Source organism: Herbidospora yilanensis (assembly GCF_001570565.1).
Taxonomy (GTDB): Bacteria; Actinomycetota; Actinomycetes; order Streptosporangiales; family Streptosporangiaceae; genus Herbidospora; species Herbidospora yilanensis.
In genome coordinates this window covers 114,819-172,489 of sequence record NZ_BBXE01000020.1, presented here as the reverse complement: position 1 = coordinate 172,489, position 57,671 = coordinate 114,819, and the positions used below count along the sequence as shown (strand labels likewise).

Sequence of the window (57,671 nt, the reverse complement as noted above, 5' to 3'; positions counted from 1 at the left end):
GCCCACAGGTTGGGCACGACCAGGTCGAAGGCGACCGACCCGAGCAGCGGCGCGCCGCCCTCGCCCCGGGAGGCGAGCTCCTCGACGGCCCACCACACGTGGTTGACCAGCCCCCGGTGGGTGACCTGGACGCCCTTCGGCTTCCCGGTCGAGCCCGAGGTGAAGATGAGATAGGCCAGCCGGTCGAGGTCGGGCTCGACGTCGACGGGGGTGGTGTCGCCGTCGATCGAGGCGACCTCGACGACCGTGGGGCCGTCGAACCGGGAGACGTACCCGCGCTCGGTCAGCACCAGCGTCGTGCCCGCCGTCTCCAGCATGTCGGCGATGCGCTGCGGCGGGAACGCCGGGTCCATCGGCACGTACGCCGCCCCGGCCAGCCACACGCCCAGCAGCGACGCGATCAGATCGGGGGAGCGGTCGAGCAGCACCCCGACCGTGCTCTCCGGCGTGACCCCCTCGGCGAGCAGCCGCCGGGCGATCTGGTTGGCGCGGGCGTGCAGCTCGGCGTGGGAGGTGTCCCGGCCGCCGAACCGGACCGCCGTCGCGGTCGAGTCCCGGTGCTCGGCCAGCAACAAAGGGAGCGCTCTCTCCGGGTACGGCCGCGCCGAGTCGTTCCACGTCCCGAAGATCGTCTCCCGCTCCTCCGGGGTCACCAGGTCGAGCTCGGCCAGCGTGGCCGCCGGGTTCGCCGCGATCTGGGCGGCGAGGTGGTGGTAGTGGCCCACCATGCGGTCGACGACGTCGTCGTCGAGCAGGTCGCGCCGGTAGGTGAAGTCGAGCCCCGTGACGTCGCCGTCGAGGTGGACGAGCAGCGACAACTCGTAGCCCTGGTGGTCGACCTCGTGGTCCCAGATCGAGGCGGTCAGGCCGGGCCAGTCGCCGCGCTGGTCGCGGAAGCCGCGTAACGAGAAGCTGACCGGCAGCTTCAGGTCGACGGCGTCGGCCAGCACCGACAGCGGCAGCGGGTTGCTCAGCGCGCCGCCGACGGCCGCCCTGATCCGGGCCGCGACCTCGGGGAAGGACGGATCGCCGGACAGGTCGCCGTGGATCGGCACCGCGTTCACGAAGCAGCCGACGACGCCTTCGAGCTCGCGCCGCCGGCGCCCGCCGTTCGTGGTCGCCAGGGTGACCCCCTCGGCGCCGGTGTAGCGGGCCAGCAACATCGAGAACACCGCCAGCAGGGCGGTGAACGGCGTCGTGCCCGGCCCTCCGGCCGCTTGCAGCGCGGCCAGGGTGCCCGGGGCGAGCAGGCTCCAGTTCGTGCTGGTACGCCGCCCGCCGGGAACCGGCCGCTCCCGCCGCACCGGCAGGTCGACCGCGGGCGCGCCGTCGAGCGTGGCCCGCCAGTAGGCGGTGCGGCGGCCGAGCGTCTCGGGGGTCAGCTCGGCACGGGACCAGGCGGCGTAGTCGGCGTACTGGACCGGCAACGCCGGCAGCGGGGACGGTTCACCGTCCACCGCCTCGCGGTAGAGGGTGGCCAGTTCGTCGGCCAGGATCCCCATCGACCAGCCGTCGGCGGCGATGTGGTGGCACACGACCAGCAGGGCGTGCGACCGCTCGGCCAGCCGGATGAGCGTCGCCGCCACGACCGGCCCGGTCCGCAGGTCGAACCGCCTGGTCACCGCCTCGGCGGTGATCTCCGCGGCGAGGTCGGGGGCGCCGTGGAACTCCAGCGGCATGGGGAACGGATCGAGCACCGTCTGGAGCGGTTCGCCGTCGCTCGCGGCCTGGTCGCCGGGAGTCGCGTAAACGGTACGCAGGCTCTCGTGTCGGGCGATCAGGGCGTCGAGGGCGGCGGTCAGCGCCGGGACGTCGAGGGGGCCGTCGAGCCGGAGCCCCAGGGTGGCGTTGGGCGCCGGGGCCGCGCCGTCGAGTTGCGCGCCGAGCCACATCTGCCGCTGCTCGAAGGAGCAGGCGAGGGGGCCCTGGTCGCGCGGCACGACGGGGATGGGGGATTTGGGGCGCGCGGTGAGCAGGCGGGCGAGTGCCGCCCGGCGCGCGGGGGAGAGCCCGCCGAGGGAGCCACGGGGCACGGACTCGGGTGTGGATGTGGACGTCACTGCCACGGAGTGGCCTTTCTTTGAACGGTCCAAGGCAACCCGAAAAAGGCCGGCGCGATAAGCGCCATCCTAATGTTGCGCTGAGTTGCAGAAACTTGCGGAACCCAATTAACCGTTATGGGAGCGCTCCCACCGCACCCCCACAAGAGATTAATCGAACCTATTCGCCGCGCGCAAGTGCGCGCCGCGCCCCACTGGGGAATGCCGGCTTACCCGCGAATTACCCATGAGTAAGCGAGTAGCCCTCCTTCGTTCTGCCGGCATGCAGGTCAGACATCCGGCAGCAGCATAGTATAGAACTTAAAAAAAGTCACGACCCCGAGGCTGTCCCGCATTCCCGGAGCACTGGAAGCGGCCGTTCCATTATGCGGGATCACCGTTGACAGGAACATGTCGCTACTGCTTCTTTGGTGGCATTCCAGGACGGGCATCCGGGAACAAGAGAGCGCTTTCTCAGTCGGAGTATCACCCACCGGCCGCCACCGATGCAAGGGAACAGAAACTTTCATGCGCAGCTCACTGTCAGCCGAAATTCCGGGCGCCGGGCGGGTGGCGTGCCGAGGATAATCGCCGTCACCCATGGCACCGACGGCGACGTGATGCCCTTCGTCCGGCTCGGGTCCGAGCTCCGCCGCCAGGGTCACGAGGTGACCCTGATCACGCACGCGCCCTACCGCGCGGCGGCGGCCGGCCTCGACTTCACCGCGATCGACACCGCCGAGCAGTTCGCCCGCCACCAGGCCGACACCGCCCAGCTCATGGACACCCGCGGCGGCCTCGGCTGGCTCGCCTTCTACGAGCGCAACGGCCTGTTCGAGCAGCTCGCCTTCGAGGTCAAGGCCATCGCCGAACGGCACGAGCCGGGCCGGACCGTCCTGGTCGGCCGGCACACCTCGGCCCTGTCGGTCCGGTTCGCCGCCGAACTGCTCGGCTGCCCCGTCGCCTGGGTCGCGGTCTCCCCGATCCAGGTCATGGGCGCGCGCCTGGCCGCCCACATGTACGCGACCGAACTCGCCGGGGGCTTCCAGTCCGTCCGGGACGACCTGGGCCTGCCGCCGATAACCGATTGGCACGGCTGGTTCGCCGGCGCGACCATGGACATCGGATTGTGGCCCCGCTGGTTCGACCAGGCGGGCACGAAATCCCCGGCCCGATTCGAACTCGCCGGTTTCGCGGTGCCCGACGCCGCCTCCCGGGAAACGTTCTCTCCGGACGTCGTCGCCGATCGACCGGTCCTCGTCTCGGGCGGCACCGGCCGCATGCTGAACGAGGCCTTCTACGCCTCCGCCCTGAAAGCGGTCGAGGGATTTCCGGCCGTGGTCGTCACGCCCTATCCCGAATTGTTGCCCACGCCATTGCCCGAAGGGGTGCGCTGGTTCGGACGGTTGCCGTTCGACCAGGTCGTGCCGGAAGTCAGGGCGGTCGTGCACCACGGCGGCATCGGCACCCTCACCCGCGCGCTGATGGCCGGCACCCCGCAATTGGTGCTCGCCGACGGCGCCGACCGTCCCGACAACGCCGCCCGGCTCGCCAAACTCGGGCTGGCACGATGGCTTCCGCCCGGGAAATGGCCCGAGGCGGGGGAAACGCTGCGCGATCTGCTCGCATCGGGGGAGCGGCCGGCAGCACCCGAGGACCTCGATCCGTCGGCGGGCGTCACGAGAGCGGCGGCCCTCGTCGCCTCGCTCCTCGGCCCGCCGCGCCCGGCTCGTCCCGTCCTCACGGAATCCCAGCGCGAAGCGCTCCGACGCCACCTCCGAAAAGGATCCCGATGAGCTGGCAACCCCATGAGTTACCCGGCGACGGCCGGCCCCTGGCCGAGTTCCTCCGCGACACCCCCGTCGACGACCTGCTGGTCGAGAAGAAGGCCCTGGTCTTCCGCGGCTTCGGCGTGACCGAGGCCGCCCTGGACGCGCCGATGGACCTGCTGCTGCCGAACCGGCTGGCCTACGTCCACGGCAACTCCCCGCGCACCAAGGTCGGCCAGAACGTGTACACCTCGACGGAGTACCCGGCCGAGTACACGATCTCCATGCACAACGAGTTGTCCTACGCCGCGTCGTGGCCGTCGCGGCTGATGTTCTTCTGCGCCAAGGCCGCCGAGTCGGGCGGCGCGACCCCGGTCGTCGACGGCGTGACGTGGCTGGAGTCCCTCGATCCGCCGGTCCGGGAGGCGTTCGCCAAGGGCGTGCGCTACACCCAGAACCTGCACGGGGGGATGGGTCTCGGCAAGAGCTGGCAGGAGACGTTCGAGACCTCGGACAAGAAGGCGGTCGAGGCCTTCCTCGACGCCTCCGCCGCCGAGTGGACGTGGCGGTCCGACGGCGGGCTGCGGGTGACCCAGGTCCGCCCGGCGACGACCCGCCACCCGGTGACGGGGGCGGAGGTCTGGTTCAACCAGTCCGACCAGTGGCACCCGGCGTCCCTGGGCGACGAGACCGCGATGATGCTCGCCGAGATCATGCCGCCGGAGGACCTACCGCAGTCCGTCCAGTACGCCGACGGCACGCCGATCCCGCCCGGCCACGTGATCCAGGTGCGCGACCGGGGCCTGGAGCACGCCGTCGACGTGGACTGGCGGACGGGCGACGTGCTGCTGATCGACAACGTCCTGGTCGGCCACGGCCGCCGGCCCTTCACCGGCTCCCGCCGGGTCCTGGTCGCGATGAGCTGACCTCCCAGTCGAGCGGCCGGTCCGGTCGGGAGAGCCGGGCCGGCCGCTTGGGCCCGCCGCTTGAAGGAAGCACAAGCGGCCTCCAAGGCGTGATCGGCAGACTCCTCCGCAGACACCGTCTCAAGGAGGAATCATGTCCATCATCAGCAAGCGGCTTCTCGGCGCGGCCGTCGTGGCGCTGGGCGTCCTGGGCGCCGCGAGCCCCGCCCAGGCCGTCACGCTCGACTTCCGGACGCTCTATCTGTTCGACGACGCGGGCTACGAGGGCGCGAAGGTCCCGGTGCAGACGCTCGAATGGAACGAGCTCGGCCAGTTCTGGGTCTACCGGCAGGTCTCCAAGCCGGAGTTCCCCACGTTCAACGACAAGACCAGTTCGCTGATCAACAACGACTGGAGGGCCTGGGTCGTCTTCGACGACAAGAACTACCAGGACCGCCGTTACTGCATCAGGCCCGGCGAGACCGTGCCGAACCTCAGCGCGCAGCAGTTCAAGTTCAACGACAAGATCTCCTCGGCCCTGCGGCTGGAGGGTGCGAGCTGCGCCGGCTACCCGGCCTTCTTCACCACCGGCTGATCAGGTCGACGCCCTGATCACCAGGTGGGTGTCGAGGATGACGACCGGCTGCTCCAGCGGCTCGCCGTTGATGCGGGCGACCAGGAGCTGCACCATCTGCCGGCCCATCGCCTCGGTCGGCTGGTGGACGCTGGTCAGCGGCGGCTCGGTGTGCAGGGCCACCTTCGAGTCTTCGAAGCCGATCAGCGCGACGTCCTGCGGCACCGCGCACCCCCGCTCGCGCAGCACCCGCAGCGCGCCGACCGCCATCGGGTCGGAGGCCGCGAACACGGCGTCGAGGTCGGGGTGGCGGTCGAGCAGTTCGCGCATCGCGGTCGAGCCGCTCTCTTCGGAGAAGTCTCCGTAGGCGACGCGTTCGGTCAGGCCGGTCGCGAGGAGGGCGTCGCGGTAGCCGGCCAGTCGGTCGACGCCCACGCCCATGTCCTGGGGACCGGCGATGGTCGCGATGCGGGTGCGGCCCTTGCCGAGAAGGTATTTGACCGCCTGCCGGGCCCCCGCCCGGTTGTCCATGTCGACGTAGCTGTAGGGGTTGAGCCCCACGGGGCGGCCACCGAGGACGGTGGGCACACCCAGCTCTTCGAGACGTCCCGGCAGGGGGTCGGCGCCGTGGACCGAGGTCAGCAGGACGCCGTCGACGTGCTGCCCGGTCAGATAATGTTCCAGGCGGTCGTGCTCGTTGCGGTTCTGGGCCATGCTCAGGATGAGCTGGAGGCCCGTCTCGGCCAGCGCCGACCCGATTCCCCTGATCAGGCCGGCGAAGTAGGGCTCGTCGAACACGCGCTGCTCGGATTCCGACACCACCAGGGCGATGGTGTCGGTCCGGTTGGTGACGAGGGTGCGGGCCGCCCGGTTGGGGACGTATCCGAGTTCGTCGATCGCGAGCAGGACGGCGTCGCGGGCCTTCTCGCTCACCTTCGGCGAGCCGTTGATGACCCGTGAAACCGTTCCTCGCCCGACTCCGGCACGCGCGGCGACGGCTTCGAGCGTCGGCCTCGCGACCGAGCGGCGGTCCCCGTTCATCAGTCCTGCCCCCTCACCACGTTCACGCTATTGTGCCGGACCCCGGAGGCCCCCGTGCCGGATGGTCTCGGCGTACCAGAGAGCGCTATCTTTCAGGATGCGCGTCTGGGTTGGGTAGTCCACGTACACCAGGCCGAATCTCTTGCCATAACCCCACGCCCACTCGAAATTGTCCATCAGCGACCAGGCGAAGTAGCCCTCCAGCGGCACGCCCGCCTCGATGGCCTGGTGGCAGACCCTCAGGTGGGTGTCGATGTAGGCCTGGCGTTCCACGTCGTGGATCGCGCCGTCTTCGGTGACCACGTCGTCGTAGGCGGCGCCGTTCTCTGAAATGTACAGAGGGATGGCGGGGTACTCGTCGCGCAGGCGGGTGAGGACCTCGAACAGGCCGCCGCCGTCGACCTCCCAGCCCATGCCGGTGACCGGACGGCCGCCGTTGACGAAGCCGACGTGCTCGTTGCCGGGCCACGCCGAGCCGGTGTCGGTGGGGGCCGCCGAGGCCGACTTGGTGCCGCCCTCGGCGCCGGTGACGGTGAAGCGGCTGTAGTAGTTGATCAGCAGCATGTCGAGCGGGGCCGCGATCAGCTCCAGGTCGCCGTCCTTGATGTACTCCTCCGGCGCGATCAGCGGCGTCAGGTCGTCGAGGACGTCCTGCGGGTAGCGGCCGCGCATGATGGCGTCGAGGAAGAAGCGGTTCTGCACGCCGTCGATGCGGCGGGCGGCGTCGCGGTCGGCCTCGCTGTCGGTCTGCGGGCTGATCGCGTACAGGTTGACGCAGCCGCCGATCCGGGTGTCGGCGCGCTGGGCCCGCATCGCCTGGACGGCCAGGCCGTGGGCCAGGTTCAGGTGGTGGGCCGCCTTGATCGACTCCGCCGGGACCCGGCGGCCGGGGGCGTGCTCGCCCGAGGAGTAGCCGAGGAACGCCGCGCACCACGGCTCGTTGACCGTGGCCCAGTTGGCCACCCGGTCGCCGAGGGCGCCGTGGACGACGGCGGCGAAGTCCGCGAAGCGCTTCGACAGGTCGCGCGACGGCCACCCTCCGTCGTCTTCCAGGGCCTGCGGCAGGTCCCAGTGGTAGAGCGTCACCCACGGCGAGATGCCGTAGGAGAGCAGCTCGTCGACCAGCCGCTTGTAGAAGTCGAGGCCCTTGGTGTTGACCTCGCCCTTGCCGTCGGGCTGGATGCGGGTCCAGGAGACCGAGAACCGGTAGGCGGTCAGCCCCAGGTCGGCCATCAGCCGCACGTCGTCGCGGTAGCGGTTGTAGTGGTCGATCGCCACCGAGGCGTCGTCGCCCTCGACGACCCGCCCGGGTTGCGCCACGAAGGTGTCCCAGATGGAACGGCCGCGGCCGTCGGCCGTGAGGGCGCCTTCGATCTGGTAGGCCGACGTCGCGCTGCCCCAGACGAAGCCGGTGGGGAAGACCAGACCAGGGGTGTCGATCTGGGTCTCTGTGTTCTGGGTCACTCCTTGACCGCACCTTCCATGAGTCCGCCGATGATCTGGCGGCCGAAAAAGACGAATACCAGCAGAAGAGGAATGATCGAGACCGTCGTGCCCGCGAAGATGAGCACGTAGTTGGTCGAGTAACGGTCGTTCAGAGCCCTCAGCGCGACTTGCACAGTCGGATTGTCCGGCGTGAGCACGATGAGAGGCCAGAGGAACTCGTTCCAGATCAGCATGAACGTCTGGATCGCCAGCACCGCCATGCCGGGCCGGACCGCCGGCACCGCGACGTTCCACCAGATGCGCAGGGTGCTCGCGCCGTCGACCCGCGCGGCCTCGACCAGTTCCCTCGGTACGGCCTGGCGCGTGTACTGCGTCATGAGGAACACCCCGAAACCGTTCACGAGGAACGGCAGGATGACCGCCTTGAGGGTGTTCGTCCAGCCCAGGGTGACCATCATCTGGTAGAGCGGGACGATGCCCATCTGCTGGAGCGGCACCATCATGGTCAGCACGACCGACAGCAGCAGCAGGTTGCGGCCCCTGAAGGTGAGCGAGGCGAACGCGAACCCGGCCAGGGTCGAGATGATCACGATGCCGATCGTCACCGTGCAGGCGATGATGATCGAGTTGACGATGCCCGTCATGAAGTGGGCGTTCTCGGCCTCGAAGACGGCCCTGATGTTGTCGCCCAGGTTGCCGGCCGGGATCAGCGGCGGCGGCATGCTGTGCGCGTCCTCGTTGGTGCGGGTCGCGATGACGATCATCCAGTAGATCGGGAAGATCGACAGGAAGATGGCCAGGCCGAGGCTCGCCTTGGTCAGGACGGACGCGCGGAACGGGTCGAGCCGCGAGGTGCCGGCCTCGGTCGGGCGCGGGGCCCGGGGCGCCCGATGTGTGATCGTCGTCATCGTGATCTCCCGATGCCGCGGACGATGGCGAAGTTGATCAACGCGGTGATCATGATGAGCAGGAACAGGATCCAGGCCGCGGCCGCGGCGTAGCCGTACTGGAAGTCCCGGAAGCCCTCCTTGACGATGAACATGGCCACCGTCTGGAACTGGCCCGTCGTGCCGCCGGTCATCAGGCCGGCGCCGAACATCACCGGTTCGGCGAACAGGGTGAAACCGCCGATCGTCGAGACGATGACGGTGAAGATGATCGTGGGCTTGAGCAGCGGGACCGTGATGCCCCAGAACTGGCGGCGGGGGGAGGCGCCGTCGATCGCGGCGGCCTCGTAGAGGTCCTTGGGGATCGTCTGCATCGCGGCCAGGTAGATGATCGCGTTGTAGCCGGTCCAGCGCCAGTCGACCATGGTCGCGATGGCGATCCACGACGACCACTTCTGGTTCTGCCAGTGGATCGGGTCGACCCCGAACCAGCCCAGCACCCAGTTGACGATGCCGTAGTCACGGCCGTACAGCTGGGTGAAGACGACCGCGACCGCCACCACCGAGGTGATCAGCGGCGCGAGCACGCTCAGCCGCAGCACCAGCCGGCCGCGCAGCTTCTTGTTCAGTGCGTTGGCCAGCAGCAGCGCGAGCAGCAGCTGCGGCACCGTCGCGATCACGAAGATGCCGACGGTGTTGAGCACCGAGTTCCAGAACTTGTCGTCCGCGAGCAGCTCGGTGTAGTTCTCCAGGCCGATGAACGTCTTGTCGCCGGCGAGCTGCCAGTCGTGCAGCGAGACCCAGGCGGTGAAGATCAGCGGGAAGATGCCGAAGATCGCGAACAGGATGAAGTAGGGCGAGACGAAGAAATAGGGAGTGGCCCGCAGGTCCAGCCAGGACCAGAATCTCCGGCCGCCCGGCGGCCGCGCGTGCCGCCGGGGCCCGGGTGGCACCGTGCGGGTCCGGGAGCCCGCGTCGACGCTGAGGCTCATCGTCAACCTTTCGTGGAAGGAGCGGCCGGGGGGATCCGGCCGCTCAAGTGAGTGACCGGCCCCTCGGTGCAGGGGCCGGTCGGGCACGGCCGGGGGGTCAGCCCGCGGCCTTCACGCCCTCCTCCACGAATCGGGTCCAGGCCTCGTCCCACTTGACCGAGCCCTGGTCGGCGCCCACGAGGACCTCTCCGACGGCGGCCTTCACCTGGGCGTGCTTCTCACCGAAGAACACCGGCGAGAGCTGCGCCACCGAGGCGGCGAAGATCGGGCCGCTCGGCGCGTCGTTGAAGTAGGCGTTCTTGGCCTCGGCCACCGCGGGGTCCTGCTGGGCCGGAATCGAGCTCGGGAAGTTGCCGCCCTCCTTGAACGCCGCGACCTGGCCCTCCTTCCCGGTCAGGAAGTTGAGGACCTCGGCGGCCTCCTTCGGGTGCTTGCTCTGCGAGGGCACCATCAGCCACGAGCCGCCCCAGTTGCCGGAGCCGCCGGGCACCGCCGCGACGTCCCACTTCTTGGCGTTGCCCTCACCGGAGGTGCCGGAGATCACGCCGAGCATCCACGACGGGCAGCCCATGGTGGCGAAGCCACCCTTCTGCATGGCCGTGTTCCACTCTTCGCTCCAGGAGCGCAGCTTGGCGGTCAGACCGGCCGTGCTGAGCTGCTGCACGTAGTCGAAGGCGGCCTTGACGCCCGGGTTCTTGTCGACGATGAGCTGCTGGCCCTTGTCGAAGTAGATCTGGCCGCCGTTCTTGCCGGCCTCCTGGGCCAGCACCGACTCGTAGACGGTGTTGGCGCCGTCGACGAAGCCCGCGTCCGGCACCTTCGCCTTGAACTTCTTGCCGACCTCGAGGTAGTCGTTCCACGTCGGCCAGAGCTTGGAGACCTCGTCGCGGTTGGTCGGCAGGCCGGCCTTCTCGAACAGGTCGGTGCGGTAGCACATGGCCATGCCGCCGATGTCGGTGCCGAGGGCGAACAGCTTGCCCTCGGTGTTGACGCCGGTGTCCCACTTGTAGGCGGGGAAGTCGGCCTTACGGCTGTCGAGGCCGTACTGGCCGAGGTCGGCGAAGTACTGCGGGCGGGCGGCCATGAGGCCCATCGCGCCCTCGTCCATGCCGATGATGTCGCCCGCGCCGCTGCCGGCCTCCAGCCACTGGAGGACCTGGGGCAGGTAGGTGTCCTCGAACCGGTCGGTCAGGTTGACGTACTTGACCTGGACGTTCGGGTTCGCGGCGTTCCACTGGGCCACGGCGTCGTCGTAGGCGAAGTTCTCGCCGCCGCCGAAGGTGTTCAGCGTGAGCTCGATCTTCTCGGCAGGGGCCGCGGAGCCGCCCGCGCTGGGTGCCGCTGCGGGTGCCTCATCGCCGCCGCAGGCAGCGGCCGTGAAGGCCAGCGCCCCTGCGGCCACGGCCGCGAGCACACCGCGGCGCGTGTTGTTCATCATTCCGGACCCCTCTCAGGTGGTTCCCGAATTTGTGACAGAAGGTGGCTCCCGGCCGATCCCCGAACTGCTCAGCAGGTTGGGAGCGCTCCCACGAAGAGTCCACTATGGGCAACGCACCCGTCAATATGCCGAAACCTAACTGTTACTCCGGTAACGGTTAGAGGCGTAGAAATGGACATGAATCGACAAAAAGTACATACCCGCAGTTGGGAGCGCTCCCAGTTCATAGAGAACAAAGTGGCCCATCTCCACTGGGAGAGGGGCCACTTGGGGTCGGGCGTGGTCAGACGGTGGTGACGGCCTCATGGAGGTCGAGACGGGGGTTGCGGGCGTACCAGGCGTCCGGGCCGGGCCGGCCGATGTTGACCACGGCGAGTACCTCGTGCCGGCCCTCCGGGAAGAACTCCTTCTCCAGGGCGGCCTTGTCGAACCCGGCCATCGGCCCGGCGGCCAGGCCGTGGGCGCGCACGCCGACGATGAAGTAGCCCACCTGCAGAGCGCCGTTGAACCGTGCCGACTCCACCCGCTGGTCACGGTCGGAGAACGCGTCCTTCGCCCCCGGGAAGTGCGGGAACGTCCGCGGCAGGTGCTCGTGGAAGTCGACGTCGGCGGCCAGGACGGCGACCAGCGGGGCGGCGGCGGTCTTCGCCTTGTTCCCCGGCGCCATGTGCTCGACCAGTCTGGCCCGCGCTTCGGGGGAGCGGACGTAGACGATGCGCAGCGGCTGGGTGTTCATGGCGGTCGGGCCCCACTTGACCAGGTCGTAGATCGCGTGCGCGGTCTCGTCGGAGACGGGCTCGTCGGTGAAGGTGTTGGCCGTCCGGGCGTCGCGGAACAGCAGGTCCTGGCCGGCGGCGTCGAGGGCGCGCTCGGTTGTGATGGCACTCATGTGGTCCCACAACCTTCTGCTCGGGCAATATCTTCCCGCGCAACTGAATTTATTCCGTGAGGACTTCCTCCAGCCGGGCCAGCGCCCGCCGCAGCGTCTCCCGCTCGGCGGCGGACAGCGGGGCCTCGAAGTGGCGGTCGACGACGCGTACGTGCACGTCGACCGCCCGCAGGAAGATCTCCGAGGCCTGGGCGGTGGGCCGGATCAGGGTCACCCGCCGGTCGCCCTCGTGGCGGCCCCGGGTGACCAGCCCCGCCTTCTCCATCCGGTCGAGCAGCCGGGTCATCCCCCCGCTGGTCAGCGTCAGGTCGAGGGCGTTGATCGCGGTGCAGGCGCCGTGGTCGCGGTAGAGGCGCATGAGCACCTCGAACATCACGTGGGTGATCCCGACCTCCTCCTGCAGCGCCTTGTCGATCAGGCGTTCCAGCGCGGTGGCCGACCGGATGAGATGGCCGAAGCCGGGGCTCAGCCGATCACATGCGGCCCGTTCTGGGGTCGGGGTCCGATCCATTGCACTCCTGACGGGGGGAAATCTGAGCGTTCGCCCAAAATCGTATCGGCGACCCGGCAACCCGCCCCCGAACAGGCGTGCAGCGCGGCCAGCCGGCCCGACAGGCCGGCGATCAGCGCCGGGTCGGCGGTGGCGGCCAGGTTCGTGAGCTGGTGAGGGTCGCCGATCATGTCGTAGAGCTGGCGCTCGCCGGTGGCGTACTCGACGTAGGCGTGGGTCTCGGTGCGCAGTGCCCGGTAGGTGGGCGGGCAGCCGGGCGCGTAGTCGGGCTTGTCGAACTCGACCAGCACCGCGTCGCGCCACGGCACCCGCCGGCCCTGCAGCAGCGGGACCAGCGACCGGCCCTCGACGAAGCCCGGCACCTGCGCGCCGGCCAGCTCGGCGAAGGTCGGGCCCAGGTCGACCGTCGAGCCCAGCGAGGTGTCGACCCGCCCGGCCGGCACCCCCGGCCCGCGCACGATCATCGGGACCCGGATGTCCTCCTCGTAGGGTGTCGTCTTGCCCGAACGCAGCCGGTGCTGCCCCAGGTGGAAGCCGTTGTCCGAGCCGAAGAAGATGTAGGTGTCGTCGAGCTTGCCGGCCTGCTCCAGCGCCGAGACGACCGTGCCGACCAGGTCGTCGAGGCCCGCCGTGGAACGCAGCCGGTCGCGGTACATCTGGTCGATGTTGCGCCGGACCCGCTTCGGTATGCGCCCGCGCTGCTGCACCCAGAGCGGCTCGGCCGACACGTCCTCCTGGTTGTAGGAGGGGGTGCGCGGCGCCCTGACCCCCTCGAAGGCGTCGGCGTGGCGCGGCGCGTGGTTGGCCGGGCGGTGCGGCGCGGTGGGGGTCAGGTAGAGGAAGAACGGGTCACTGCGGCTCACGAACCCGGCGGCCTTCTGGGCCAGCACGTCGGTCAGGTAGTCCTCCGGCTGCTCGCCGCGCTCGACGATGATGCCGTCGTCGTTGAGGGCGTAGCCGTATTCGCGGTAGAGGTTGGTGACCGGCACCGCCCATTCGTCCCAGCCCGGCGGGATGTAGGTGCGTGGCACCTCGGGGCTCGGATACTGGTTCAGGTACTTGCCGAACAGGGCCGTGCGGTAGCCTGCGCCCTTCATCCAGGTGCCGATCGTGCTCTCCTCCAGCGGCTTGAACCGCGGGAAGCCGCCGGTGGGGAAGCGGTTGCTGGTCACGCCGTGGCTGTGGATGTACTGCCCGCGCAGGATCGACGACCGCGACGGGCAGCACCACGGGTTCGTCACGTAGAAGTGGGAGAACGTGGTCCCGCTCGACGCCAGCCGGGAGATGTTGGGGAACCGGTGGAGGTCGGCCGTGTCGAGGTCGTCGGCGAGGATGAAGACGACGTTCGGAGGGGCCTTCTTGGCCACCGTGGCCGTCGCGGGCGTTATGGTCAGCGGCGCCGCGATGAAGGCCAGGGCGAGGCCGCAGGAGAGACTCCTCTTCAACATGGGGCAGATCATTGCCGCTGTTACACCTGCGAAAACGTACATTTAGCACCGGACCGTGCACGATACGTAGTGGATTCTCCCAACCGGTTGCACCGTTCTAAGACCTCGTGGACAGTGATTCACATGAGATCCGGGGGTTCACGTATTCGGCTGTTCACCCGTCGTTCCCTGTCCTGTTGCGATCGGCGGCTACCGTGAGCCCGTCGTGAACGGGTCCATGGAGAGTTCTGCGAGTAATGGCGGTTCGTCCGTCGCGTGGGTCGAGTCCCCGCTTCAGCTTCTCTGCGTCATCGAGGCGCAGCACGCGGGTCTGCTCGGCGACGACGCCGTCGTCGTGCCGCGTTCGGGCCTGCCCGCGCTTCGGCTGACCCGCAACGAGATCTCCCGGCTCGCTCTGCCCGACGGGCTGCGGTTCGCCGAGCCGTCGGCGAAGATGCCCAAGCCCGGCCGGTCGTGGGCGGTGGGCGACGCCTTCTCGGGCCGCGTCCAGCTCAGTCTCCTGACCTCCCCGGTGCGCCGGCTGCTGCTCGTCGACGACGGGCTGGCCACCATCCGGCTGCTCGAACTCCTCGCCGAGCGCCGCCCGCTGCTGCGCGCCCGCGCCGTGCCGGGCACCGCGCGCACCGCCATGGGGGCCGTCGCCGGGGTGCGGCTGCGCCGGCTGGCCCGCCGCGGCCGGCTCACCGTCTTCACCGCGCTGCCGGTGCCCGACGAGGTCGCCGACGCCGTCCGCGCCCTCGGCGCCTCCGTCGTGCGACACGACTTCCCGTGGTTGCGCAGCCAGCCCGGCAGGCGTCCGCCGGCCGAGAAGACGGTCGTGCTGGGCACCTCCCTGGTGCGCAACGGGCTGATCCACCGCGAGGCCTACGTGAAGTGGCTGACCGGGCTCGACGAGCCGGTCGCCTACTACCCGCACCGCCGCGAAGACCCCAGAGACCTCGACCGGGTCCGCCGCATCGACGGCGTCACGGTCTACGAGAGCGGCGCCCCCGCCGAGATGACCCTGCGCGACCTGCGGCCCGGCCAGCGGGTGCTGAGCCTGCCGTCGACGGCGGTCACTTCTCTCCGTATCCTGCTGCGGGCACGCGGCGTCTCGGTGGAGACGGTCGACGTGCCGGACGAATGGTGGACCGCCTCGGCGGGTCCCTCGCTCCGCTCCCACCTCCAGCTTTTCGCACACGAAAGAGTCGCTCCTTGATCCGCGTTTTCGCCGTGGCCGATTCCGACTCCTACCTGAAATGGGCCGCGGGGCTGGTCGGAGGGGCGCCCGGCGACTGGAAGCTCGAACTCGCCGTGGTGCGCACCCCCATCGCCCCCTCGGAGTCGCAGATCGCCGCCGCCGTGAGCGGCACCCGTTTCCACGACGTGCCGACGCTGGGCGCGCGGGCGCTGCGCAAGGCCGCCGAGCGGTTCCGGCCCGACGTGATCCTGGTGTCGTGCACTGGCCCGGTCGTCGACGCGCTGGTCAGCGAGGTGCTCGCCGGGCTGAGGCCGCGCCCCGTGTTCGTCACCGGGCTGCCGGGCATCTCGGTTCCGGCGACCGAGAAGGCCTGGATCTACCGCAGCGGCTGCGACCTGTTCATCCTCCACTCCGGCCGCGAGGTGCGGGAGTTCGGCGAGATCGCCCAGCGGCTCGGCGGCGGCGGGCAGGTGGCGCTGGCGCGGCTGCCCTACCTCGACCTGACCGGCCACCCCTCGGCAGGGGAGACGCGCGACCGCGTCGTGTTCGCCACCCAGGCCAAGGTCCCGGTGAGGCGCGACGACCGCGAGAGCGTGCTGCTGGCGCTGAAGGCGCTCGCCGAGGCCCGGCCCGACCTGCGGGTGGTCGTCAAGCTGCGGGCCCGCGACGACGAACGCCAGACCCACAACGAGAAGCACCACTACGAGCGGCTCTGGAACACCATGGCCGCCGAGGGCCGCGTCCCGGCGGGCCTGCTGTCGTTCGAGGCCGGGCCGATGCACGAGCACCTGGCCCGCGCCCACGGGTTCGTCACCGTCTCCTCGACGGCGGCGCTGGAGGCCATCGCCCAGGGTGTGCCGCTGCTGGTGCTGTCGGACTTCGGGGTCAGCGCCGAGATGATCAACCTGGTGTTCGAGGGCTCCGGCTCGCTCGGCACGCTCGACGACCTCGCCAAGGCCGGCTTCCGCACCCCGACCCCCGAGTGGTGCGCGGCCAACTACTTCCACGAGGCCGCCCACAACGACTGGGTCGTCCGCACCCTCGCCCTCGTGGAGCGCGCCCGCGCGGGCACGCTGGCGCCCTCGTCGTCGCTGCTCGACGGCCCCCAGCACGCCGCCGCCCGCCGCCGCGCGCGGTTGCGCATCGAGGTGCCGCCCAAGGTGCTCCGCTACGGCTACCGCGCCAAGAAGAAGATCCGCAAGTTGCTCAAGTAACGACCGCCCGTCACGGCGCGTGCGCATCCGTTGACGGGGATTTGTTCCGGATGACATCGATCGGCAACGGCCCGCTCATGCACTGAGGGGCATGAGAGTCGACGGTTCCGCCCACCCCGTGGTGGTGATCGGCGGCGGCCAGGCCGGGTTGTCGATGAGCCACTGCCTGACCCGCCTGGGCGTCGGCCACGTCGTGCTGGAGCGTGGCCGCGTCGGCGAGTCGTGGCGTTCCCGGCGCTGGGACTCCTTCTGCCTGGTCACCCCGAACTGGCAGTGCGACCTGCCCGGACACCCCTACGCGGGCGGCGACCCCGACGGCTTCATGGTGCGCGAGGAGATCGTCGCCTACCTGGAGGGGTACGCCGCCTCGTTCGCGCCGCCCGTCGTCGAACACGTGACGGCCACCCGGCTGACCGCCGTCGAGGGCGGCTTCGCCGTCACCACCGACCGGGGCGTGCTGACCGCCGGGCAGGTCGTGGTCGCGACCGGCCCCTACCAGACGCCGGTCGTGCCCCGGATGGCCGAGCGGCTCACCGTGCCGTCGCTGCACTCCGACGCCTACCGCGCCCCGGACGGCCTGCCCGACGGCCCGGTGCTCGTGGTGGGGAGCGGGCAGTCGGGCTGTCAGATCGCCGAGGACCTGTTCCTGGCCGGCCGGACCGTGCACCTCGCCGTCGGGACCGCGCCCCGGGTCGCGCGCCGCTACCGGGGGCGCGACGTGGTCGAGTGGCTCGACCTGATGGGCCACTACGACCGGCCGATCACCGAGTTCGACGACCCGGAGGCGGTGCGGGCCCGCGCCAACCACTACGTGACCGGGCGCGACGGCGGCCGGGACATCGACCTGCGGGCCTTCGCGCTCCAGGGCATGCGCTTACACGGACGGCTCACCGGGATCACCGGGGGCCGTCTCCACTTCGCCGACGACCTGGCCGCCAACCTCGACCACGCCGACGCGGTGTCCGAGGGCGTGCAGGACTCCGTGGACGCCTACATCGCCTCGAACGGGATCTCGGCCCCCGCCGGGGAGCGCTACGTGCCGGTCTGGCGGCCACCGGCGGGGACCTCGACGGTCCGCGAGGAGGAGATCGCCGCCGTCGTCTGGTGCACCGGCTTCCGGCGCGACCACTCCTGGATCAGGGTCCCCGTGTTCGACGGGACCGGCTACCCCGCCCACACGCGCGGGGTGACCCGCTGGCCCGGTCTCTACTTCCTCGGCCTGCCCTGGTTGCACACCTGGGGCTCCGGCCGCATCGTGGGGGTCGGCCGCGACGCCGAGCACCTCGCCGGGCACGTCTCGGCCCACCTCGCCGGGCAGGCGCCCGCGGCCTCCGGCTACCACGTCCACCCCGAGCTGCTGGGGACGTGATGATCAGAGACGCCCACCGCCACCTGGGGATCCTGCCCGCTCACCCCTTCTACGGCGGGCCGCCGGTCCGGCCCGACGTCGGCGCCCGCGCCACCATCACCGAGCTCCTGCGCGACCTCGACCGCGAGGGCACCGAACGGGCGCTGGTGATCCCCAACTACGGCGTGCCCGACCCGGCCGTCGCGTTCTCCTTCAACGACCTCTGCGTCGAGGCCGCGGCCCGCGACGACCGGATCCGGGCCGGGTTGTGGGTCTCGCCGCGGCCCGCGGACGAGTCGCGCACGCTGGCCGCGCTCGCGCTCGCCAGCGAACCCGGGGTCCGGGCGCTGAAGCTGAGCTTCCTGCTCGGCGGACGCCCCGCCGACCCCTCCTGCCGGGCGCTGCTCGACCGCATCTTCACCGTCGCCCGCGACGGGGACCTGGTCGTGCACGTCCACACCTCGCCCGGCGCCGCCTCCGACGTCGACGAGATCGCCCACCTGGTCGAACGGTACGGCGACGCCGTCGCCATCCACCTCGTGCACTTCGGCGGCGGCGCGTCGGGCCACATCAAGCTGGCCGGGTCGAGGTTCTTCGACTGGATCGCGGCCGGCAAGCGCGTCTACACCGACCTCTCCTGGGCCATCGGGTTCGCCCCGCGCTGGCTGGCCCGGGAGATCGACCGGCGCGGCTTCGGCCACGACCGGCTGCTGTTCGCCAGCGACGAACCCTGGGGCGACCACCCCGGGGAGCACGCCCGGCTCAGCGCCGCCGTGGGGGACGGCGAGCTGGCCCGGCTGGTCTTCCACGACACCTTCGAGAAGCTGTATGGATAGGAGCCCCGACATGACCGAACTGACCGACCTGGAGCAGGCCAGCCTCACCGAGATCCCCCACCCGTCGCTGCCCGACGGGTCGAGCCTCTACGGTGAGACGAAGGTCTTCCCCGACTACAAGGCCGAAGACGGCGAGACCTACTTCACCCTGGTGCACGGCATCGCGCACGAGTCGTCGGTCAGCTTCGTGGCCGTCCTCCAGGCGACCCGGGCGCTCCGCAAGGGCTTCGAGTCGGCCATCTACTTCTACGGGCCGGGGTCGCTGAACTGCCTGGCCACCCGGGGCTTCCCGACGACCGGCAACTCGGCGTTCCCCGGCGAGCACAACATCAACAACTCGCTGAAGACGTTCATCGCCGAGGGCGGCAAGGTCTTCTGCTGCCGGTTCGGGCTGTCGCTGCACGGCGCGCGCGAGGAGGACCTCATCGAGGGGGTCATCCCGACCCACCCGCTCGACGTCCAGGACGCGCTGATCCATTACACCCGCAAGGGCGCCGTCATCAACTCGACGTACATGTTCTGATGACCGACCGCGTCTCCACCCGCGTCGACGTGGCCATCCGGGGGGTCCGGCTCGACGCGCCCGTACGGCGGACCGGGGGAGCCGGTCCGTCGGACGACGGGCACCTGCTCGTCGACGGCGCCAACGCAGCGCTGCCCCTCGACCCCGCCAGCCCCTACGTCGTCCGCGACGGGCGGCTCTACCTGGGCGGCACCGACATGGGCGTGGCCGTCCGGGCCGTCCGCCGGCCCCGGTTCTACGACCTGGCCACGGCCGACGGCGTGCCCTACGAGAAGATCGCCAAGCTCCACGGGGCCGATGTGCTGGCCACGACCGTGGTGCAGACCTGCGTGCGGTACGCCGAGGAGGAACGTTGCCGGTTCTGCGCGGTGGAGGAGTCCCTCGCCTCCGGCGCGACCGTGGCGGCCAAGACGCCCGCGCAGCTCGCCGAGGTGGCCGCCGCGGCGGTCCGGCTGGACGGGGTGCGGCAGATGGTCATGACGACCGGGACCACCTCGGGCCCCGATCGCGGGGCCAGGGTGCTGGCGCGGTCGGTCCGGGCCGTGCTGGCCGCGGTGCCGGGGCTGCCGATCCAGGTGCAGTGCGAGCCGCCCGCCGACCTGGCCTGGATCGCGGAGCTGCGGCGGGCCGGGGCGCACGCGATCGGGATCCACGTCGAGTCGCTCGACGACGACGTGCGGCGGCGCTGGACGCCCGGGAAGGCCCGCACGCCGCTCTCCGACTACTGGACCGCCTGGGACGAGGCGGTCCGCGTCTTCGGCCGCAACCGGGTGTCGACCTACCTGCTCATCGGGCTGGGGGAGTCGGCCGACGAACTCGTCGCGGGGGCCTCCGAGCTGATCGCCCACGGCGTCTACCCCTTCGTGGTGCCCTACCGGCCGCTCGCCGGGACGCTGGGGCGGCGCGACGGCGTACCGGCGCCGTCGGGGGAACTGGTCAGGGACGTGACCGAACGGGTGGCCGCGATGTTGCGCGGCGCCGGGATGACCGGCGCCGGGCAGGGCGCGGGGTGCGCGGCCTGCGGCGCGTGCAGCGCCCTGGCGACGGCGGGCGGGTGACGGCGTGACCTCCGTCTGCGACGTGCTGCTCACCGGCTCGCCCGCGTTCGCCGCCCCCCGCGCGCTCGACGTGCCCGCGCTCCTCGGTGGGCTCGCACCCGCGCCCGCCCGGTTCGTCGTCGAGGCGACGGCCGACCGTGGTTGCCTGTACGCCTACCGGCTGCTCCGCCGGCGGGTCTTCGTCGAGGAGCAGGGGCTGTTCGAGGACGACGACCTGGACCACCGCGACGAGGATCCGCGCACCGTCGTGCTGGTGGCCCGGGACGCCGCCGGGGTCGTCGTGGGCGGGGTGCGGCTCGGGCCGGAGCCCGACGGCCCCGACATCGGCTGGTGGCGCGGCTCGCGGCTCGTCGTCGACCCGGCGCTGCGCGGCGTCCCCGGGGTGGGGGCCGCGCTGGTGCGGGCGGCGTGCGCGCACGCCGAGGCCGCCGGGGTGTTGCGGTTCGAGGCGGACGTGCGGGAACGGGCACTCCCGCTGTTCACCCGGCTCGGGTGGCGGCCGGTCCGGCCCGTGCGCGTCGCCGGGCGGCCCCACCACACGATGCGGTGGCCCATCGGGCGGCTGGCCCGCGCCGCCGCCGGGAAGGCCGTGCTCGGGCCGCTGCTGCGCGGGCTCTCGCCCGGCGGGCGCGGGTGGGTCGGCGACGACGGCGCGCCGGTGCCGGGCAGCGACGTGGTCGCGGCCTGCGACGCGATCCTGCCGTCGATGGTCGAACGCGACCCCGACTGGGCCGGATGGTGCTCGGTGCTGGTCAACCTCAACGACCTCGCCGCGATGGGCGCGACCCCGGTCGGGCTGCTCGACGCGCTCGGGGCCCGCGACGCCTCGTTCGCGGCCCGGGTGCTGACCGGGCTGCGGCGCGCGTCGAGCGCCTACGACGTGCCGGTCCTCGGCGGCCACACCCAGCTCGGGGTGCCGGCCGCGCTCTCGGTCACCGCGCTCGGGCGGGCCGTGTCGCCGGTGCCCGGCGGGGGCGGGCGTCCGGGGCATCCGGTACGGCTGACCGCCGACCTCGGCGGCCGGTGGCGGACCGGCTACACCGGGCGGCAGTGGGACTCCACCTCGACCCGGACCACCGAGGATCTGCGCGCCATGCTCGGCGCGGTCGGCGCGGCCCGGCCCGCCGCGGCCAAGGACGTCTCCATGGCCGGGATCGCCGGGACGCTGGGCATGCTGGCCGAGGCGAGCGGGTGCGGCGCGGTGCTCGAACCCGCGCGGGTGCCCCGGCCCGCCGGGGTCGCCATGGGCGACTGGCTGACCTGCTTCCCCGGGTTCGCCATGCTCACCGCCGGCGGTCCCGCGCTGCCCGCCGGGCCCGCGACCGGCGCGGAGTGCGGTGAGCTCGTGGCCGGGAGCGGCGTGCGGCTGCGCTGGCCCGACGGCGTGGTGACGGAGGGCGTGCCCGGCGCGGTCACCGGACTCGGAACGGCCTGAGGAGGACGCATGACCATTCGGCTGGCGGCGGTCGCCGCCCCGTTCGGCCGGGACCTCGACGCGTGCTTCGCCACGATCGAGGCCCTGGCGTCGAAGGCCCGCTCGGAGGGGGTGTCGGTGCTGGCGCTGCCCGAGGCGTGCCTGGGCGGCTACCTGGTCAACCTCGGCGGCTCGGCCGCCGGGCCGCCCGCGCTGCGCCGCGACGGCCCGGAGCTCCGGCGCCTGGCCGCCATCGCCGGGGACCTGGTGATCTGCGCCGGCTACTGCGAGGCCGACGGCGACACGCGGTTCAACTCCGTCGTCTGCCTGACCGGTGACGGCGTACTCGGCCACCACCGCAAGGTCCACCAGCCGCTCCGCGAAGACCGCAGCTACGCGGCGGGCGACGGCTTCACGGCCTTCGACACCCCGGCCGGGCGCATGGGCATGATGATCTGCTACGACAAGGCGTTCCCCGAGTCGGCCCGGTCGCTGGCCCTCGACGGCGCCGAGATCGTCGTCTGCGTGTCGGCCTGGCCCGCCAGCCGCACCGACCCCGCGCCCGACCTGGCCGACGACCGGTGGACCCGCCGGTTCGACCTGTTCGACCAGGTGCGGGCCCTGGAGAACCAGGTGGTCTGGATGTCGTCGAACCAGTCGGGTTCTTTCGGCGACCTGCGGTTCGTCGGCCGCGCCAAGATCGTCGCACCGGGCGGGGAGATCCTCGCCGCGACCGGCGTCGACGGCGGGTTCGCCGTCTGCGACGTGGACGTGCCCGGCGTGCTGGCCGCCGCCCGGCGGTCGATGGGGCACCTGCGGGATCGCCGTCCCGAGGCGTATGCGGCAGGATCGTGACCCGTGCTCCGCATCGCCGCCGCCTCCGCGCACTTCGGCCGTGACCTGGAATTCGACCTCCAGCGGGTCGCCAAGCTCATCGCCGACGCGCGCCAGGAGGGCGCCGGGCTGCTCGTCCTGCCCGACGCCGCCCTCGGCGGCTACCTCGCCGACCTGCGCCACCCCGACCCGGCCGCGCTGCCGCCCGCGCTCGACCCCGACGACCCGCTGATCATGCGGGTCGCCGGACTGGCCGCCGAGATGGTCGTCTGCGTCGGCTACTGCGAGGCCGAGGGGGAGTCGCGGTTCAACGCGGCCGTCTGCGTGAGCGGCGACGGCGTCCTCGGCCGCCACCGCAAGGTGCACCTGCCGGCCGGGGAGATCGCCGCCTACTCGCCCGGCGACCGCTTCGACGCGTTCGACACCCCGGTCGGGCGGCTCGGCATGCTGATCGACTACGACAAGACCTTCCCCGAGTCGGCCCGGTCGCTGGCCCTCGACGGCGCCCAGATCGTCGCCTGCCTGTCGGCCTGGCCCACCAGCATCACCAACCGGGCCCCGCGCATGGCCCAGGACCGCCAGTCGCGCCTGTTCGACCTGTACGACTGTGCCCGCGCCGCCGAGAACCAGGTGGTGCTGGCCTCGTCGAACCAGACCGGCGCGATGGGCGGGATGCGGTTCCTCGGCCAGGCCAAGGTGGTCGGTCCGGGCGGCGACATCCTGGCGCGGACGTGGTCGAAGGCCGGGCTCGCGGTCGCCTCCGTCGACGTGGCGGCGGAGATCGCCCAGGCGCGGCGGGTGCTGCGGCACATCGGCGAACGGCGGCCGGAGGCCTACCGGGCATGAGGATCGCGCTGCTGACCTACTCGACCAGGCCGCGCGGCGGGGTCGTGCACACCCTGGCCCTCGCCGAGGCGCTGGCCGACCTCGGGGCGGAGGCCGAGGTGTGGGCGCTGGGACGCGGCGGCGACCGCCGCTTCCACCGCCGGGTGCGGGTGCCCGTCCACATCGTCGACTGCCCCGACGTGCCCGGCGAGACGGTGGGGGAGCGGGTCCTGCGCTCGATCGACCTGCTGCGGGAGGCGTTCACGCCGTCCGCGTACGACGTCGTGCACGCCCAGGACTGCATCACCGCCAACGCCGCCGGGCGCTGCGTCCGGACGGTCCACCACCTCGACCACTTCACCACCCCCGAGCTGGCCGCCTGCCACGAACGTGCCCTGGTCGAACCGTTCGCGCACGTCTGCGTGTCGTCGGCGGTGGCGGCCGAGTTGGCCGACGGGTGGGGGATCTCGGCGTCGGTGATCCCCAACGGCGTGGACGCCGCCCGCTTCGCGGCGGCCGACGGGTCGGCCTGGCGCGCCCGCTTCGGCACGTACGTCCTGACCGTGGGGGGCATCGAACCCCGCAAGGGCTCCCTCGACCTGCTGGAGGCGCACGCCCTGCTGCCGGGGTATCCGCTGGTCGTCGCGGGCGGCGAGACGCTGTTCGACTACCGGGGTTACCGGTCGGCGTGGGAGGCCCGCGCCGCGGAGCTGGGCGTCGCGCCGGTCGTGCTCGGCGCGGTGCCGCACGACGACCTGCCCGGCCTGGTGGCGGGCGCGGCGGCGTTCGCGTTCCCGTCGACGAAGGAGGGCTTCGGCCTGGCCGCCATGGAGGCGCTGGCGGCCGGGGTACCGCTGGTGGTGCGCGACCTGGCCGTCTTCCGCGAGGTCTTCACCGGCGCGGCCCTGTTCGCGACCGATCCCGCGTCGCTCGCGGCGGCGCTGCGGGAGGCGGTGACGGTCCCGTCGCCGGAACGGGTCGCCCACGGGAAGGCGCTGGCCGCCCGGCACACGTGGCGGAAGGCGGCGCAGGCGCACCTGGAGTTCTACCGGGCGCACTGACGGGCGCCGGTGCGGGGAAGTCCGCCTGGCGTCGTCATGGCGGCGTATTGGAACAGCCGCCCCGCGCACGAGTGGCGCGGGGCGGCTTCGGAATTCGGTGGCCAGGTCAGGCGTCGGCCTCGCAGGCCGTCTCGGTCTCGGCGACGCACACGTCGAAACCGCCGACCCCGTTCGCGGTGTCGATTCCCCCGTTGCCCTTCAGAGTGTCGTCGCCGGAGCCCCCGTTGAGCCCGTCGCGGCCGGTGCCCCCGTTCAGGACGTCGCGCCCCGAGCCCCCGCGCACGTCCGACTGGAGCCCCGTTTTGTTGGTGAACGTGTCGTTGCCCCCGAGCAGCGAGACGTCCAGGAACTGGACGGGGCCGGAGCACTGGGCCTCCGTCCCCGACGTGGTACACCCTGCTCCCACGACGATGTCCGAGTCGGAGTCGACGGTCAGCGCCCCCTTGACGAAGCTGACGTTGACGGTGTCCCCGTCCCCGGTGCCGACGATGAAGAGCGTCTTCCCGGAGACGTGGACGGACGTGACCGCCGCCGCCTGCGCGGGACTCGTGACCATCACCAGGCCGGCCGCGACGAGCGCTAAGGCGGTGAGGACACGCTTTGCGAATGACATTTGGTTTTCCCCCGTCTGGTTGGGTTGACGGGGTCCAGGAAACCGCGGAAGCCGGTGGCCGTCTGCGGAGAAATACTCACGGCTCCAGGGATTCGGGGATCGAGTCGCCGTTGCCGCCGGGCCGCTGGGTCTTGCCCGCGGCGTCGTAGATCTTGACCCACTTCACCGTCGGGAACTGCTTCAGCGTCGCGTTCAGGTGGTCGGCGATGGTGAACGTCGCGCCGCCGCTCTTCACCTTCCCGGTCAGGTAGACCCGCGCGACCTTGTTCGTCACGGTCAGTTTGCTGTACCCGGTCGCGCCGGAGTTCACGAAGCGCAGCCCGGCCGCCTGCTCGGCCGCCGTCGGACCGGCGAAGAGGCGCTGGAGCGCGCCGTGGGCGGTGCTCGGCGGCACCACCGGCCGCGACACCGCCTTGAGCTTCGGCTCGCGCGGCAGGTCGAGGAAGTAGGCCTTCACCGGGACGGTGCGGTAGGCCACGGTGAAGTCGACGACGATCCGGCTCGGCTTGGTCAGCGTGTACATGCGGTAGGGCACCTTCCTGGCCAGCCCCACCCCGAACGACAGGGTCGCCTCCCAGTCGCCCGTGTTGACGACCTGGATGACGCCCGGCAGCGCGTACGTCCGCCGGGCCGCGCCGTAGGTCGAGCCGCCCGTGTCGTTGTGGCCCCGCGCGTCGAAGAACCGTAAGGCCAGCTTCGCGGCGCCGGGGACGGGCACGGTGTGCCCCGAGCCGTCGGCGATCAGTTTGGGCACGTACTCCGCGATCCGCGTGGGTGGCAGCCCGTTGCGGAACTCGAAGACGAGGCGGTCGACGCCGGGCTGGCGGTCGGCCCGGACCGCGACGAGCTGCGGCACGGCCTTCGCCGTCGCGGCGGCCGGGAGCAGGGCGGCGGGGGCGAGCAGGGCCGGGGCCAGCAGGGCTCCGACGAGCAGGGAGCGCATGGTGATCATTGTTCTCTCCGAGGGCTTGTCACGTTCCAGGACGAGCCGTCCCGGAGCCGGCGGGCTCCGGGCGCGGCTGACCTTTAAGACGCGGCGAACCACTCAGGAGTTCTCCGGCCGTATGGAGATGTCGCCTCCCGGCAATCTCCGTCAGAACGTCCCGGTGTAGGGGCCCGGGGTCGTCACCCCCGCGCCCGGCCCGAACGTGTGCCGGACGCCCGTCTTCGTCGTGACGACGTAACCGGTGGCCGTGACGGCGATGTCGGCCGCCTCCGCCGAGCCCTCCGGCAGGTCGCCCAGGTGCTCGGCGTCGCCGAAGGCGAAGACGTTCCCCGCCACGTCGACCATCAGATAGCCCCTGCCGGTCGCGGTGCCCGCCATGGCCACGATCGCGCGCTCGAACGTCGTCGCGTTGCCGTACCACTTCGCCGCGCCGAACGGGTGCACCTGCCCGGCCGAGGTCAGCAGCCAGTAGCCGCCCGCCGTCACCTCGATGTCGACGAACCGCCCGCTGTAGCCCTCGGGCGAGGCGGTGATCCACACGCCGGGCCCGTAGACCTGCCCGGTCGAGGTCGTCACCAGGTAGCCGTTGGGAGCCGCGTCGATCGCCACCAGCTCGCCCTCGGCGGTCGCGGGGCGCGCGACGGGGGGCGCCGCGTCACCGTACGGGAAGATCTGCCCCGACGAGGACAACAACCAGTAACCGGCGCCCGACGGCGTCACGGCGGCGTCGGTGATGCGCCCCGACACCGCGGGGGCCGCGCCGGGCAGGCCGCCGAACACCTGGCCGGTCGAGGTCACCGCCAGGTGGCCCGCGCCGAACGGCCGGGCGCCGCCGCCGTTGACCAGCTCCGGGTAGTCGGCCGGCCCGCCGCCGGTCGACAGGATGCCCATGTTCTTCTTCGCGTGCACGACACCCGCGACGCTGTAGGAGGCCCAGAACGAGTCGAGCCGCCCGCCGTGCCAGCGCATCGGGTTGCGCACCACCTGGGAGTTCTGCCCGACCGTCACGACGTTCCTGGTGCCGTCCTTGTTGACGGTGACCCGTTCGACCACGACCACGTGACCGGCCGCGCCGCTGCGGTTCATGACGATCATGTCGCCCGGCACGATCGTCTTGACCGAGCCGTTCGCCTGCCGCTCCATGCCGAGCGCCGCCGCCCGGGTGAAGATCTGGGAGGCGACGCCGACGCCGGGGAAGACGCCCGAGTGCCAGCCGCGCCGAAGGTAGAAGCGCTGCGGCAGCTCCACGCACTGCCACCAGTTGTAGGAGACGCCGCCGACGTGCTTCTGGCCGGCGCAGCTCGTCGCGGTGCTGGCGCCGCAGACGGGCACGCCGCCGCCGGCGAACCAGGACGTGCCCGCGAGTCTCAGCGGAGCGCCCGCCGCCGACGCCTCGGCCGGCACGGTGGGGGCGAGCACGCCGGCGGCGGCCATTCCGCCGGCGATGATCTGTTTGAGAGGGGTGGACATACGGCAAGGGTGCCGAAACCTCACGTCACAGAATGCCGGGAATACCCCTTTGGTATCACCTGGAACCGATCAGCCTTTGACGATCTGCTTCAGCCGGGCGAGCCCGGTCTTCGGGGGCGGCGGAGGCGGCGGCGCGGGCTTCTCGATGAGGCCGAGGGCCTCCAGGCGCTTCTTCTTGAAGTAACGCACCGGGCCGTTGGCCTTGATGTACGCCTCGGCCGCGGGCCGCAGCCCCGGATGGGCGGCGCTCTGCATGCAGTAGGCGACCGCGTCGACCAGCCGCGCCAGATCGGCGACCGCCGGGTCGGTCAGCGAGCCGTCGGCGTCGAGCCGGGGGACCGACGCGTCGACGATCGTGACGGGGACGCGGTTGCTGTTCTCGTATGGGGTCAGCCGCTCCAGCAGCAGGTCGGAGCCCACTGTGGCGACCGGGAGGCCGAAGAAGCGGCGAGCCGTCATCAGGGCCGTGGAGAAGCAGCTCACCACCAGGCGGGCGCGTCGGGTCGCGAACAGGACCTCCGCCGGGACCTCGTCGGGTGCGACCGTCAGGCTCGCGTTCAGGCCCGCCGCGATCTGGGCCAGCTCACGGCCCTGGCGGCGGCCCGCGGCCGGGTGGGGCTTGAAGACGATCGAGCGGTGGCCACGCGCGATGACACCGCGGACCATGTCGGCGTGGAGCTTGAACTCCTCGTCGGGGGTGAGGATGCCGAGCGACGAGAGGTACTGGCCCAGGACGATCGCCTCGCCCTCCGGCATCGGCCCCGACGCGGCCGCGACCCTGCCGACGACGTCGGTGAACGCCCCCGAGGGCAGCGCCCGCGCCGGCACGCCGTATTCGCGCAGCAGGAGGGGGGTCAGCCCGGGGACCAGGTCGAGGTGCAGGAGCCGGGTGATGCGCTGGGAGATCTCGCCCGGGAGCACGTCACGGGTCGGGCTGTGGGCCATCAGGCCGTCGGAGTAGATCGTCAGCATGGCGTCCTTGAACAGGCCCGGCAGGGCCCGTGCGGGCGGCACGATGACCGACTCAAGCACCATCTCCTCGATGTGCTCCAGGCCCATCGCCTTCTGGAGCAGGCGGCCGAGCATCGGGGCCTCGATCGACCGGGGCTTCCAGTCAGACGGGTGGAGCGGCGCGATGATCTCGTTCCAGGAGACGATCCGGTCGAAGCGGTCGCGCAGGGCGGTGAACCCGGGCGCCTCGTCGAGGCCGAGCGCGGCCTCGGGGATGTCGGCGTTGTTGGTGACGATCAGGACCCGCTCGGCGGAGCCCGGCGGGCCGAAGACCCCGGCGTCTATGGCCGCCGCCAGGGACATGGCGCCGAAGAACCGCGAGGCGTGGAAGACCTGCGTCACGAAACCTCCAGGAGCCGGGCGATGAACTCCCGGCGGTCGGGCTCGATGGCGTCGAAGCTCTCCCGGACCATCGCCTCGGGCAGGCGGCCGAGCCGGTCGGCGCCGCGCGCCTCGAACTTGGCCAGGATCTCGGGCGTGAACCGCTCGTTGTTGGCCAGGTGGTTGTCGAGCAGGGCCAGGAACGTGCGGACCGCCTTCGGCAGGAACCGCTCCTCGACCTCTTCGAAGACCAGATCGAAGGCGTCGAAGAAGTGGAGCTGCCGCTCGTCGCCGATCTGGGTGAGTGACTGCGGCACGCCCCGGCGGTAGAACACGCCCGCCAGAGACACGGCCGCGAACGAACGGGCCCGCTGGTGCAGCCGCCAGATCCACGGCCGGTCTTCGGCCGTGTGGAGGCCTCCTGGGAAGGTGAGCAGGTCGCCCAGCGACTCGCGCCGGTAGACCCCGGCCCACGCGTAGGGATAGTCGACCATCGTCTTCGCATTGGGCGGCATGATCGAGTCCCGCGGGTCGAGGACCACCCCGCGCCGGGCGACCGGCGCGCGGTTGGTCTCCCTCTTCAAGCCGTTCACCTGCACGTGGTCGACCCGCACGAAGTCGCAGCCCAGACCTTCGATCGCGGTGACCAGGTCGGCCAGGTAGCCCCGGCCGATCCAGTCGTCGCCGTCGAGGAAGGTGATGTAGCGGCCGGAGGCCAGCTTCAGCCCGGTGTTGCGGGCGTCGGCCAGCCCGACCGGCACCTGGTTGCGGATCAGGTGCAGGCCGGGGAGTTCCGCGCGGAACTCGTCGGTGATCGCGCCCGTGTCGTCGGCCGAGCCGTCGTCGACGACGATGTACTCGAAGTCGGCGCGCCGGTTGCGGACCAGCGAGGTGAGCGCGTCGGCGATGAACGGCGCGCCGTCGCGGACCGGGACGATCACCGAAAGGCTGATCACACGGTCACCCTGCGCAGGCGGGCCCGGGGGGCCTCCTCGCCGGGGAAGACGCGCTTGACGCCGTCGCCCAGGGCCTTCTCGATGATGCGGATGTCGCGGACGAGGTGCTCCAGGCCGCTCGGCTCCAGCGAGGCGGCGTGGTCGGAGCCCCACATCGTGCGGTCGAGGGTGATGTGGCGCTCGACCGTGACGGCGCCGAGGGTGACCGCCGCCAGGGAGATCTGCAGGCCGCGCTCGTGGCCCGAGTAGCCGACCGGGACGCCATAGCGCTCGCGGAGGGTCTGGATCGTGCGCAGGTTGGCCTCCTCGGGAGGCAGGGGGTAGGTCGAGGTGGCGTGCATCATGACCAGGTTCTGCGTGCCCAGGATATCGACGGCGGCGTCGATCTCCTCCAGGGTCGACATGCCGGTCGAGAGCAGGATCGGCTTGCGGGTCTCGGCCAGCGCGCGCAGCAGCTCGTGGTCGGTGATCGACGCCGAGGCGACCTTGTGGGTCAGCACGTTCATGTTCTCGAGGAACTCGACCGACGGGACGTCCCACGGCGAGGCGAACCAGTCGATGCCCTTCTGGGCGCAGTAGAGCGCGATCTGCTGGTATTCGTCCTTGCCGAACTCCGTGCGGATCTTGTACTCCATGTAGGTCATCTCGCCCCACGGAGTCTGCCGGATCTGCGAACGCTGCTCCATCGGCACGCAGATCTCCGGCGTGCGCTTCTGGAACTTGACCGCGTCGCATCCGGCCTCGACGGCCACGTCGATGAGCTTCTTGGCGATCTCGACGTCGCCGTTGTGGTTGATGCCGATCTCGCCGATGACGTAGACCGGGTGGCCGGCGCCCAGCAGCTTCTCGCCGATGGCGACGGCCTTCGGCTCGACCGTGACGGTGCGCGGCCGGAGGGCGGGGGCGGGCGTCGCGGCCGGGGTCGCGGGCCGGGCGGCGAGCACCCGGTCGGCCAGCTCGCGGACGGCGCCGGCGCCGCCGCCGTGGGTCAGCACGACCCGGGCGGCCTTGCGGACCTCGGCGTGGGCCTCGGGGACGGTGACCGGCCAGCCGACCAGCGCCATGCAGCCGAGGTCGTTGACGTCGTTGCCGACGTAGGCGACGCGCTCGGGGTCGAGGCCCTCGATGGCCAGCCAGTCGGCCAGCGTGTTCTGCTTGGCCGACAGGCCCTGCAGCACGGGCACGCCGAGCTTGCGGGCGCGGGCGGCCACGACGGGGTTCTGCTCGGTCGACAGGACCAGCACCTTGACCCCGGCGCGCAGCAGCAGCGAGACGCCCATGCCGTCGGCGCGGGAGACCGCGACCATCTCGCGGCCCTCGGAGTCGACGAACGCGCGGTCGTCGGTGTGGACGCCGTCGAAGTCGGTGACCACGGCGTCGACGTCGATCGGCAGCGGCGCGTCGACCACGTGGGCCAGCGCGCGCACGATCTCGAGGTCTTCGGGGTTGTCGATCTCGTGGGCGGTCACGCTCCTGACCGGCTGCACGGCGACGGTGCCGAAGAAGCGGTGCCCGGCCTCCAGGAAGCCCTGGGCGCGCATGGCGTAGAAGGCGCCGGTCTCGCGGAAGTGGGGCTCCCGGTCCTGGCGGCGCGGGCGGGTCGCGGGGTCGTGGTTGACGCCCTCTCCGCCCTCCGTCCAGATGAACTCGTAGGTCTCCAGACCGGAGAACACGACGTCGGCCTCGCCGGACAGCACCTTGGCGACGGCGGCGTCGACGTCGGCCGGGTCGATGAACGCGCTGGTGCACTGGACGAGCAGCACGACCTCGGGGGTCTCGCCGAGCGACGCCAGGGCGTGCAGGACGGCCGACTCGCTCGACGCGGTCGAGCCCGCGATGTCGGCCGGGCGGTCGACGACCTGGGCGCCGGCGGCCTCGGCGGCGGCGGCGATCCCCTGGTGGTCGGTGCTCACGACCACGGTGTCGACGGACTCGGCGCGGACGAGCGCGCTGACGGCCCGGGAGACCAGGGGGATTCCTCCGACCCGCTCCAGGTTCTTCAGCGGAACTCCCACCGAACCACCGCGGGCGGGGACAACGGCCAGGACTCGCACGGGTCAACTCCTCAAAGGGCGGTAACCCCCCAGGGATGGGGGTCCCAGGAAACCTAGTCACGAGTGTGACCTGAATGGGGGTGCTGAGCTTAACGGTTATGAACGCGCATGTTAACTTTCCGTGCCGTTAGCATCACTTTGATCTCTGTGACCGCTCTGACCAGCCGCTATTTCCCGGCGTTTCAGGGGGTATCGGGGCCGTTTACCCATAAATCTGGACCCCTACCCAAATGATCAAAATTTAGATAGAAGTCACATATGAGACGTATTTTGCTGGCGGTGAGTTTACCTCTGGTTCTCCTTGCCGCCGGATGCTCCGACGCCACTCAGGAAAGGCAGACCCCGTTGACGACCGCCCTCACCCCCCGAGTCACCGAGACCGTCGCCGTGGACGACCGCCAGGACGCCCTGACGATCGCCTCGGCCGCCCTCGGCCGCGAGGCGCAGGTGCGGGTGCTCAAACCGGCGGGCTGGACGAAGGGCTCGACCGGCTGGCCGGTCCTCTACCTGCTGCACGGCTGCTGCGAGCCGACCCCCGACACGTGGCTGACCAAGGGCGACGCGGCGAGGGTGACGGAGCACCTGAAGGCGGTCGTGGTCGTCCCCGAGGGCGGCTCCGGCGGCTGGTACGCCGACTGGCTCGACGGCCCCGCCTGGGAGACCTTCCACATGAAGGAGGTCCGCGCCCTCGTCGAGGTCCTCTATGGCGTGGGGGAGCGCCGCGCCGTCGCGGGCCTGTCGATGGGCGGCCACGGCGCGATCGGCTACGCCGCGCGCAACCCGGGGGTCTTCGAGGCGGTGGCGTCGTTCTCGGGCGTGCTCGACATCCGCATGGACGTGCCCGGCTTCTCCTCCTTCCTCAGGGACAACGGCGCCGACCCCGACAAGTTGTGGGGCCCCCTCCCCGCGCGCGAGGACAACTGGCGCGCCCACAACCCCGCCGACCTCGCATCCCAGTTGACGGGCCTGCGCCTCTACGTCTCATCGGGCAACGGCGAACCGGGCGAACTCGACGAGGGCGGCGGCACCGACTTCGGTGAACAGTCCATCCTCCGCCAGAACCAGCGTTTCCTCCGCGCCGCCAGACTCGCCGGCCTGACGGTCGAAACCGACCTCTACGGCGACGGCAAACACGACTGGCCCTACTGGACCCGCGCCCTCGAACGTGCCCTCCCCACCCTGCTGCCGGACGCCTGATCCCGCCGCCGGGGGTCACGATCCCTTTCCGTTACGGCTCCGCCCGGCCGGCCACCCGACGACGTGTGGCCACCCGACGTGCCCGCGCGCGCCGGTGCGGGGGCGCTTACCCGCACGGGATGAGGAGACGTGCCCGCGCATGCGGGCAGGGCCGGCCCGCGGGGATGCCGAGCCCTGCCCGCGGCTTTCCGAACCGTCTTGGCCACGCGGGTGCCGCGTCTTTCTGACGCGAGGACGCCGGTGGTTTCCGAACCGTCTTGGCCACGCGGGCGCCGTGCATTCGTTTCGGGAATCGTCGCGCTCTCAGCGGCCGGATCCCTCGGCTCCCGACACGACATAGTGGCGAGGGGTGATCGCCGCCATTCGGCTGGGGAGCAGGCGGAGGCATTCGGTGTGCAATTCCGCCGGCGTCAGCGGTGTTTCGACGCGGCAGATCAGATCCTCTCCGACCGAGGCCGGAATGCCGCAGGCGTCGGTCACGAGCCTGGTCACTTCCGGCAATGAGACCCATTGGCCGTCGGCGAACACCCAGGAATCGTCCCGTCCAATCGGTTGAATTCCTGAAATTTCGGAAATGTCGCAGACATTTCCGTCCCCGGCCGCGATCAATGTTTTCGCGATTCCCTCGCCCAGCAGAAGCGTGTCCTCCCGGGGCAGCACGCGCGGGTCGGCCCACAGGGTCAGATCGAGTTCGCCGTGCAGCCGGTGCACCCACAACGCCGTCCGGCACGGCAGGGTCGCCTCCGGCAGCCAGACCGCGCGGACCTCGTCGCCGGTCGTCGCGGGCCGCCCGGTGCGGCCGGCGCCGCTCATGTCGTTGAACACCAGGTCGCGGGCGAAGAACACGCCGCGGTCCCGCTGCACCCGTTCCATGATCTTGATCAGCGCGTCCGCGTCGAAACGGCTGTTCTGGTACGCCCCCAGCGCCGCCCCCCGCACCCCCGCGAGCACCTCCTCGAAGGAGGCCGACACGGGCACCGGGACCAGGGCGTCCTGGGCCAGCGGCCCGACATACGAGCGCAGGTCGGGCCGGAACCGGTTGGCCGAGATCGACAACACGGCCGTGAGTGGCAGCCCGCCCCGTAACCCGGCCAGCGCCGCGTAGGCGGCGAGCACGGCGGCCGAGCCGCTGACGCCCGTCCGGGCGGAGATGCGGGCCAGCGCGCGGGCCGCCCCGGCCGACCGCACCCGCAGGCGCGGCAGCCGCCACTCGTGCCCGGTGTCGTCGACCGAGACGGTCAGCGTCGAGCGCGGCACCCGCGACAACGCGCCGTCCCAGTAGCGCAGCGCCGCCTCCGCCCGCTTGCGGCCGGCCGGCGAGGTCTCGGCCAGGGCGACGTCCACGGGCTGCGGCGCGGTGACGGGGTCGAGCGGCTTGCCGACGACGATGTCGTCCCAGTCGGCCAGCAGCACGGCGAGCCCGGCCGCGTCGGCGGCGCTGTGGGTGGTCACCAGCGTCACCTGGCCGCCGGACACGCCCACGCGCAGCGGCAACTCGTTCTCCAGGTCGAACCGCGCCGTGTGGTCGGCCTCCGCGCCGACCGCGATCACGCCGGAGCCGTGCACCCGCTGCACGTCGCCGTGGAAGGTGGTGCGCAGCGACTCGTGCCGGCCGACGAGCCGGCGCACCGCGTCCTCCACCGAGGCCCCGGGTGGCAGGTCGCGCACCACCCGGTAGTTCATGTGCTCCGGCGGGTCGGTGCGCACGCAGCGCACCATGTTGGCCTGGCCCATCGTGAGCGGGCCCTCGCGGGCGGGCAACCCGGAGAACGCCGTCACTTCGGCGTCCCGTGGACGAGCGCGGCGGCCTCCTCGTCGGAGAGCTCGTCGAGCTCGGCGACGATCATCTCCTCCAGCACCGCGGCCAGCTTCTCCACGGTGGGGCAGTCGAAGATGACCCTGATCGGCACCTCGATCCCGGTGATGGCCTTGATCCGGGCCAGCGCGCGGGCGGCCAGCAGCGAGTGGCCGCCGATGGCGAAGAAGTCGTCCAGCGCGCCGACCCCGGTGAGGCCGAGGACCGAGTCGTACACCTCGGCGACGAGGGCCTCGGCGTCGCCGCGCGGTTCGACGTGCCCGAGCGAGGCGCCGGCGTCGGGCGCGGGCAGCGCCCGTTTGTCGACCTTCCCGTGGGGGGTCAGCGGCAGCGCGTCCAGCCACATCCACACCGACGGGACCATGTACGCCGGCAGCGCGTCCCCCGCCCATTCGGCGAGGTCGGTCCGGGTCCCGGTGACGTAGGCGACCAGCCGGTCGGCGTCGGCGACCACCACGGCCCCGGTGACCGCCGGATGCGCGGTGAGCCGCAGCTCCACCTCGGCCGGTTCGATCCGGTGCCCGCGCACCTTGACCTGGTCGTCGACCCGCCCGAGGAACTCCAGCCGCCCGTCGGCCAGGAAGCGGGCCCGGTCGCCGGTCAGGTAGAGCCGTCCCTGCAGGGTGGGCCGGAAGCGCTCGGCGGTGAGCGCGGGCCGGTTGAGGTAGCCGTCGGCCAGACCGGGTCCGCCCAGGCAGAGCTCGCCGGGCATGCCCGGCGGCACCGGACGCCCGTGGGCGTCCAGCACCAGCGCGACCACGCCCCCGACGGGCCGCCCGATCGACGGGCGCTCCTCCTCGCCGGTCACGTCGCCCGCGGTCGCGATGATCGTGGCCTCGGTCGGCCCGTAGGTGTTCACCAGGCGCACCGAGTCGCCGAACCGCTCCCGCCACCGGGCCACGGCCGCCCCGCTCAGCTCCTCGCCGCCGAGGATGACCAGCCGCAACCCCGGAGGCAGCTCGACGTCGAGGGTGACCAGCTCGTGGAAGTACGCCGTCGGCAGGTCGAGCACCGTCACGTCGCGCCCGCGCGGCGAGGCCAGGAACGCCGGCAGCGTCAGCGGCCCGCCGGGCAGCAGTTCGAGGGTGGCCCCGGCCGCCAGCGCCGGATAGATCTCCTCGGCGTGGGTGTCGAAGGAGTAGGCCGCGAACTGCACCACGTGGTCGGCGGGCGTGAGCCCGTACGCCTCCCGCATCCACGCCACGCGTGTGGCCAGCGCCCGGTGCCCGACCACGACGCCCTTGGGCGTCCCGGTGGAGCCCGAGGTGAACAGCACGTAGGCGGCGTCCTCGTGACTCCCCCCGGCGGCCTCCGCGCGCAGGAACGCCTTGCGCGCCTCGGGCAGCGCCGGGTCGACCGGCAGGTAGGCGGCGCCCGACGCCCAGGCCGCCAGGAGCGCCCCGATGCCCTCGGGGGTCCGGTCGAGCCCGACCTCCCGGATGGTGCGCCCGTTCTCGTGGACGGCGATCGGCAGCTCCCCGTAGGCGACGGTACGCCCGTCGGTCCGGATGGCCACCGCGCCGGGCCGTTCGGCGATCTGCCGGGCGATCATCGCGGGGACGCGTTCGGGGTCGGTGAGGGCGGGGCCGTGCCCGGCCTCGTGGAGGAAGGCGTGGTCGGCGCGGGTCAGCAGCGGCAGCTCCGACAGGCGCCGGGCGGGGTCGGCGGCGACGCCGAGCAGCAGCGTCCTCAGCCGGGCGGCCAGGCCCTCGGCCGTGGCGGCGTCGTAGAGGAGGGTGTCGTATTCGAGCTGGACGTGCAGGCCCTCGGCGTCCTGCCAGGCCTCCAGCAGCAGGTCGAACTTGGCCTGGGCGTGCCCGCCGGGCAGGTCGGTCACGGTCAGGCCGGTGAACGGGCGCGGCACCCGGCCGGTCTCGTGGGTGTGCAGGATCGCCATCGTCTGGAAGACCGGCGTCCGGGTCAGGTCGCGCTCCAGCCGGAGCTCCGTGACCAGCTTCTCGAACGGCACGCCGCGGTGCTGGAAGGCGTCCAGGACGGTGGTGCGGGTCGCCCGCAGCAGGTCGGTGAACAGCGGGTCGCCCGACAGGTCGCCGCGCAGCACCAGGATGTCGGTCAGGTAGCCGATCACCGATTCGAGCGCGACCGTGTCGCGCCCGGCGTTGGAGGTGCCGACGAGGATGTCGGTCCGCCCGGTGTGCCGTGCCAGCGTGGTCTGGTAGGCGGCCAGCAGCGCCATGAACAGCGTCACCCGGTTGTCGCGGGCCAGCGCGACCAGCCGCTCGGTCTCGGCGAGGCCGACGCGGAAGGTGACCGTGGCGCTCGGCCCGGCGTTGCCGGTGCGGGGCCGGTCGGGGTGCAGGTCGAGCGGGGTCGGCGCGGCGAGCTGCCGCCGCCAGTAGTCGACCGCCGGACCGGCGTCGCGGGCGCGCTGCCAGACCGCGACGTCGCCGAACTGGAGCGGCACCGGCGGCAGTTCGACGCCGGAGTAGGCGTCGGCGAGCTCGTCGAGCAGGATGTTCAGCGACACCCCGTCGCCGGTGACGTGGTGGGCGACGATGCAGAGCACGTGCCCGCCGGGCACCTCGACCACGGTGACCCTGATCGCCGGTCCGGCAGTGAGGTCGAACGGGGTGTTGACCCGGTCGGCGACCGGTCGCGCGGCGTCGTCCGCGGCGATCCACTCGATGACCGGCGTGGTGTCCAGGATCTCGACGACCGGCTCGCCGTCGACGGCCGGGAAGCTCGTGCGGAGGATCTCGTGCCGCCGGGCGACCGTGGTCACGGCGTCCTGGAGCCGGGCGCGGTCGAGGTCGCCGGCCAGGTGCCGGACCATCCACATGTTGAACCCGGCGTCGGTGTCGGGGTGGAGCCGGTTGAGGAACCAGAGCCGCTCCTGCCCGGCCGACAGCGGCGGCACCGTCCCGGCCGGGCGCGGCCGGGGCACGTGGTCGACCGGCGGGCGGGCCGCGTCGATCTGGGCGGCCAGCCCGGCGACCGTCGGGTGCAGGAACACCGTGCTCACCGGGAGCCTGACCGGCAGGCGCGCGATCACCCGGGTGGCCAGCAGCGAGTGCCCGCCCAGGGCGAAGAAGTCGTCCTCGCCGCCCGGCATCGTGGTCTTCAGCACGTCGGCGAACACCTTGGCGACCAGCCGCTCGGTCCGCGTCTTCAGCATGCGCGCCGGCGCGGGGGCCGCCTCGGCCCTCGGCAGCGCCTTCCGGTCGACCTTCCCGTTGGGGGTCAGCGGCAGCGTGTCCAGCACGACGACCCGGCTCGGCACCATGTAGGCGGGCAGCACCTGCCGCGTCTCGCCGGGGACGGCGGCGGCGTCGCCGGTGACGAACGCGACGATCGTGTCGTCCTGAACGGCGCACACCGCCTGGCCCACCCCGTCGATCGACTCCAGCACGGTCTCGATCTCGCCGAGCTCGATCCGGTGCCCCCGGAGCTTGACCTGGTTGTCGGTCCGCCCGAGGAACTCCAGGGTTCCGTCGCCGAGCATCCTGACCAGGTCGCCGGTCCGGTAGAACCCGTCGGCGGTGAACCGCTCGGCGGTCAGCTCCGGCCGGTCGTGGTAGCCCCGGGCCACCCCGAGCCCGCCGATGCGCAGCTCACCGGGCACCCCGATGGGGGCCAGGTCGCCGTTCGGGGCGACGACGCGGACGACCGTGCCCGGTGTCGGCCGGCCGATGCCGATCGCCTCGGCGTCGCGCGGGACGTCCCAGGTGGTCGAGTAGACGGTGGTCTCGGTCGGCCCGTAGCCGTTGATCAGGCGGCGGGTGCGGGCGGTCAGCTCCCTGGCCAGCTTGGGCGGCAGGGGCTCCCCGGCGGTGATCGCGGTGACCGGCGGCCAGTCGGCGGTGAGCAGCACCCGCCAGCCCGACGGCGTCGCCTGCACGTGGGTGACCCCGTGGTCGCGGATCAGGCCGGCGACGGCCTGGGCGTCGCGGGCGTCGTCGGCGAACACCACCCGCCCGCCCGTGATCAGCGGCAGGAACAGCTCGACGGCCGAGATGTCGAACGCGGTGCTGGTGAGCGCCAGCCACACGTCGGCGGGCGTCGACCCGACGATGTCCCGCATGCCGAGCAGCAGGTTCGCCAGCGCGGGGTGCGGGACGACGACGCCCTTCGGCCGTCCTGTTGACCCGGAGGTGTAGAGAATGTAAGCGGGCGCGTCAGAGGAGGTCGGAGTGAAATCGGCCGCCGGGACGACGAGGTCCTCGTCGCGCAGCACGACCTCCGCGCCTGAATCTTTCAGAATGTATTCAACGCGCGCCTGGGGATAGGCCGGGTCGACCGGCAGATAGGCCGCCCCCGCGAAGTGGGCCGCGAGCATCGCGACGATCGTCCGCACGCCCCGCGAGGTCCTGATCGCGACCAGCCGCGACGGCGGCAGCGAGGCGGCGACGGAGGTCGCCCAGCGGAGCAGTTCGCCGTAGGTGACGTCGTCGACGGCGAGCGCGCCGGGGGTGCGCCGGGCCTGCTCGACGAACAGCGAGGTCCAGGTGGCGACGTCGTGGCCGGGGGCGCCCCGGCCCCGGTCGGTCAGCCAGGCCCGCTCGTCGTCGGGCAGCAGGTTCACGGTGTCGAGCGGCCGGTCGGGGTCGTCGAGGAGGGCGGTCAGCAGGGTGGCGAACCGGGCGCCCATCCGCCGGGCCGTGGCCTCGGTGAACAACTCGGTGGAGTAGATCAGCGAGCCCGTCGTGGTGCCGTCGGAGTTGGGCCACAGGTCGAGCGAGAGGTCGCAGCGGGCGCCGGTCCAGCCGCTCGGGAACGACTCGGCGTCGAGGCCGGGGAGCGGGCTCGGCACCGTGTCGGCGGTGTAGCTGTGCAGGGCGAACATGGTCTGGTAGACCGGCGTGCGGCTCAGGTCGCGGGGCAGGCCGAGCTCGGCGATGACGCGCTCCAGCGGCACGTCGGCGTGGGACATGGCCTCGATCAGCGTCCGCCGGGTCGCCTTGACGGCCTCGGCGAACGTGCCGGCCGGGGCTAATCGGAGCGGGAGCATGCTGGTCAGGTGGCCGATGACCTGTTCGAGGCCGACGTCGTTGCGGCGCGAGACCGGGGTGCCGACGCAGAAGTCGTCCTGGCCCGAGTGCCGCGCCAGGAACACCGCGAACGCGGTCAGGTAGAGCATGAACGGCGTGGCCCGCATGGCCCGCGCCGTCTCGGCGGCCCGCGCGGCGGTCGCCGCGTCGATCTCCACGATCACCTCGGCGCCCGCGCCGCCGCGCCGCGCCGGGCGCGGCAGGTCGGTCGGCAGGTCGAGCACCGGCACCCCCTGGAGCCGCTCCACCCACCAGCTCGTGTGGACCTCTTCGGGGGCGTGGACCTGCGGTTTCAGCGGTGGGAGCGCTCCAGTTCCGCCGTACGCGTCGGCCAGTTCGCGGGCCAGCACCGCCACCGACAGGCCGTCGGCGATGATGTGGTGCAGCGCGATGGCCAGCACGTGGTCGTCGGGGGCGAGCTCGATCAGCACGACCCTGATCGGGGGTTGCGACAGGTCCATCGGCGTGTTGGCCAGCTCACGGACCAGCTCCCGCGCCTCTTCCGCGTCGGCCGCCCTGACCTGGGCGATCGGCACGGGGCCCGGGGGCAGCACCTCGGCCGCCGCGGTGGGGAAGCGGGTGCGCAGGTTCTCCTGCCGGGTGGCCGCGGTCTCGAACGCCAGGGCCAGCCTCGGGACGTCGAGGGGGCCGCGCAACCGGTAGGCGTGGCAGGTCGTGTACGACGGGTCTGCGGGGTCGAGCTGGTGCAGGAACCACAGGCGTTCCTGGGCCGGGGAGAGGGCGCGAGCCAAGGGGGAAACCGCCAAACTAAAACTGGAAAGTTTGCTTACAGTTAGCGAGATCGCCGTCAGTGAACCATGCGGACGGAGGGGCCGACAAGCCCTCCTCCCGGTCATTGTGTGCACGTGGCGGCCGTGCGAGACTGGCGATCTCCGCTTAACTGTAAAGACTATTTACAGTAAGGGAAATTGACAAACCGTCGTCGGAAGAGACGTTCCGTGAGCACACTGTCGGCCGACAAGAAGGCCCTCCTCGCCCAGCGGTTACGACGCCGGGAGGAGACCCGGGCGATACCCCCGCGCGACCCGGCCGCGCCCCTCGTGCTCTCCCCGGCCCAGGAGCGACTGTGGTTCCTGGAGCAGTACCGGCCGGGCACCACGACGTACACCGTCCCGCTGACCGTCCGCCTCCAGGGCGACCTCGACGACGCCGTGCTCGAAGCGGCCTTCCACCAGGTCGCGGCCCGGCACGAGGTGTTCCGCACCCGCTTCGCCGCCGACGACGAGGGCGTCCCGGTGGTCACCCTGCGGCCCGAGGCGGGGGCCGAGTTCCGGCTGGCCGAGGCGGCGACCGAGGAGCAGGCCAGGGAGATCGTCGAGACCGCGCTGCGGCGCCCGTTCGACCTGGAGCACGGCCCGCTGCTGCGCGCCCTGGTGGTCCGGCTCGCGCCGGACGACCGGGTCCTGCTGCTGTCGGCCCACCACCTGGTCACCGACGGCTGGTCACACGACATCGTGTTGTCGGAGCTGCTCGCGCTGGCCCGGGGCGAGACGCCCAAGCCGCCCCCGAAGGTGGCCTACGCCGACTACGCCGTCTGGCAGCGCGACCGCGACCACACCCGCGACATCGCCCACTGGCGCGAGCGGCTGAGCGGCGTCCCGGTGCTCGACCTGCCCACGGACCGGCCGCGCCCGCCCGAGATGGGCCACGCGGGGGCGGTGCACGAGATCCCGGTGGACGTCGCCATCGCCCGCGACGGCGCCGTGACGCCGTACATGGTCCTGCTGGCGACCTTCCAGGTGCTGCTGGGCCGCTACTCGGGCCAGGACGACTTCGCCGTCGCCTCCCCGAGCGCGGGCCGGAGCGTGCCCGAACTCGACGACGTCGCCGGGATGTTCGTCAACACCCTGGCCATGCGCGCCGACCTGACCGGCGACCCGACCTTCACCGAGCTCGTCGCCCGGGTCCGCGACCGCGCCCTCGACGCCTACGCCCACCAGGAGCTCCCGTTCGACCGGCTGGTCCAGGAGCTGGAGGTCGAGCGCGACGTCTCCCGCTCGCCGATCGCCCAGGTGACGATGGCGCTGCAGAACTGGCGCCAGGGCCTCGACGGCCACGGCCTGACCCTCACCCCGTTCCGGGCCGAGGCCGGGGTGAGCCGCTTCGACCTGTCGCTCTACCTCTACGAGCGCCCCGGCGGCTACTGGGCCCAGTTCGCGTACAACACCGACCTGTTCGACCGGGCGACGGTCGAGCGCTTCGCCGGGCAGTTCGCCGACCTGCTGGGCCAGGTCGTCGCCGACCCCGGCCGGCCGATCTCGTCCTACGTCCTCCCCGCCGGGGACGTGCTCGCCTTCTCCGGCGGCGGCCCGGCCGAGCCGGCCGGAACGCTCCTCCACGAGGTGGTGCGCGGCCCGGCCGGCCGCGTGGCCGTGCGCTGCGACGGCGTCGACCTGACCTACGGCGACCTGGCGGACCGTTCCGACGCGCTGGCCGCCCGATTACGCGACCTCGGCGCCGGGCGTGACTCCCGGATCGCCGTCTGCCTGGAGCAGTCGGCCGAGATCGCGGTCGCCATCCTCGGCGTGCTGAAGGCGGGCGCCGCCTATGTGCCGCTTGACCCGGCGCAACCCGACGACCGCCTGGCCTATCTCGTGGACGACGCGGGCATCGAGATCGCCGTCACCCGGCGCGGCCTGCCCGGCGTCACGCACACGGTGACCCCCGACGAGAGCGGCGTCTCTCCGCTGCCGGACATCTCCGACACCGACCTCGCCTACGTCATCTACACCTCCGGCACCACCGGCCGGCCCAAGGGCGTGGCCGTCCAGCACCGGCAGATCCTCACCTACCTGTCGGGCGTCCGCGAGCGCCTGAACCCCCGGCCCGAGGGCTCCTACGCCCTCCTCCAGTCGCTGAGCTTCGACTTCGGCATCACCGTCTTCTACCTGTCGCTGATGACGGGCGGCACGCTGACGCTGCTCAATCCGCGCCTCCCGGCCGAGGAGCTCGCGGTGACCCTCCGGGACACCGACCACCTGAAGATCACCCCGTCGCACCTGGCGTCGCTGCTGCCCGAGGCCGACGTCCTGCCGAAGGAACTGCTGCTTCTCGGCGGCGAGGCCTCTCCGGCGGAGTGGGCGGCCGGGCTGCGGCGGCCGGGCCTGCGGGTGGTCAACCACTACGGCCCCACCGAGGCCACCGTCGGCGTCACCACCCACGACGTCGAGGAGGGCGAGAAGGGCCTGCTGCCGATCGGCCGCCCGCTGCCCGGCGCCCGCGTCTACGTCCTCGACCCCGCGGGGAACCCCTGCCCGGTCGGCGTGCCGGGCGAGGTCCACCTCGGCGGCGACCGGCTGGCGCGCGGCTACCTCGGCCGGCCCGCGCTGACCGCCGAGAAGTTCGTGCCCGACCCGTTCGGCGAGCCGGGCGCCCGCATGTACCGCACCGGCGACCTCGGCCGCTGGCTGCCCTCCGGCGAACTCCAGTTCCTCGGCCGCCGCGACCTCCAGGTGAAGGTCCGCGGCTACCGGGTCGAGCTCGCCGAGATCGAGGTCGTCCTGGCCGACCGCGAGGGAGTAGGCCAGGCCGTGGTCGAGCTGCGCGACGACCGCCTCGTCGCCTACCTGGTCGGCGAGCCGCGCGACCTGCGCGCCGAACTGACCGACCTGCTGCCCGACTACATGATCCCGTCGCGGTACGTCTGGCTCGACGCCCTCCCGCTGAAGTCGCACGGCAAGGTCGACCGCGCCGCCCTGCCCGACCCCGGCACCGACCGCCAGGCCGAATCGGCCTACGTCCCCCCGGCGACCCCGCTCGAACAGGCCATCGCCGACGTCTGGGCCGCCGTCCTGAACGTCGACCAGATCGGCGCCGAAGACGACTTCTTCGCCCTCGGCGGCCATTCGCTGCTGGCCGCCCAGGTCGTGGCCAAGCTCCGCCGCGTCACCGAACGCCCGGTGACGATCATGGACATCTTCAAGCACCGCACCGTCCGCGCCCTCGCCTCCCGCGGGGACGAGGGCCCGCGCCGCCTCCTGCACCGCCTCACCCCGCCCCGGCGCACCACCACGAACCTCGTCTGCGTCCCCTACGGCGGCGGCAGCGCCGCGATCTACCAGCCCCTCGCCGACGCCCTGCCCGACCACGTCGCCCTCTACTCCGTGGCCGTGCCCGGCCAGGAGTGGGGCCTCGACGAGGAGGCGCGGCCGATCCCCGAGGTCGCCGACGAGTGCGCGCGGGAGATCCTCGACCGGATCCCCGGGCCGATCGCCCTCTACGGCCACTGCGGCCTCGGCGTCATGCTCGCGGTCGAGATCACCCGCCGCCTGGAGGCCGCCGGACGCGAGGTCGAGGTGCTGCACCTCGGCGGCGTCTTCCCCTTCTCCCGCCCGAGCTCCCTGGCCGGCAGGGTCCGCACCGCGGCCGAGAAGCTGCGGTCGGACCGGATGTGGGCCAACGGCCTCATCGCCGCCGGCCTCGACGTCGAGGAGCTCGACGACGACCAGCTCAAGGCCATCATCAAGAACCGCCGCGAGGGCACCCGCGAGGCCGAGGCCTACTTCACCCGGCTCTGGTCGGAGACCGGCGGACCGGTGATCAACGCGCCGATCACCGCCGTCGTCGGCGAACGCGACCCGGCCACGGAGTTCTACCAGGAACGTTTCCGCGAGTGGCTCCGGCTGGCCCCGGCCAGCTCGTGCGTCGTGCTCGACGAGGCGGGGCACTTCTTCCTCAAGCACCGCGCCGAGGAGCTCGCCGAGATCGTCACCACCCGCGAGAAGGTGCCCCGCACCCCCGAACGCACCTGGTGGACCCAGGCGACCTCCGACGAACCCGTCGTCGACGAGGGCCCGAAGCCGAGCATGAAACGGTTCGGCGCGGTCGCCGCCGGGCAGCTCGTCTCGATCATCGGCTCGGCCCTGACCGAGTTCGCCGTGCCGCTGTGGATCTACGTCACCACGGGCTCACTGGTCAGCTTCGCGTTGTTCTCCGTCATCGGGCTGCTGCCCGGCATGCTGGTCGCCCCGCTCGCGGGCGTGATCGTCGACCGGTACGACCGCCGCAAGGTCATGCTCGCCGGAGACGTCGGCGCCTGGTCGACCCAGCTCGCGCTCGGCCTGTTGTTGTGGACCGGGAACCTGCACATCTGGGCCGTCTACCCGCTGCTGGCCGTCCTGTCGGTCGCGCTGACCTTCCAGCGGCTCGCCTACGGCGCGTCGATCCCGCAGCTCGTGCCCAAACGGCTGCTCGGGCACGCCAACGGCGTCGTCCAGATGGTCACCGGCTCGGCCCAGCTCATCGTGCCGCTGATCGCCGCCGGCCTGATGGCCACCATCGGCCTCGAAGGCATCCTCGTCATCGACGTGGCCAGCTACACCTTCGCGATCGTCTCGGTGCTGCTGGTGAAGTTCCCCCGCACGATGGGGCTGCGCCGCCGCGAGACCATCTGGGCCGAGATGGTCGGCGGCTTCCGCTACACCTGGTTCAACCGGAGCTTCCGCGCCATGCTGCTGTTCTTCGCCGGCCTGAACGTCTTCCTGTCGCCGCTGTTCCTGCTGCTCAGCCCGCTCGTGCTGGCCTTCGGCGGCAACGACCTCGACGACGTCGCCCGGGTGTCGGTCGCCGGCGGCGTCGGCGTGCTGCTCGGCGGGCTCGCGGTGGCGTTGTGGGGCGGCCCGCGCCGCCGCCGCATGCGCGGCATGCTGCTGGCCACCCTCGGTCTCGCGGTCTTCTGCGCCGTCACCGGGCTCCAGCAGAACCTCGTCGTGATCGCGGCCGGCGCGTTCGGCATGTCGCTCGCGCTGACCGTCGTCAACGGCATCTACGCCACGATCGTCCAGGTCAAGGTGCCGCAGCGGTTCCACGGCCGGGTCATCGCGCTGAACACCCTGATCGCCTGGTCGACCCTGCCGCTGGCCTTCGGCGTGGTCGCGCCGTTCGGCTCGGAGCTCATGGAGAACCTCGTCGACGGCCCGAAGGGCGCCGGCATCGGGCTCCTGTACGTCGTCTTCGCCGCCGCCATCGCCCTGATCGCCCTCGTGGCGCTCCGGGTGCCGCGGCTGGCCCGGTTCGACGCCGACGTGCCCGACGCCCCGCCGGACGACCTCATCGGTCGTCAGGCGGTGGCGGACCGGCGAGAGGCAGCCGCATCACGAAGCTGACGCCGTTGGGCACCGGCTCCACCTTCACCGTGCCGTGGTGGGCCTCCACCACCTCGCGGGCGATGGCCAGGCCGAGGCCGGTGCCGCCGCGCATCCGGCTGCGGGCCGTGTCGAGCCGGGTGAACCGCTCGAAGATGCGCTCGCGGTCGGCCTCGGCGATGCCCTCGCCGTCGTTCTGCACCGTCAGCACGGCCTGGTCGCCGTCGGTGGACAGGCTGACGGTGACCTCGCTGGCGGCGTGCCGGTCGGCGTTGTCGAGCAGTTCGCCGAAGGCCCGCGCGAGCTGCGGCTCGATCGCCTCGACGACCACGCCGGGCTCCAGCCGCAGTTTGCGCGGCATTCGCTCGGAACTGGGCTTGATCCGGGCGCCGACCAGCCCGGCCAGGTCGACCCGCTCCTTGACGTTGGCCTCGGCCGAGCCCACCCGGGCCAGGAACAGCAGGTCGGTGCAGATCGCCTCCAGCCGGTCGGTGTCGCGCAGCGCCGCCTCGATCGCCTCCGGCATGTCCTCGGCGTGGAGCCGGCCGCTCTCCAGCTGGGCCCGGATGCCGGCGATGGGGGTGCGCAGCTCGTGGGAGGCGTCGGCGGCGAACTGGCGCTGCTGCTCCACCGCCCGCTGCATGCGGCCCAGGGTGGCGTTGGCGGTCCGCGCCAGCCGGGCGATCTCGTCGTCGCCGGGCGGGACCGGCACCCGCCGGGTCAGGTCGCGGACGGTGATCTCGGCCAGCTCGTTGGTGATGTCCTCGACCGGGTGGAGGGCGCGGCCGGTGATCCGCCAGGCCAGCCAGGCGATCAGCGCCGTCAGCAGCGCCACCTGCACCGCGATCGCCAGGGCCAGGCTGCGGGTGGTGAGGAAGCTGGGGGCCTCGCGGGCGGCGTACACGACCTCGCTGTTGGAGTCGGCGGTGGCTCTGATCCCGACACCGTAGACGCAGTTCTTGTCGGGCAGCACGCAGGAGGTGAAGCGGATGATCCGGTTGTCGGGGGCCGGCCAGACGGCCGTGACCGGGGGCAGGTCGCGGGCCGGGTTGCTCGACTCGATCACCCGGCCGCCGGGGGCGACGATCTGGACGTAGGTGATCCCGTCGCGGATCGGGATGGGGGAGGGCACGGTGCCCGTGCGGATCTCGGTCGCGAGTTGCGAGGCGACGTTCTGGCTCGTCTCGAAGATGTGGTCGATCACCAGCCTGCGGGTGATCAGGTTGCCGCCGACGCCGACCGGGATGAGGATCAGCAGCGCGATGGCCACCGCGAGGAGGGTGAGGCGCGCGCGTATCGAGCGGGTCCGCAGCCAGGGGAGGGACATCCCTTGAGGCTACTCACCGTGATCTCATCGCGCCGCCCCGACAACACCAAAGGTCGGCCAAGCCCCGGGCGGGAATCGGACGCCGCCTTATGCTGGACATCCTTCCGGAACATGACCGAAACGTGCGTAAGCCAGTGTGGTGGTCGGCGGGGGAAGAGAGGAGGCTGGTCATGCTGCTGCGTCTGCGGGTGTCGCTGCCCGATCGGCCGGGAGTGCTCGGCCAGGTGGCCAGGGCCTTCGGGGTGATGGGGGCCGACATCCTCCAGGTGACCGTGCTCGAACGCGAGGCGGGCCGGGCGATCGACGACTTCACGGTGTCGTGGTCGGCCGTCTTCAGCCCCGACGAGCTGCGCGACCGCATCGGCGTCGTGCCCGGGGTCAAGGTCGAGGCGGCCTGGCCCACGCGGGAGGCGCCGGGCGCCAATCCCGACTACGACCTGCTCGGCCACGTCGCCGCCGAACCGGCGCGGGCCGTGCTCACCCTGGTCGACGCGGTGTCCGACCTGGTCAGCGCCGAATGGGCGGTGGCCGTCGACGCCGGGTCGGGAGAGGTCGTGCACGGAAGCTGGCAGGCCCCGGAGAGCCTCCAGGCCGAGCGGTTCACCGCGCCCCGCGCGACGGCGTTCTCCGAGGGCGCGCTCAACCTCCTGAGCGTGCCGATCGGCGACCTGTGCCTGATCGTGGCCCGCCGCCAGGGCCCGGCCTTCCACCGGGCCGAACAGGACAAGGTGACCCGGCTCGTCGGCGTGGTCTCGGTGCTCGCCCACGCGGGCGCGAGCCGTTAGCGGGGGTCCTATCGGCGGGGCGGGTCGATGCGGGCGCCGGTGTGGGTGAACAACATCAGCCGCGACACGTCCACGGCCACCCGGGCGTGCTCGCCCGCGCGCCACGACGGCCGGGCGCCCAGCCGGACGATCAGGTCGGCCCGGCGGTGCGACCCGAGCCCGTTCGGCCCCGACTGCGGCCCCGACGGGGTGTCGTCGGCGTCGATGTCGGAGTTGAACAACCGCCGCATCATCGACCGCGTCTTCGAGCCGTTGGCGCCGCCGCCGTTCGCGGCGCGGAACCTCGGGTCGGGCGGCTCGGGCACGGCCACTGCCGGGATGCCGCACTCGACGTAGGCCAGCCACTCGTGGCCGTGATATTCGAGCGTGCGCACCCGGCCCATGAACACCGGGCCGTCCATGCCCTCGGGCATCGGCGCGAGCGCGTCGGGGCGGATGCCCACGATGATCTGGCTGCCGGTGTGTTGTGACACCGCGTAAGCACGTGGATCGGTCCACGGCATCGTGATCTGGTGTGTGCCGAAGTCCAGCATTATGAACTGGTTCTGCGGCGTACGCACCGTGGCCGCCAGCAGGTTGAGCTGCTGCGAGCTGAGGAACGCCGCGGTGAACGCGGTCGCCGGGTCGTTGTAGACCTGTGCCGGGGTGCCGATGTCCTGGAGCACGCCCCGGTTCATGATCGCGATCCGGTCGGCCAGCGTGAGGGCCTCGATCTGGTCGTGCGTCACATAGATGGTGGTGACGCCGAGGGCCCGTACGAGACTGGAGATCTCCATGCGGAGCTCGGTGCGCATGCCCGCGTCGAGGTTCGAGAGGGGCTCGTCCATCAGGAAGAGCGACGGCTGACGCACTATGGCACGGCCCATCGCCACCCGCTGGCGCTGGCCGCCGGAGAGCGTTCCAGGCCGGCGGTCGAGGGTCTCGTCGATGTGCAGCGCCTTCGACAACTCGACGACGCGGTCGCGCACCATCTGCGGATCGGCCTTGGCGATCTCCAGGGGGAAGGACAGGTTCCCCCGCACGGTCCGGTGCGGATAGAGGGCGCCGTTCTGGAACACCATCGCCACGTCACGGTCGCGGGGGGCCAGGTGGTTGGCTATCTTCCCGCCCAGCCAGAGGTCGCCGTCGGTGATGTCCTCAAGGCCGGCGATCATGCGGAGCAAGGTCGACTTCCCGCAACCCGACGGGCCGAGTAACACCAGCAGTTCGCCGTCCTCGGCGCGCAGGTTCATCCGGTCCACAGCCAGGAATCCGCCTGGGTAGACCTTGGTGACGTTGTCGAGGACGACCTGGCTCATAGGTTCTCGTTCCCTTCCGGGCGCGCAGTGCCCGGAGCCCGCCATCTGGGTGATTGATGAGGTAGTACATCGCGTGGGCACGGTCCATGTCCATACATGTCGTGAAAAACGGGAGGCCTTGGGGTTACGGGGGTGTTGCCGGGGCGAGAGGTGACCCAATCGAGCAGGGGTGCCTCCGGGTTCTGGGAGGCCCGAAACCCCCTGATCAGCGGTTGAGGCCTCGTCCGTCTTGCGGAACTTCCTGCTGGTTTTCGCGTCGTCTCCCGTCATCGGCTGACATTTGCTGAAACACCGACATGAAAGGTTCATTTGACTTCCGGCCCTGACAGGGGCGGATCAAAGGTGAGCGGCCTACTTTCCGCGATGCGACGACGAGGGGAAGTAGCGTTCCTGGCCCGAACGCCGCCCGGCGGTGAGGATACGCGCATGAACAACGCCCGGCTCGCCGACATCGCGGTGCAGGCGGGGGTCAGTGAGGCGACCGTGAGCCGTGTGCTCAACGGGAAGGCGGGGGTCTCCCCGTCGACCCGGCAGGCCGTCCTCACCGCCCTCGACTTCATGGGGTACGAACGCCCGCTCCGATTACGCCAGCGCAGCAACGGCCTCATCGGACTCGTCACCCCCGAGCTGGACAACCCCGTCTTCCCGGCCTTCGCCCAGGCCGTCGAGAAGGCCCTGGGCCAGCACGGATACACCCCGGTCCTGTGCACGCAACTGTCCGGCGGCGCCCCCGAGGACGAGTTCACCGAGATGCTCATCGACCGGGGCGTCAGCGGCATCGTCTTCATCTCCGGCCTGCACGCCGACGCCACCGCCCGCATGGACCGCTACACGCGGATGACCGACCGGGGACTGCCGATCGTCCTCGTCGACGGCTACAACGAGGCGATCCAGGCGCCCTTCATCTCCCCGGACGACCGCCTCGCCACCCGGCTGGCCGTCCGCCACCTGGTCGACCTCGGCCACGAGCGCATCGGCCTCGCGCTCGGCCAGCGCCGGTTCGTCCCGGCGCTGCGCAAGATCGAGGGCTTCCGGCAGGCCATGACCCACCTGCCCCGGGCCGCCGACGCCGACGACCTGATCGAGCACAGCCTGGCCACCGTCGAGGGGGGCCAGGCGGCGGCCGGCGCCCTGTTCGACCGGGGCTGCACCGCCGTCTTCTGCGCCAGCGACCTGATGGCCCTCGGCGCGATCAGGGCCGCCCGCCAGCGGGGGCTGAACGTGCCGGGCCACGTGTCGGTGGTCGGCTTCGACGACTCCCCGCTGATCCCGTTCACCGACCCGCCGCTGACGACCGTGCGCAAGCCCATCGGCGCGATGGCCTCGGCGGCCGTGGAGACCCTGCTGGAGATCGTCGACGGCGCCCCGTCGAAGAACCTGGAGCTGATGTTCCAGCCCGAGCTGGTGGTCCGCCGCTCGACCGGCAGCAGACATGGAAAGGGCCCGTGACGTCCTGGTTGGGTGTCACGGGCCCCGGTACCCATGGCCGTGTTTCCGGGTCGCGGACGCGGGCATGGCCGCCAGCTTCGACCGAGGGAGGATGGCCTGGCTGACGAGGCTGTCAACGGAGCGTGGCGGCCTCCGCGGCGAGTTTCTCGATGGCGGCGTAGTCTCCGGTGGCCAGCGCGTCGGCGGGCGTGAGCCAGGTGCCGCCGACGCAGCCGACGTTGGGCAGCGCGAGGTAGGCGGGGGCGGTCGCCAGGCGGATGCCGCCGGTCGGGCAGAACCGCACCTCGGGCAGCGGGCCGCCCAGGGCCTTCAGGTAGTTCACGCCGCCGGCCTGCTCGGCCGGGAAGAACTTCATCTCGCGCAGGCCGCGCTCGAACAGCGCCATGACCTCGGTCGCGGTCGCCACGCCCGGCAGGAACGGCAGCCCCGACGCGGCCATCGCGTCGACGAGGGCGGCGGGGGAGCCGGGGGAGACCAGGAACCTCGACCCGGCCTCGACGGCGGCCTCGACGTCGGCGGGGCGGCGGACCGTGCCGGCGCCCACGACCGCGCCCTCGACCTCGGCGGCGATCCGGCGGATCGACTCCAGCCCGGCCTCGGTCCGCAGGGTGACCTCGATGACCGGCAGCCCGCCCGCCACGAGGGCGCGGGCCATCGGCACGGCGGTGTCGACGTCGTCGACCACGACGACGGGGACCACGGGGGCGAGGTCGAGGAGGGTGCTCATACGAACTCCACAGTAGTGGCCCGCTGCTGGAGCCAGGCGGCCGCACCCGTCAGAGCGGGCTGCTCGGCGACGATCAGCGAGGTGGCGATGGCGGTCAGATAGTCGGACAACGCCGGGCCGGTCAGCTCGAACCGGGACCGGAAGTCGCTGTCGCGGACGCGGTCGACGATCCGGGGCAGCACCCCGCCGCCGAGGTAGACGCCGCCGCGCGCGCCCAGCGTGAGCGCGACGTTGCCGGCGAACCCGCCCAGCAGGGCGAGGAAGACCTCGACGGTCTCGCGGCACAGGTCGTCGTCGCCCGCCACGATCTCCGAGGCGCTCTTGCGGGTGGTCTTGATGCCGCGTACGAGCGCCAGGCCCCGGTGCAGCCGGGGCAGGCCCGAGCCCGAGAGCAGGTGCTCGGCGTCGACGTAGGGCAGGCCGTCGGTCCGGAGGGCCTTGACGATCTCGAACTCCAGGTCGGTCACCGCCGGGACGGACACGTGCCCGCCCTCGCCCGGCACCGGCACCCAGCCGTCGCCGGCCGGCACCAGCCCGGCCACGCCCAGCCCCGTGCCGGGCCCGAGCACCGCCTTCACCATCCCGGCCACCGGCGCCGGGCCGCCCAGCGGCACCAGGTCGTCGCCCGCCAGGTGGGGCAGCGAGATCGCCAGCGCCTCGAAGTCGTTCAGCACGTGTGACTGCGGGATGCCCAGGCCCGCCACCGACCCGGACCACGAGCCGTTGGTCAGTGTGTAGTGGTCACCCTTGACCGGCCCGGCGATCGCCACGCACGCGGCCCCGGGCCGCGCGCCGTCGGCGTGGTCGGCCAGATAGGCGGCTATCGCGCCGGGCAACGTCGGGTGTTCCGCCACGTTGAGGACGGCCACCGCCTCCGGCACCGCACCCGGCCCGGAGACGATCCCAAAACGTGCATTGGTGCCGCCGATGTCGGCGACGAGCCAGGGGTAGCTCACTTAGAACCCTCCGAAGATGCTGGCACCGCGTTCCGCGGGTCCAACCGTACGACGGAAGGCGGCAAAAAGCTCGCGTCCGGTTCCCGCCCATTTGTCGTCAGGTTTCGGGGCGCCGTCGGGGGTGCGGCCGCTCAGGTCGGCCAGCACGTCCAGGGTTCCGGCGGTCGAGTCGAGCCTGATCGGGTCGCCGTCCCTGATCAGGGCGATCGCGCCGCCCTTGGCCGCCTCCGGCGACAGGTGGATCGCGGCCGGGACCTTGCCCGACGCGCCCGACATCCGGCCGTCTGTAACGATTGCGACCTTCTGTCCCCGGTCCAGCAGCACGGCCAGCGGCGGGGTCAGCTTGTGCAGCTCCGGCATGCCGTTGGCGCTCGGCCCCTGGTAGCGGACCACCGCGACGAAGTCCTGTCCGTCGAGGTCACCGGCCTCGAAGGCGCGCAGCAGGTCGAGCTGGTCGTCGAAGACCTTCGCCGGCGCCTCGATCACCAGGTGCTCGGGCTTGACCGCCGACACCTTCGAGACCGCCCGGCCCAGGTTGCCGCCGACCATGTGGATGCCGCCGTCGGGCGAGAAAGGTTCATCGGCCGGGCGCAGCACCGACAGGTCGGCGCTGCCCTCGGCGCGCTCGGTCCAGACGAGCTCGCCCTCCTTCAGCTCCGGCGCCGACCGGTAGAGGTCCAGCCCCCGCCCGGCCACGGTCAGCACGTCGTCGTGCAGCAGCCCGGCGTCCAGCAGCGTGCCGATGAACACCTGCATTCCGCCCGCGGCGTGGAAGTGGTTCACGTCGGCCTGCCCGTTGGGGTACATCCGGGTCAGCAGCGGCACGACCTTCGACAGCGCCGCCATGTCGTCCCAGGTCAGCGTGATCCCGGCGGCGTTCGCCATGGCGACCAGGTGCATGGTGTGGTTGGTCGAGCCGCCCGAGGCCAGCAGCGCCACGACGGCGTTCACGATCGCCTTCTCGTCGACGACGTGGCCGATCGGGGTGTACTCGTCGCCGTGCGCGGTCAGCTCCACCACCCGGCGGGCGGCGGCGGCCGTGAGCGCCTGCCGCAACTCGGTGCGCGGGTTGACGAAGGTCGCGCCCGGCAGGTGCAGGCCCATGACCTCCATCAGGAGCTGGTTGGAGTTGGCGGTGCCGTAGAAGGTGCAGGTGCCGGGGGAGTGGTAGCTCTCGGCCTCGGCGTCGAGCATCTCCGCGCGGCCGATCTTGCCCTCGGCGAACGCCTGCCGGGCCCGCGCCTTCACCTTGTTCGGCAACCCCGAGGTCATCGGCCCGGCCGGGACGAACATCGCCGGCAGGTGGCCGAACCGCAGCGCCCCGATGAACAGCCCCGGCACGATCTTGTCGCAGACCCCGAGCAGCAGGGAGGCGTCGAACATGTCGTGCGAGAGCGCGATGGCCGTCGACATGGCGATCACGTCGCGGCTGTAGAGCGACAACTCCATGCCCGCCCGGCCCTGGGTGACCCCGTCGCACATGGCCGGCACCCCGCCCGCGACCTGCGCGACACCTCCGGCCGCCCGGACCGCCTTCTTGAGCTCCGGCGGGTAACTCTCGTACGGCTGGTGCGCCGACAACATGTCGTTGTAGGACGTCACGATCGCCACGCCCGGCCGGGTGGCGGCCCGCACCAGCGGCTTGTCGGCACCGGCGGCGGCGAACCCGTGGGCCAGGTTGGCGCACCCCAGGTGGCCCCGTGCGGGCCCCCGTCGACGCAGTTCGGCCGCGTCGGCGTCCACACGGGACAGATAGGCGGTGCGGGACTCCCGGCTGCGTTCGACGATGCGTTGGGTGACCTCGGCCACGGCCGGATGTGTCATGACGTCCCCTCCTCAATGCGGACAAGGGGGACATTAGCCCGAACCTTAGGTATTCATCAAGCTGACTTTTGTCACCTACAATGAATAAGTCGGTGAACTTCGGTCAACCACTATGCTCAAGGCGATGTCACGTATGTCACGGATTGCCACCACCGGTGAGGTGCTCCAGCTCATCCGCGGCGGAGAGGCCACGACCCGCGCCGAGATCGGCCGCGTCACCGCCCTCTCGCGCCCCGCGGTCACCCACCGGGTCAATGAGCTGCTGCAACGCGGCCTCGTCGTGGAAGACGCCGAAGGCCCGTCGACCGGCGGGCGGCCTCCCGTCCGGCTGCGGTTCAACGCCGCGGGCGGCGTCGTGGCGGTGGCCTCACTGGGCGCCAGCCGCACCCAGATCGCCCTGTGCGACCTGGCCGGCGATGTGATCGAACGCACAGACCTGGTGATCGACGTCGAGGAGGGCCCCGACGCCGTCCTCGGCCTGGTGATGGACACCTGGGAGAAACTCCTCGAAGGACGCGGCCCCCTCGTCGGGGTCGGCCTGGGTGTGCCCGCCACGGTCGAATACGCCCGGGGCCGCACCGAATCGGCGCGCGTGATGGCCTCGTGGACCGGCGTCGAGATCCCGCCCCGCATCGCCGAGCGGTTCCCGGTCCCCGTCCTGGTCGACAACGACGTCAACGTGATCGCGATGGGCGAGCACCGCGGCGTCTACCCCGACCAGGACGACCTGCTGTTCGTGAAGGTCTCCACCCGCATAGGAGCCGGCGTCGTCTCCAGCGGGAACATCATGCGCGGCGCGCTCGGCGCCGCGGGCGAGATCGGCCACATCCCGGTCCGCGACGGCGGCGGCGTCCTGTGCCGCTGCGGCAACCTCGACTGCGTCGACTCGGTCGCCAGCGGCACCGCCATCCTCCGCACCCTCCGCGACCGAGGCCGCGACGTCGAGACCCTCGCCGACGTGACCGCGCTGGTCCGCCAGGGCGACGCCGAGACGATGGCGGTCGTCCGCCAGGCCGGCCGCTGGCTCGGCGAGGTCATCGCCAGCGCGGTCAACCTGCTCAACCCGTCGGTGGTCGTGCTCGGCGGCGACGTGGCCGAGATGTTCATGCCGCTGGTCTCGGGGGTGCGCGAGGTCGTCTACCAGCGCTCCACCCAGCTCGCCACCCGCAGCCTCAAGATCGAACGCAGCCGGCTGGGCCCGGGGGCCGGCATCACCGGCTGCGCCCTGCTGGTGATCGACCGCATCCTGGATCCAGACGCGCTCTGACCTCGGGGCCCCGAACCCGCCGCTGTCAGGGGGCTGCGCCCCCTCACGCTCCCCCCCGGCCGCTTCGCGTCCCGGCGAAGGGCTCCTCCCGTCGCGCCCCCTGGAAGGCCTCGCTCCGCTCGAAGATCTTTCTTCCGTTACGGCTCCGCCTGGCCGGCCACCCGACTCCCTGTGGCCGTTTCTTGATCGGCGTGGGTCAAAATCCGGACCATGAAACGTCTGATCGCCACTGCCCTCGTGGCACTCGTCGTCTTACCCGCGACCCCCGTCGAGGCCGCCCCCGATCCCGTCGCCGTCCTGAAAAAGCGGGTGACCCCAGGGCGGGGTGTGTCGTTCGTCGACACCACCTCGATCGTGGACACGGCTACCGAGAAGTTCGTCGTGCGCGAGGGCCGGCTTCAATTCGGGCGCGCGGGACAGGTCGCCGCGTCCGACATCGGCGTCGAGTTCTTCGGGCGGGTGCCCGAACGGAATCCCGAGCTCCTGACACCCGGCCGGGCGATCATGATCGGGACGACGACCTACACCAAGGGGCTCGGTTTCGAGGTGCCCGCAGGGAAGACGTGGTTCGTCGAGAAGAGGAACGGCACTCCCAGTGGGAGCGCCACGATCTTCGGCCAGCTCGTCAATCCCGGTGAACCGGCGACCCTCAAGGCGCTGCTCGGCCGCGCCGAGCGGTCGGGTCGCGTGTACACCGGATCGATCGACATGTCCGACCTGCACGCCGTCTCGCCCTGGTTCCGCCTGTCCGCCGGCCGCAGCGTGTTCCTCGCCGGGGCGAACATCCGCTTCACCCTCACGCTCGACGCCCGGCTGCTGCCCAAACGCCTTGTGACGGACTTCAACGGGGGATACCTGTTCTACAGCCACGACTGGGACAAGGTGACCCTCCACACCGTCACCACGTACTCCGCCTGGGGCAAGAAGGTCTCCGTCAAGGCGCCCCCGGCGAGCACGGTCTCGAAGGACCTCGTCAAGGGATGACGTCAGTGGGCGCAGACCAGGCAGGCCAAGGCGTGTTCCAGCGCCTCCGGGGTCTGGGCCGGTGACGGCCACGGCATCCGGACCAGCCGGTCGCAGCCCGCTCTGACCGTCGCCCCGTAGCGGTCGAGCTCCCACAACCACGCGTCCGGCGCGGGCTCGCCCAGCAGGTGTTCCACGGCGGTCACGAGCTGGGCGCGGTGGGCCGAGTTGACGTGGTGCAGCATGCGCTCGGCCAGGTCGAGGAACGGGTCGGGTTCGGCGTCCAGGTAGTCGTCGGAGTCCAGGATGCCGCTCTCGGTGCCGGTCAGGTAGACGACGTCGGCCACGTCCACGCGCAGCAGGCGGGGGGCCCGGCCGGTGTTCTCGATGACGGCGAACAGGTCCTCGTCGGGGCAGCGTTCGGCGATGGCGACGGCCGTCCGGCGGGCCTCGTGGCCGGGGACCGTGGCGGCCCAGCCGCGGATCTTCAGCATGCCCCGGGCGCGTTCGGTCTCGCCCATGCTGCGGGTGGCGACCAGGTCGACGGTGACGGCCAGGTCGTCGCGGCAGCCGTACAGGACCTCGTCGGGTTTGACCAGCAGGACCGGGCGGCCCTGGGCGTCGACGCCGCCGCGGGCGGGGAGCGCCGTCAGCTCGGAGCCGGCCACCGCGACGTGCGTCGGGGCTGCCGTCGCGGCCAGCGTGCGGACGCGTTCCGTGATCGGGGGAGCCGAGACGGGCTGGGTCATCCGAGCCTCCAATGGGTCTGTTAAGGTAAGGCTTGCCTTAATAAGGGTTACCTAACCACAGAGGAGTCCACGTGCGCTACACGGGTCCGAAGGTGCGGTTGTCGCGGCGGGCGGGCGTCCCGCTGACCCGCAAGGCCGTGAAGTACTTCGAGGCGCGGCCCTACCCGCCCGGGGAGCACGGCCGGAAGACCAACCGCCGCAACGTCGGCGACTACGGCATGCGGCTGCTGGAGAAGCAGAAGCTGCGCTGGTACTACGACGTGTCCGAGCGCCAGCTCCGCCGCTACTGGGACCTGGCCGTCCGCCGCCCCGGCCGCTCGGGCGAGGAACTGCTGGCCATCCTGGAGACCCGGCTCGCCTCGGTCGTGGTCCGCTCCGGCCTGGCGCCCTCGATCTACGCCGCCCGTCAGTACGTCAACCACGGCCACATCACCGTCGACGGCCGCAAGGTCGACATCCCGAGCTACCTCGTCAGGCCCGGCCAGGTCATCGGCGTACGCCCGAAGTCGCGCCAGACGCAGCCGTTCGTCGCGGCGGCCGAGGGGATCTACGCCGACGAGCGGCCGGCGGGCTTCCTGTCGGTGGACCTGAAGGAGC

At 71.7% G+C, this 57,671-nt stretch carries 43 protein-coding genes (2 of these 43 cut by a window edge); 20 read left to right on the top strand and 23 right to left on the bottom strand.

What is annotated here, in order from left to right; translation table 11 throughout:
• On the bottom strand, window positions 1–2,033 hold the 5' end (the start) of the coding sequence (locus AW273_RS14745; protein WP_062348873.1) for a non-ribosomal peptide synthetase/MFS transporter. It extends 3,265 nt beyond the left edge of the window; 2,033 of the gene's 5,298 nt are visible here — the first part of the coding sequence; it begins with the start codon at window positions 2,031–2,033; its stop codon lies beyond the left edge, outside the window.
• A gap of 581 nt (window positions 2,034–2,614) precedes the next feature.
• Between AW273_RS14745 and AW273_RS14740 the strand changes: the two genes are divergently transcribed.
• The 3 genes from AW273_RS14740 to AW273_RS14730 all read left to right on the top strand — a co-directional run bounded on the left by AW273_RS14740 (window position 2,615) and on the right by AW273_RS14730 (window position 5,308).
• On the top strand, window positions 2,615–3,835 hold the full coding sequence (locus AW273_RS14740; RefSeq protein WP_062348872.1) for a glycosyltransferase: 1,221 nt from the start codon (window positions 2,615–2,617) through the stop codon (window positions 3,833–3,835).
• Window positions 3,832–4,734 carry a TauD/TfdA family dioxygenase gene (locus tag AW273_RS14735; protein ID WP_062348871.1) on the top strand — a complete coding sequence of 301 codons (903 nt, stop codon included), beginning with the start codon at window positions 3,832–3,834 and terminating at the stop codon, window positions 4,732–4,734. The genes AW273_RS14740 and AW273_RS14735 overlap by 4 nt, the downstream gene beginning before the upstream one ends.
• Window positions 4,735–4,867: 133 nt before the next feature.
• Window positions 4,868–5,308, top strand: a complete 441-nt coding sequence (locus AW273_RS14730) for a beta/gamma crystallin family protein (RefSeq protein WP_062348870.1) — start codon at window positions 4,868–4,870, stop codon at window positions 5,306–5,308.
• On the opposite strand, the gene AW273_RS14725 is transcribed toward AW273_RS14730, so the two are convergent.
• The 8 genes from AW273_RS14725 to AW273_RS14690 form a co-directional block, all read right to left on the bottom strand.
• On the bottom strand, window positions 5,309–6,328 hold the full coding sequence (locus AW273_RS14725) for a LacI family DNA-binding transcriptional regulator (RefSeq protein WP_062348869.1): 1,020 nt from the start codon (window positions 6,326–6,328) through the stop codon (window positions 5,309–5,311). It abuts the gene before it with no gap.
• A gap of 27 nt (window positions 6,329–6,355) precedes the next feature.
• The gene (locus tag AW273_RS14720; protein WP_062348868.1) at window positions 6,356–7,792 is read right to left on the bottom strand and encodes a GH1 family beta-glucosidase; all 1,437 of its coding nucleotides are present in this window, start codon (window positions 7,790–7,792) and stop codon (window positions 6,356–6,358) included.
• Window positions 7,789–8,682 carry a carbohydrate ABC transporter permease gene (locus AW273_RS14715; RefSeq protein WP_062348867.1) on the bottom strand — a complete coding sequence of 298 codons (894 nt, stop codon included), beginning with the start codon at window positions 8,680–8,682 and terminating at the stop codon, window positions 7,789–7,791. The genes AW273_RS14720 and AW273_RS14715 overlap by 4 nt, the downstream gene beginning before the upstream one ends.
• Complete coding sequence (locus AW273_RS14710; protein ID WP_062348866.1) at window positions 8,679–9,653, bottom strand: carbohydrate ABC transporter permease; 975 nt, start codon at window positions 9,651–9,653, stop codon at window positions 8,679–8,681. The genes AW273_RS14715 and AW273_RS14710 overlap by 4 nt, the downstream gene beginning before the upstream one ends.
• A 97-nt stretch (window positions 9,654–9,750) precedes the next feature.
• Entirely contained in the window at window positions 9,751–11,091 is a 1,341-nt protein-coding gene (locus AW273_RS14705; protein WP_062348865.1) for an ABC transporter substrate-binding protein, read from the bottom strand.
• 283 nt (window positions 11,092–11,374) lie between these two features.
• Window positions 11,375–11,971 carry a malonic semialdehyde reductase gene (locus AW273_RS14700; protein ID WP_439648632.1) on the bottom strand — a complete coding sequence of 199 codons (597 nt, stop codon included), beginning with the start codon at window positions 11,969–11,971 and terminating at the stop codon, window positions 11,375–11,377.
• Between the two features lie 58 nt (window positions 11,972–12,029).
• Entirely contained in the window at window positions 12,030–12,491 is a 462-nt protein-coding gene (locus AW273_RS14695; protein WP_062348863.1) for a MarR family winged helix-turn-helix transcriptional regulator, read from the bottom strand.
• Window positions 12,446–13,939 carry a sulfatase family protein gene (locus AW273_RS14690; protein WP_062348862.1) on the bottom strand — a complete coding sequence of 498 codons (1,494 nt, stop codon included), beginning with the start codon at window positions 13,937–13,939 and terminating at the stop codon, window positions 12,446–12,448. Before AW273_RS14690 ends, AW273_RS14695 begins: the two co-directional genes overlap by 46 nt.
• A gap of 217 nt (window positions 13,940–14,156) precedes the next feature.
• Here AW273_RS14690 and AW273_RS14685 point away from each other — a divergent pair, with 217 nt between their 5' ends.
• The 10 genes from AW273_RS14685 (at window position 14,157) to AW273_RS14640 (ending at window position 24,232) form a co-directional block, all read left to right on the top strand.
• On the top strand, window positions 14,157–15,137 hold the full coding sequence (locus tag AW273_RS14685; RefSeq protein ID WP_062348861.1) for a hypothetical protein: 981 nt from the start codon (window positions 14,157–14,159) through the stop codon (window positions 15,135–15,137).
• Window positions 15,134–16,333 (top strand): DUF6716 putative glycosyltransferase, encoded by a 1,200-nt coding sequence (locus AW273_RS14680; RefSeq protein WP_232327417.1) that lies wholly within the window; start codon window positions 15,134–15,136, stop codon window positions 16,331–16,333. The genes AW273_RS14685 and AW273_RS14680 overlap by 4 nt, the downstream gene beginning before the upstream one ends.
• Before the next feature lie 91 nt (window positions 16,334–16,424).
• Entirely contained in the window at window positions 16,425–17,702 is a 1,278-nt protein-coding gene (locus AW273_RS14675) for an MSMEG_0569 family flavin-dependent oxidoreductase (RefSeq protein WP_062348860.1), read from the top strand.
• Entirely contained in the window at window positions 17,699–18,517 is an 819-nt protein-coding gene (locus AW273_RS14670) for an amidohydrolase family protein (RefSeq protein ID WP_062348859.1), read from the top strand. Before AW273_RS14675 ends, AW273_RS14670 begins: the two co-directional genes overlap by 4 nt.
• Before the next feature lie 10 nt (window positions 18,518–18,527).
• The gene (locus AW273_RS14665) at window positions 18,528–19,040 is read left to right on the top strand and encodes an MSMEG_0572/Sll0783 family nitrogen starvation response protein (protein ID WP_062348858.1); all 513 of its coding nucleotides are present in this window, start codon (window positions 18,528–18,530) and stop codon (window positions 19,038–19,040) included.
• Complete coding sequence (locus AW273_RS14660; protein ID WP_062348857.1) at window positions 19,040–20,098, top strand: MSMEG_0568 family radical SAM protein; 1,059 nt, start codon at window positions 19,040–19,042, stop codon at window positions 20,096–20,098. The genes AW273_RS14665 and AW273_RS14660 overlap by 1 nt, the downstream gene beginning before the upstream one ends.
• Window positions 20,099–20,102: 4 nt before the next feature.
• Complete coding sequence (locus tag AW273_RS14655) at window positions 20,103–21,533, top strand: MSMEG_0567/sll0787 family protein (RefSeq protein ID WP_232327415.1); 1,431 nt, start codon at window positions 20,103–20,105, stop codon at window positions 21,531–21,533.
• A 9-nt stretch (window positions 21,534–21,542) separates the two neighbouring features.
• Entirely contained in the window at window positions 21,543–22,367 is an 825-nt protein-coding gene (locus AW273_RS14650) for a carbon-nitrogen hydrolase family protein (RefSeq protein ID WP_062348856.1), read from the top strand.
• 3 nt (window positions 22,368–22,370) lie between these two features.
• Window positions 22,371–23,192 (top strand): carbon-nitrogen hydrolase family protein, encoded by an 822-nt coding sequence (locus AW273_RS14645; protein ID WP_062348855.1) that lies wholly within the window; start codon window positions 22,371–22,373, stop codon window positions 23,190–23,192.
• Window positions 23,189–24,232, top strand: a complete 1,044-nt coding sequence (locus AW273_RS14640) for an MSMEG_0565 family glycosyltransferase (protein ID WP_062348854.1) — start codon at window positions 23,189–23,191, stop codon at window positions 24,230–24,232. The genes AW273_RS14645 and AW273_RS14640 overlap by 4 nt, the downstream gene beginning before the upstream one ends.
• Before the next feature lie 106 nt (window positions 24,233–24,338).
• Here the strand turns inward: AW273_RS14640 and AW273_RS14635 are convergent, their stop codons facing one another.
• From AW273_RS14635 to AW273_RS36235, 6 genes are all read right to left on the bottom strand, one after another.
• Window positions 24,339–24,845: a calcium-binding protein gene (locus AW273_RS14635; RefSeq protein ID WP_062348853.1), complete on the bottom strand. Its 507-nt coding sequence runs from the start codon at window positions 24,843–24,845 to the stop codon at window positions 24,339–24,341.
• 76 nt (window positions 24,846–24,921) lie between these two features.
• On the bottom strand, window positions 24,922–25,788 hold the full coding sequence (locus tag AW273_RS14630; RefSeq protein WP_157555813.1) for a GerMN domain-containing protein: 867 nt from the start codon (window positions 25,786–25,788) through the stop codon (window positions 24,922–24,924).
• A 150-nt stretch (window positions 25,789–25,938) separates the two neighbouring features.
• The gene (locus AW273_RS14625; protein WP_062348851.1) at window positions 25,939–27,261 is read right to left on the bottom strand and encodes a CHAP domain-containing protein; all 1,323 of its coding nucleotides are present in this window, start codon (window positions 27,259–27,261) and stop codon (window positions 25,939–25,941) included.
• 69 nt (window positions 27,262–27,330) lie between these two features.
• Complete coding sequence (locus AW273_RS14620; protein WP_083949771.1) at window positions 27,331–28,614, bottom strand: polysialyltransferase family glycosyltransferase; 1,284 nt, start codon at window positions 28,612–28,614, stop codon at window positions 27,331–27,333.
• Complete coding sequence (locus tag AW273_RS14615) at window positions 28,611–29,549, bottom strand: glycosyltransferase family 2 protein (protein WP_062348850.1); 939 nt, start codon at window positions 29,547–29,549, stop codon at window positions 28,611–28,613. Before AW273_RS14615 ends, AW273_RS14620 begins: the two co-directional genes overlap by 4 nt.
• On the bottom strand, window positions 29,546–31,603 hold the full coding sequence (locus AW273_RS36235; RefSeq protein WP_083949770.1) for an N-acetylneuraminate synthase family protein: 2,058 nt from the start codon (window positions 31,601–31,603) through the stop codon (window positions 29,546–29,548). The genes AW273_RS14615 and AW273_RS36235 overlap by 4 nt, the downstream gene beginning before the upstream one ends.
• 345 nt (window positions 31,604–31,948) lie before the next feature.
• Here AW273_RS36235 and AW273_RS14600 point away from each other — a divergent pair, with 345 nt between their 5' ends.
• Entirely contained in the window at window positions 31,949–32,800 is an 852-nt protein-coding gene (locus tag AW273_RS14600) for an alpha/beta hydrolase (RefSeq protein ID WP_062348849.1), read from the top strand.
• Window positions 32,801–33,103: 303 nt separating this feature from the next.
• Here the strand turns inward: AW273_RS14600 and AW273_RS14595 are convergent, their stop codons facing one another.
• Complete coding sequence (locus AW273_RS14595) at window positions 33,104–34,579, bottom strand: hypothetical protein (protein WP_062348848.1); 1,476 nt, start codon at window positions 34,577–34,579, stop codon at window positions 33,104–33,106.
• Entirely contained in the window at window positions 34,576–40,377 is a 5,802-nt protein-coding gene (locus AW273_RS14590) for a non-ribosomal peptide synthetase (protein WP_062348847.1), read from the bottom strand. The genes AW273_RS14595 and AW273_RS14590 overlap by 4 nt, the downstream gene beginning before the upstream one ends.
• Window positions 40,378–40,584: 207 nt before the next feature.
• On the opposite strand from AW273_RS14590, the gene AW273_RS14585 reads away from it, so the two are divergent.
• The gene (locus AW273_RS14585; RefSeq protein WP_062348846.1) at window positions 40,585–45,750 is read left to right on the top strand and encodes a non-ribosomal peptide synthetase/MFS transporter; all 5,166 of its coding nucleotides are present in this window, start codon (window positions 40,585–40,587) and stop codon (window positions 45,748–45,750) included.
• Here AW273_RS14585 and AW273_RS14580 read toward each other — a convergent pair.
• Window positions 45,695–47,056, bottom strand: a complete 1,362-nt coding sequence (locus tag AW273_RS14580; protein WP_062348845.1) for a sensor histidine kinase — start codon at window positions 47,054–47,056, stop codon at window positions 45,695–45,697. The genes AW273_RS14585 and AW273_RS14580 overlap by 56 nt on opposite strands.
• A 170-nt stretch (window positions 47,057–47,226) precedes the next feature.
• Here AW273_RS14580 and AW273_RS14575 point away from each other — a divergent pair, with 170 nt between their 5' ends.
• Window positions 47,227–47,841, top strand: coding sequence for an ACT domain-containing protein (locus AW273_RS14575; RefSeq protein ID WP_062348844.1), 615 nt, complete (start codon window positions 47,227–47,229; stop codon window positions 47,839–47,841).
• An 8-nt stretch (window positions 47,842–47,849) separates the two neighbouring features.
• Here the strand turns inward: AW273_RS14575 and AW273_RS14570 are convergent, their stop codons facing one another.
• On the bottom strand, window positions 47,850–49,139 hold the full coding sequence (locus AW273_RS14570) for an ABC transporter ATP-binding protein (protein ID WP_062348843.1): 1,290 nt from the start codon (window positions 49,137–49,139) through the stop codon (window positions 47,850–47,852).
• A 426-nt stretch (window positions 49,140–49,565) separates the two neighbouring features.
• Here AW273_RS14570 and AW273_RS14565 point away from each other — a divergent pair, with 426 nt between their 5' ends.
• Window positions 49,566–50,588: a LacI family DNA-binding transcriptional regulator gene (locus AW273_RS14565; RefSeq protein ID WP_062348842.1), complete on the top strand. Its 1,023-nt coding sequence runs from the start codon at window positions 49,566–49,568 to the stop codon at window positions 50,586–50,588.
• 112 nt (window positions 50,589–50,700) lie between these two features.
• On the opposite strand, the gene eda is transcribed toward AW273_RS14565, so the two are convergent.
• The 3 genes from eda to edd are packed head-to-tail and all read right to left on the bottom strand — an operon-like array spanning window position 50,701 to window position 54,095.
• A complete protein-coding gene (eda, locus tag AW273_RS14560) occupies window positions 50,701–51,315 on the bottom strand; it encodes a bifunctional 4-hydroxy-2-oxoglutarate aldolase/2-dehydro-3-deoxy-phosphogluconate aldolase (protein WP_062348841.1) in 615 nt (204 codons plus the stop codon).
• Entirely contained in the window at window positions 51,312–52,271 is a 960-nt protein-coding gene (locus AW273_RS14555) for a glucokinase (RefSeq protein WP_062348840.1), read from the bottom strand. Before AW273_RS14555 ends, eda begins: the two co-directional genes overlap by 4 nt.
• The gene (edd, locus tag AW273_RS14550; protein WP_062348839.1) at window positions 52,272–54,095 is read right to left on the bottom strand and encodes a phosphogluconate dehydratase; all 1,824 of its coding nucleotides are present in this window, start codon (window positions 54,093–54,095) and stop codon (window positions 52,272–52,274) included. It lies immediately after the preceding gene.
• Between the two features lie 133 nt (window positions 54,096–54,228).
• Between edd and AW273_RS14545 the strand changes: the two genes are divergently transcribed.
• Together AW273_RS14545 and AW273_RS14540 are read left to right on the top strand one after the other, a co-directional pair.
• Window positions 54,229–55,362 (top strand): ROK family transcriptional regulator, encoded by a 1,134-nt coding sequence (locus AW273_RS14545; protein WP_157555811.1) that lies wholly within the window; start codon window positions 54,229–54,231, stop codon window positions 55,360–55,362.
• Window positions 55,363–55,572: 210 nt separating this feature from the next.
• The gene (locus AW273_RS14540; protein WP_062348837.1) at window positions 55,573–56,346 is read left to right on the top strand and encodes a hypothetical protein; all 774 of its coding nucleotides are present in this window, start codon (window positions 55,573–55,575) and stop codon (window positions 56,344–56,346) included.
• Window positions 56,347–56,348: 2 nt separating this feature from the next.
• Here the strand turns inward: AW273_RS14540 and AW273_RS14535 are convergent, their stop codons facing one another.
• Window positions 56,349–57,074: a DUF2470 domain-containing protein gene (locus AW273_RS14535; protein ID WP_062348836.1), complete on the bottom strand. Its 726-nt coding sequence runs from the start codon at window positions 57,072–57,074 to the stop codon at window positions 56,349–56,351.
• A gap of 71 nt (window positions 57,075–57,145) precedes the next feature.
• Here AW273_RS14535 and rpsD point away from each other — a divergent pair, with 71 nt between their 5' ends.
• A protein-coding gene (rpsD, locus tag AW273_RS14530; protein ID WP_062348835.1) for a 30S ribosomal protein S4 crosses the window boundary here: on the top strand, window positions 57,146–57,671 show its 5' portion. Its footprint extends 89 nt past the window's final position; the window shows 526 of its 615 coding nt (coding positions 1–526); the start codon lies at window positions 57,146–57,148; its stop codon lies off the right edge, out of view.

Excerpts from the sequence above, each read along its gene's own strand:
- AW273_RS14535 (WP_062348836.1), bottom strand. The coding sequence starts at position 57,074 with ATGACCCAGCCCGTCTCGGCTCCCCCGATCACGGAACGCGTCCGCACG.
- AW273_RS14640 (WP_062348854.1), top strand. The coding sequence starts at position 23,189 with ATGAGGATCGCGCTGCTGACCTACTCGACCAGGCCGCGCGGCGGGGTC.
- AW273_RS14690 (WP_062348862.1), bottom strand. The coding sequence starts at position 13,939 with ATGTTGAAGAGGAGTCTCTCCTGCGGCCTCGCCCTGGCCTTCATCGCG.
- AW273_RS14730 (WP_062348870.1), top strand. The coding sequence starts at position 4,868 with ATGTCCATCATCAGCAAGCGGCTTCTCGGCGCGGCCGTCGTGGCGCTG.
- AW273_RS14625 (WP_062348851.1), bottom strand. The coding sequence starts at position 27,261 with ATGTCCACCCCTCTCAAACAGATCATCGCCGGCGGAATGGCCGCCGCC.
- AW273_RS14545 (WP_157555811.1), top strand. The coding sequence starts at position 54,229 with ATGTCACGGATTGCCACCACCGGTGAGGTGCTCCAGCTCATCCGCGGC.
- AW273_RS14735 (WP_062348871.1), top strand. The coding sequence starts at position 3,832 with ATGAGCTGGCAACCCCATGAGTTACCCGGCGACGGCCGGCCCCTGGCC.
- AW273_RS14725 (WP_062348869.1), bottom strand. The coding sequence starts at position 6,328 with ATGAACGGGGACCGCCGCTCGGTCGCGAGGCCGACGCTCGAAGCCGTC.
- AW273_RS14695 (WP_062348863.1), bottom strand. The coding sequence starts at position 12,491 with ATGGATCGGACCCCGACCCCAGAACGGGCCGCATGTGATCGGCTGAGC.
- AW273_RS14630 (WP_157555813.1), bottom strand. The coding sequence starts at position 25,788 with ATGCGCTCCCTGCTCGTCGGAGCCCTGCTGGCCCCGGCCCTGCTCGCC.
- AW273_RS14540 (WP_062348837.1), top strand. The coding sequence starts at position 55,573 with ATGAAACGTCTGATCGCCACTGCCCTCGTGGCACTCGTCGTCTTACCC.
- AW273_RS14665 (WP_062348858.1), top strand. The coding sequence starts at position 18,528 with ATGACCGAACTGACCGACCTGGAGCAGGCCAGCCTCACCGAGATCCCC.
- AW273_RS14580 (WP_062348845.1), bottom strand. The coding sequence starts at position 47,056 with ATGTCCCTCCCCTGGCTGCGGACCCGCTCGATACGCGCGCGCCTCACC.
- AW273_RS14710 (WP_062348866.1), bottom strand. The coding sequence starts at position 9,653 with ATGAGCCTCAGCGTCGACGCGGGCTCCCGGACCCGCACGGTGCCACCC.
- AW273_RS14570 (WP_062348843.1), bottom strand. The coding sequence starts at position 49,139 with ATGAGCCAGGTCGTCCTCGACAACGTCACCAAGGTCTACCCAGGCGGA.
- AW273_RS14635 (WP_062348853.1), bottom strand. The coding sequence starts at position 24,845 with ATGTCATTCGCAAAGCGTGTCCTCACCGCCTTAGCGCTCGTCGCGGCC.
- AW273_RS14675 (WP_062348860.1), top strand. The coding sequence starts at position 16,425 with ATGAGAGTCGACGGTTCCGCCCACCCCGTGGTGGTGATCGGCGGCGGC.
- edd (WP_062348839.1), bottom strand. The coding sequence starts at position 54,095 with ATGACACATCCGGCCGTGGCCGAGGTCACCCAACGCATCGTCGAACGC.
- AW273_RS14660 (WP_062348857.1), top strand. The coding sequence starts at position 19,040 with ATGACCGACCGCGTCTCCACCCGCGTCGACGTGGCCATCCGGGGGGTC.
- AW273_RS14685 (WP_062348861.1), top strand. The coding sequence starts at position 14,157 with ATGGAGAGTTCTGCGAGTAATGGCGGTTCGTCCGTCGCGTGGGTCGAG.
- AW273_RS14565 (WP_062348842.1), top strand. The coding sequence starts at position 49,566 with ATGAACAACGCCCGGCTCGCCGACATCGCGGTGCAGGCGGGGGTCAGT.
- AW273_RS14575 (WP_062348844.1), top strand. The coding sequence starts at position 47,227 with ATGCTGCTGCGTCTGCGGGTGTCGCTGCCCGATCGGCCGGGAGTGCTC.
- eda (WP_062348841.1), bottom strand. The coding sequence starts at position 51,315 with ATGAGCACCCTCCTCGACCTCGCCCCCGTGGTCCCCGTCGTCGTGGTC.
- AW273_RS14715 (WP_062348867.1), bottom strand. The coding sequence starts at position 8,682 with ATGACGACGATCACACATCGGGCGCCCCGGGCCCCGCGCCCGACCGAG.
- AW273_RS14705 (WP_062348865.1), bottom strand. The coding sequence starts at position 11,091 with ATGATGAACAACACGCGCCGCGGTGTGCTCGCGGCCGTGGCCGCAGGG.
- AW273_RS14650 (WP_062348856.1), top strand. The coding sequence starts at position 21,543 with ATGACCATTCGGCTGGCGGCGGTCGCCGCCCCGTTCGGCCGGGACCTC.